Source organism: Chromobacterium alkanivorans (genome assembly GCF_016937655.1).
GTDB classification, from domain to species: Bacteria; Pseudomonadota; Gammaproteobacteria; order Burkholderiales; family Chromobacteriaceae; genus Chromobacterium; species Chromobacterium alkanivorans.
In genome coordinates, this window is the sequence record NZ_JAFHKL010000003.1 from 400,707 (window position 1) to 457,228 (window position 56,522).

The following is a 56,522-nucleotide window of genomic DNA, read 5'->3' on the forward strand; positions in this document are numbered from 1 at the left end:
GTAAGGGCTGTAAGCCTTGATCCAGCGGTAGGCGTCGGCCTGCTCCGGATTGCCCCACTCGCCGTATTCGCTGGTGGTCAGCGGCAGGCTCGGGTCCTGCATGGTGGAGAGCACGTCGACGAAGGGCACTTGCGCCACCACCGCGCGGAACAGTTCCGGCGCCTGGTTCATCGCCGCGGCCACCAGCAGGCCGCCGGCGCTGCCGCCCATCGCGTACAAGCGGCCGGGCGCGGCGTAGCCTAGGCGCAGCAGGCCGCGGCCGGCGTCGACGAAATCGTTGAAGCTGTTGGTCTTGAGCGCCAGCTTGCCCTGGCGGTGCCAGTCTTCGCCCAGTTCGCCGCCGCCGCGCACATGGACGATGGCGAACACGAAGCCGCGGTCCAGCAGGCTGAGCTGCTGGCTGCCGAAAGCGGCGTCCATGCTGGTGCCGTAAGCGCCGTAGCCGTAGGCCAGCAAGGGGCTGGCGCCCTTTCGGAACAAGGATTTGCGGTAGACCAGTGACACCGGCGCGCGCACGCCGTCGCGCATCGTCAGCCAGAGCCGCTCGCTGCGATAGTCCCCCGCCCGATAGCCGGCGACGGCCTTGCGCTGCAGCAGGCGGCTGCCGCCGCCGGCCATATCCCATTCATAGGTGGACGTCGGCATGCTCATCGAGGAGTAGCCGTAACGCAGGCGGCCGCTGTCCGGGTCCGGGTTGTAGGCCAGCCAGGCGCGGTAGCTCGGGTCCGGGAAAGCCAGACTGCGCTCGCCGCCGCCCTGCCAGGCGATGCGGCGGATGCGGGTCAGCCCGTCGGCGCGCTCCTTGACCACCAGATAGCGGCGGAACAGCTGGAAGCTGTCCAGTTCGCGCTTGGAGTCCGGCGCCAGCACCGTCTCCCAGTCCGCGCCCGGCGCCGCCGCGCGGTACAGGCCGAAGCGGCCGCCCGCGTGGTTGGAGCGCAGATAGAAACGGTCGCGGTAGTGATCCAGATAGTATTCGCGGCCGGGCTGGCGCGCGGCGAAGCGCCGCGGCGGCGCGTCCGGCGCGCGCGCGTCCAGCAGCCAGGTTTCCGAGCTGTCCGCGCTGCTGGCGATCAATTGCAGATAGCGGCGCGAGGCGGTGTTGGACAGGTTCAGCGAGAAAGCCTCGTCGTCCTCCTGATACAGCAGCGCGTCCCGGCTCTGCGGCTGGCCGGGCTGGTGGCGGTAGAGCTGGTAGGGGCGCAGGGTTTGCGGGTGCAGCTTGACGTAGAACAGGCTGCCGCCGTCGGCGCTCCACTGCAGGCTGCCGGAGGTCTGCTCCAGGGTTTCCGGCAGCCAGCGGCCGCTGGACAGGTCGCGCAACGACAGCCGCGCCGCGCCGCGCGCGCCCAGGTCTTCCGCCGCCGCCAGCATAGGCCGGCCGGCGGCCACGCTCCAGGCGCCCAAGCGGTAGTAGCGCTGGCCGGCGGCGCGCTCGGCTCCGTCCAGCAGCAGCTGCCAGCGGCCGCCGGCGGCGGGCTGGCGCTCCAGCCGCGGCTGCTGGCCGCCCGACGCATAGCTTTCGCGATAGCGCCAGCCGCCGTCGACGAAGGGCAGCGAGCTTTCGCGCTCGCCGACGCGCGCCCGCATCTCGGCCAGCAGCGTGCGGCGCAGCGGCTCGGCGGCCGCCAGCTGGGCCTCGGCGTAGCGGTTTTCCGCCTGCAGATGGGCCAGCACTTCGGGCCGGCTGCGGCTGTCGTCGCGCAGCCAGGCGTAGTCGTCGACGCGCACGTCGCCGTGCGCTTCCAGCTTTTGCGGCCGGCGCTCGGCTTGCGGCGGCGCTTCCGCAGACGCGGCCGGCGCGAACGCCAGCAAAACGCCGGCCAGCGCCGCCGCGGACAGATGGGAATCCAACTTCATGCGAACCTCGATTCAGAATGCGCGCGGCCAAAGCCGGCGCGGAAAACCAGACGGGTAGGCGCTACGGCGCCGACGAAACGGAATGCGCGCGCCTCTCACCGCCGTTCCGCAAGCGCGGCGGCGCGGTGAAGGACGGCTAAATCTCGCTCAGCTCGAAACGCATCGGCAGGCTGACGCTGACGCGGCCGCCCTTGAGCAAATCGGCCGGCGGCGCCGGCAAGGGCTGGGCGCGTTGCAACATGGCGGCGGCCTCCCGGTCCAGCGAGGCGGTGCCGGAGCCGGCCAGCTGTTGGCTGGACAAGACCCGGCCGTCGGCGTCGACGACGAAGCTCATCTTCACCACCCCGTCGCGGCGGCGGCGGCTGGCGTCTTCCGGATAACGGCGGAAGCGGGCCAGATGGCTTTGCACCCGGCCCTCCCAGCTCTGCTTCATCGCGCGCGCGGCGCCCTCGCTATTGAACGGCGCGGCGGTCGCGTCGCCGGCGTCGGCGCGCGGCGCGGCGCTGCTGCTGGCGGCCAGCGCGGATTGCGAGGTCTGCTCGCTGTCCCGCGCCTCGGCCTTGTCCGCCGGCTGTTCCCGGCTTCGCCGCGCCGCCAGCAGGCGCGGCGCTTCCGCTTCGGCCAGCTTGGGCAGCGGCTCCGGACGGCGCGCGGCCTTGGGACGGCTGGCGGCGGCGGCCAGGCTTTGCTGCGCGCCGGTGGGCAGCGGCCGGCTGGACGGCGCGGCGCTGACCTCCGCGGCCCAAACCCGCATCACCGCGGCCGGCGCGGCCGGAGCCGAAACCGGCTCGGCGACGGACAAGTACAGGCGCAGCGCCAACAGCGGCGCGCCCAGCGTCAGCAGGCAGGCGTTGCCCCAGCTGGCCAGCGGCTGCGGCGGGCGGTCCCATGCGGCTACGGCCATCTCAGCCTCCCTCGCGGGCGACCAGGCCGACGCTCAGATAGCCGGCCTCGCGCAAAGCGTCCATCACCGCCATCACGTCTTCGTAGCGCGCCTGGCGGTCGGCCTGGAAAAACAGCGGGGTGTCGCGGCGGCCGCCGCTGTCGCGGTCCAGCCGCCCGGCCAGTTCCGCCAGCGTCACCGGCTGCTTGCCCAGCAGCAAGGAACGGTCCTGGCTCATCGTCAGGTAGAGGGGTTTGTCCGGCCGCGGCTGCTGGCGCGCGCTGGAGGCCGGCAGTTCGACCCGGGTGTCCACGGTGGACAGCGGCGCCACCACCATGAAGATGATCAGCAGCACCAGCATCACGTCGATGAAGGGCGTGACGTTGATGTCGGACAGCTCCGCCAGCTCGTCGTCCTGGCGGACGGGAAAACCGCCGGCCATTCAAGCGGTCTCCGCGCGCGCGTCCAGCTCGCGGCTGAGCAGCAGCAGCGCCAGGCCGGCCGCCTGCTGGCTGCGGCCCTTCTGCCGCGCCAGCGCGCGGCTGAACAGGTTGTAGATCACCACGGCGGGGATGGCGGCCACCAGGCCGATGGCGGTGGCGAGCAAGGCCTCGGCGATGCCCGGGGCCACGGTGGCCAGCGAGCTGCTGCCGCTGCGGGCGATGCCGACGAAGCTGTTCATGATGCCCCACACGGTGCCGAACAGGCCGACGAAGGGCGCCACCGCGCCTATGGTGGCCAGCAGACCGATGCCGGCGGCCAGACGCCGCCCCTGCTCCGCCTGCCACTGTTCCAGCCGGAAGCCCACGCGCGCCTGCACGCTGTCGCGCGGCGCGCCGGCCGCGGACAGCCGCAGCTCGGCGTCGGCCTCGGCCAGCAAGCCGCGGGCCGGCTCGTGCGCCGGCAGCCCGGCGCTGCCGGCGCGGGCTTCGCTCAAGGTGGCGGCCTCGCCCAGCAGGCTGAGCGCGCGGCCGGTCGCGCGGCCGGCGCGCCACAGCGCCGCGCCCTTGACCAGCAGCACCACCCAGCAGGCCAGCGCCGCCAGCAACAGGCCCAGGATCACGGTCTTCACCACCGGATCGGCGGCGCGGTACATGCCCAGCGCGCTCAGGTCGGCCGGCAAGGCCGCGCCGGCTTCCGCCAGCGCCGTCAGCGGCCAGCACGCGCCTGCCAGCGCGCAGCCGGCAGCCGCTCGTTTCATGGTGTTCATCATCGGAAATTCCAGCGAAGGTTTATTTGTTTGAGTTGGAAATATTATACGTAATGAGAATCATTATCAAATTTTGACGCAACCCTCTCAGTGCCGGGCCGGCGCGACGAACCAGGCGTAATCGCCCTGGCGCGCGTCCAGCTTCATGCCCTCTTCCGCCAGGATCAGCACCTGCAGCGGCGCTTGCGGCCGCACATCGCGCACATGCAGCGGCACGCCGATGTCGGCGGCGGCGTGATAGGCGCCGGCGATCAGCATGGCCGGCGCCGGCGCGGCCAGCAGCCGTTCCGCCATGCGCCGGTCGCGCGCCTGCTGCACCGCCAGCATCGAGGCCAGGTGCTCGGCCTTGACCTGCCCACCGTGCTCCTCGCGGATCAGATCGCTCAGCTTGGCGCGCACCTCCGGCCGCGTGGAGAACTTGCCCGGCAGCTGCACCTGGCTGCGGTACACCGCCTGCATCTCGTTCTTGTCCAGATTGGCCGCCAGCAAGGGGTAAGGCGCGCGCAGCAAATGCTCGGCCAGGCCGCCGTACAAGGGCCACGGCCAGCCCGGCTGCCAGTCCACCGCCTGCGCCAGCGCCTTGCCGGACAGCGGCTGGCCGGCGCGCAGCCCGGCCTGGGTCTGCTCCACCTTGGCCTGCTGCGACGGCGTCAGCATTTCCAGCAACACGCTGCCCTGCGGCCGGCGCGCCGCCAACTCCGCCGCCAGCCAACGCTCGATGCGGTGGTGTTCGCGGTTGTCGTGCTTTTCCCCCACCAGCAAGCGCGGCGCCGGCGCCAGCCGTTGCAGCAATTGCGCCGGCTGCAGCGCTTCGCCGCTGCGCAGGTCCACGATGCGGCCGGGCGGATCGCCGGCCGGATCGGCCTCCTGCGACAGGGCGGCGCAGCCGCTCAGCAGGACGATGCCCAACAGCTTCCAGATTGATTTCATACGGCTTCCTCTCGCAGCGGCGCTTGGCGTAAAACCCGGCATTTTAGTTGCAATTGATTCTTATTATCAATACTTGCCATGCTAAAGGCATTGCCGCTGGCCCGCCGCGTAGCCTTCGGACGCGTCGCGGAAGTATCGCGGCCGCGACGCTTCGCGCGAGGCGCGATAAATTTCTTGAAACTAGACGACCGGTCTAGTAGACTTCAGCCCATGTCACGTCCCAACCAGTTTTCAGACACTCGCGAACACCTGCTGGCCACCGGCGAAGCCATCATCCTCGGCAAGAGCTTCTCCGCCGTGGGCCTGGCGGAAATCCTCGGCGCGGCCGGCGTGCCCAAGGGTTCGTTCTACCATTACTTCCGCAGCAAGGAAGGTTATGGCGTGGAACTGCTGCGCCGTTATTTCGAGAAATACGACGGCAGGCTGGTTAACTTTCTGTCCAAGGACGCCGGCAGCGCCCGCGATTGCCTGCTGCATTATTTCGACGGCTGGCTGGAAACCCACCGTTGCGATCAGCCGCAGCGCTGTTGCCTGGCGGTGAAGCTGGCGGCCGAGGTGTCCGACCTGTCCGAGCCGATGCGCGAGGCGCTGGCCGAAGGCATGGGCTTCGTGGTGCGCAATCTGGCCGCCTGCATCCGCCGCGGCCAGCAGGAAGGCTCGCTGGACGCCGCCCTGCTGCCGGACGAGACCGCCAGCGCGCTGTACAGCCTGTGGGTGGGCAGCGCGCTGCTGTTCAAGACCCAGCATTCGCGCGCGCCGCTGCTGGCGGCGATGGCGCACACGCAACAGATTCTGCGCGCGCCCTAGCCTTAAAAGGCCGCGCCCCCGCCCGCTCCCCGGAGCGGGTTATTTTGACATTACAACTAGACGACTGGTCTACTTTAAGGAGTCTGAATCATGAATTCAACGCTGGAACTGATGCAAGAGCACCGCAGCGTGCGCAGCTACCAGGACAAGCCCATTCCCGCCGAAGTGCTGGACGCGGTGCTGGACGCCGCCTGGAAAGGCCCCACCTCCATCAACGGCCAGCAAGTGACGCTGGTGGTGGTGCAGGACGCGGAACGCCGCCGCAAGATCGCGGAGATCGCCGGCGGCCAGCCGTGGATCGCCCAGGCGCCGGTCTTTGTCGCCATTGTTCCGGACTTCTACAAAACCCGGATCGGCGTGGAAAAGGCCGGCGCCGAGCAAGTGATACACAATAGCGTGGAAGCCTTCGCTGTCGGCGCGGTGGACGCCGGCATCGCGCTGGGCAACCTCATGACCGCGGCTCGTTCCGCCGGCCTCAGCGTGGTGCCCATCGGCGGCATCCGCCGCGATCCGCAAGCCATGGTGGAGCTGCTGGAACTGCCGGAGCTGACCTTCCCGCTGGTGGGCGTGGTGCTGGGCTACGCCGATCAGGACAGCGCGGTCAAGCCGCGACTGCCGCGCGCCAGCTTCGTGCATCGCGAGCGCTACCAGGCGGCGGAACTGCCTGCGATGATCGCGCAGTACGACGCCGCCATCATGGATTACTGGAAAAGCATACAGCGCGCCGACGGCCAGCCCTGGTCCGCCAACACCGCGCAGTACTACCGCAACGTGTATTTCCCGCAGGTCGCGCCGGTGGCGCGCAAACAGGGTTTCGGCTTCGATCTGTGATCGCGCCTCCCACTTTCTCCCGCTTAGAGCCAAGGAAACCGCAATGCAAGTCGACAAACTGTTCACCCCGCTGCGCGTAGGCGCCGTGACCCTGAAAAACCGCGTGGCGATGGCGCCGCTGACCCGGCTGCGCAACACCGAGCCGGGCGACGTGCCCACCGCGCTGGCGGAAACCTATTACGCCCAGCGCGCCGGCGCCGGCCTGATCGTGGCCGAAGGCACCCACATCTCCCCCACCGCCAAGGGCTACGCCGGCGCGCCGGGCATCTACAGCGAGGCGCAGGTGGAGGCCTGGACCAAGGTCAACGCCGCGGTCCACGCCAAGGGCGGGCTGACGGCGCTGCAGCTGTGGCACACCGGCCGCATCTCCCACCGCTCGCTGCAGCCGGACGGCGAAGCGCCGGTGGGGCCGTCGGCGATCCAGGCCGACAGCCGCACCAATATCCGCGCCGCCGACGGCAGCCTGGTGCGCGAGCAGTGCGACACCCCGCGCGCGCTGGAAGTGTCCGAGCTGGCCGACATTCTGGAAGACTACCGCCGCGCCACCGACAACGCGCGCCGCGCCGGCTTCGACCTGGTGGAAATCCACGGCGCCCACGGCTATCTGCTGGACCAGTTCCTGTCGCCGCAAGCCAATGTCCGCACCGACGAATACGGCGGCAGCGTGCAAAACCGCGCGCGCTTCCTGCTGGAAGTGGTGGACGCGGTGGTGTCGGAATGGGACGCCGACCACGTGGGCATCCGCATCTCGCCGCTGGGCGTCTTCAACGGCATCTCCAACACCGACCAATTGGAGATGGCGCTCTACCTGGCCGAGGAACTGGCCAAGCGCAAACTGGCCTTCCTGCACATTTCCGAACCGGACTGGGCCGGCGGCCCGGTGCTGGACGAGGGCTTCCGCCAGGCGCTGCGCCAGCGCTACCCGGGCGTGATCATAGGCGCCGGCGCCTATGACGCCGACAAGGCCGAAACCCTGATCCGCAAAGGTTATATCGACGCCGCCGCCTTCGGCCGCAGCTATATCGCCAATCCGGACCTGGCCGAGCGCCTGCAAAGCGGCGCGCCGCTGAACCCGCCGGACCCGGCCACCTTCTACGGCGGCGACGCGCGCGGTTACACCGACTACCCGGCGATGAACACCTAAGAACCTGTTTACGAGCTGCTGCGCGTCGGCGGGATGGTTGGACAAGGGCGTTGAAACCCGCTTCGAAATGCTCATGTACCACGCGTACATTCCGCTTTCTCAGCCGCAACGCCTTGTCTCGCCTTAGCTCGCGAGATCGTAAACACGTTCTAAGCCTACAGCCAGCCTCAAGCTCGCGGCGCGTCTCCCCTCCCCGGGGAGCGCGCCGCTTTTTCATTGCCGCACCCATCCGGGCTTGCCGGCCGGCTATTTTCCGCCCTCAGCCGATACCGGCCGCGTAAGCGAGCATTGACGGGCTTTTTACGCCCGGCCTGCGCCTTGACCGGGCAGCGGGCAGCTGTGCACAATCGCTGCCGTGCCGTTCCTCGCGGCACCGGACTTGGCCGTCCGGCGAACTACACTGCGAACAAGCGCTTGAGTCTTGCGTTTGGATCGCTGCACTCGTGCGCGCTCACAATGGCGGGCCGGGTGGGGACACCTTAACGGGTGTGCCGGAGTCGTGTAGTCCGGTCGGCCAACCCTGTTCGGTCTGCCACCTCCGCTTGGCCGTGGGGGTGGCAATGAAAAACCGCTACACGGAGGTGATCATGTCGATCAAAACCCCATCCCGCCGCCATTACCGTCCAGACCCGGACCCGACGTCCCGCGCGGAATTGCCGTTTGCAGCCAACGCGACCAACCGGCGCGGCGTCCATTGCTGGCAAGTTCCGCCGATAGACGACCAACACGCCGCGCATTTGCTGGGCCGCGAATTCGCAGGACATTTCATCAAGTATCTGCAGGACAATCCCGACGACGGGCTGCGAAACCTGCTCGCCCAAATCGCCGCGGACATAGACTTCAGCGACGACAGCGCCGCCAAAGGCTATTGGGAAGGCTTCTTCAGCCTGCTTGAGCAAGTGCTGGCGCTGACCACCTCGCTGCTGGACGTGTTCGACTACATAGACCGGCTCAACGCCCGGGAGGCCGCCGAACGCGCGTTAAAGCCCGTCGCCGCGCCCGGTACTTAACAATTTCAGCAAGCGCCGCGGCGCGCCGCCATGAAAAAAAGGAAGCCGCAAGGCTTCCTTTTTTTGGGTTCCGCGCCGAGCGCCGGAATCAGTTACGGCCGCAGCAGGCCTTGTACTTCTTGCCGCTGCCGCACGGGCAGACGTCGTTGCGGCCCACTTTGTCGCCGTCGCGGCGCACGGTGCTGGGCGCCTGCTCCTTGGCGCGCCAGTAGGTGTGAACCGCGGCCAGCGCTTCCAGCATTTCTTCCTTGTAGCCTTCGACTTCCTCGTCGCTGAAGGTCAGCAGATCTTCGCCGTCCTCTTGCTCGAAAGCGCCGCCCAACACCAGCATCGGCATCATCAGGCTTTCGAAGCCCTCGTCCTCGTCGGCCACTTCGAACCAGTCTGTGTCCACCACGTCCAGCGCGTAGAGGAAGGCGTTGGCCCACGGCCAGTAATCCGGCTCGTCGCTATCGCTGTCGTCTTCCGCGTACAGGATCAGGTCCAGTTCCTCGCCATTCGCCAGCGCGGCGGCGGTGGCGTCGTACAGCTTCTGCAGCAGGGTTTTCAGCTCGGCCGCATCGTCCGCGTTCTCAAAGGCCGGGGCGTCGCCCAGCACTTCTTCCAGCCAGAAATCAGCGTCCACCGCGTCCGGACCGCACGCCAGCGCGGCGAAAAAGCCCTGCACCTCGTCCGGGCGCATGGTGCTGCCGCTGGCGGACAAGGGGGTCAGCAGGTTTTCCAGACGCAGCAAATCGGCGTCGTTGAATACGGTAGTCATGGTGGATTCCTCAGCTTAAAGATCGGTCTGGCGGCATTGTAAGCCAAAAAGCCCCGGCAAGCCGGGGCTTTTGCACCCATTGTTTGAGTCGGGTCAGGCAGTGTTGCCTTCCGCCAAACTCAGCTTCTCCTTCATTTTCTCCCGCATCACGAACTTCTGGATCTTGCCGGTGATGGTCATCGGGAAACTATCGACGAATTCGATGTAGCGCGGAATCTTGTAATGCGCGATCTGCCCCTGGCAAAAAGCACGGATATCGTCCGCGCTGGCGCTTTCGCCGTCGCGCAGCCGGACCCACGCGCACAACTCCTCGCCGAAACGCTCGTCCGGCACCCCGATCACCTGTACCTCCTGGATTTTGGGGTGCCTATAGAGGAATTCTTCCACCTCGCGCGGATAGATGTTCTCGCCGCCGCGGATCACCATGTCCTTGACCCGGCCGACGATGTTGACATAGCCGTCGGCGTCCATCTCCGCCAAGTCGCCAGTGCGCATCCAGCCGGCGGCGTCTATCGCCTCGGCGGTTTTGGCCGGGTCGCCCCAATAGCCGGGCATCACCGAATAGCCGCGCGTGCACAACTCGCCGCTCTGGCCGCGCGGCACGATGCGCCCTTCCACGTCCACTATCTTCACCTCCACATGCGGGTGGATGCTCCCCACCGTGGCCACGCGCTTGTCTAGCGGCGTGTCGGTGGCGCTCTGGAAGCTCAGCGGGCTGGTCTCGGTCATGCCGTAACCTATGGTCACCTGGCTCATATTGAGCTGGCTGGTCACCCGCTTCATCACTTCGATAGGACACGGGCTGCCGGCCATGATGCCGGTGCGCAGCGTGGACACGTCGTAGTCGGAAAAATCCGGCCGGTCCAGCACCGAGATGAACATCGTCGGCACCCCGTGCAGGCCGGTGCAGCCCTCCTCCTGCACCGCGCGCAGCACCTCTTGCGCGTCGAAGCTCTCCGCCGGAAACACCATGGTCGCGCCATGAGTCAGGCACAGCAAGGTGCCCAGCACCATGCCGAAGCAGTGGTAGAGCGGCACCGGAATGCACAGCCGGTCGTCCGGGCCGAAGGCCATCGCCGCGCCGGCGAAGTAGGCGTTGTTCAGAATATTGTGATGGGTGAGCGTGGCGCCCTTGGGGCTGCCGGTGGTGCCGGAGGTGAACTGGATATTGATCACGTCGTCGAACTGCAGCGCCTCTCCCAGCGCTTGCAGGCCCGCCTTCTCCTCCGCCGACGGCGCGGCCATCAGGTCGGCGAAATTGAGCATGCCCGGCGTGCGCTGCTGCCCCAGGCGGATCACCATCTCCAGCTGCGGCATGGCGGCGGACTTGAGCCGGCCCGGCTCGCAGGCGGCCAGCTCCGGCAGCAGGTCCGCCGCCATCGCCAGGTAGTCGCTGCTCTTGAAGCTGGGCGACAGGATCAGCGCGCGGCAGCCCACCTTGCTCAGCGCGTATTCCAGCTCGGAGCGGCGGTAGGCCGGATTGATGTTGACCATGATCAGGCCGGCCTTGGCGGTGGCGAACTGGGTCAGCGCCCATTCGGCGTTGTTCTGCGACCAGATGCCGATGCGGTCGCCGGGCTTGAGCCCCAGCCGGATCAGGCCGCAGGCCAGCCGGTCCACCTGCTCGCGCAGTTCCTCGTAGCTCCAGCGTATCTGCTGGTGGCGCACCACCAGCGCCTCGCGGCGGGCGTGCTCGCGACAGGTCTGGTCGAACAACTGGCCTATGGTCTGGCCGATCAAGGGTTGCGGGCTGGCGCCGTGGACATAGCTGGGCAGGGTCATCTCATCTCTCTCCTGGTGGACGGTACGTATTGGTCTTGTTTTTTTCATTCATCCCACAAGTTGACGATTACGTAAACGTAAATCATGCTAGGGCTGAGAACGCGTTAAAAAAAAGCTACAATCGCCGCTTGCCCTGGAACACACTATGACCGAACCCGAATTCTTCAGCATCTCCGACCTGGCGCGCGATTTCGACGTCACCCTGCGCACCATCCGCTTCTACGAGGAACAGGGCCTGATAGAACCACAGCGCGACGGCCGCCAGCGGGTATTCAACCGCCGCGACCGCGCCCGGCTCAAGCTGATTCTGCGCGGCAAGCGCATCGGCCTGTCGCTGTCCGACATCCGCGAAATCCTGGACCTGTACGAACAGGCCCACGACGAGGCCGGCCAGTCGCAGAAATTGCTGGATCTGGTGCTGGAACGCCGCCGCCAGCTGGAAGAACAACGCCGCGACATCGACGCGGTGCTGGAAGAAATCACCCGCCTGGAAAGCCACTGCCGCACGGTGCTGGCGCAGCCGCCGGCCGCGCGCAGCGCCTGAGAACCTGTTTACAATCTGCTGCGCGTCGTGACGCGTGACACGGTGAGTACCACTTCGAAATGCTCATGTACCACTTGTACATTCCGCTTTCTCAGCCGTTTTCGCCTTAGCTCGCGAGATCGCAAACACGTTCCGATAGCGGCGAACCGGTTCAAAACCCCGCCTGCGCGAATGCGGCGGACATTGAGCCGGTTCACGATCAAGCAGACCATCAAGCCAACACCATCACCTCGGCCACCGGCCGGCGCGGCTTCTGCGGCCAATTGCCGCCCGCCGCCCGCCCCACCGTCACCAGCATCACCGGCAACTCGTCCGCGGTCAGGCCAAACTCCCGCGCCACCGCGGCCGCGTCGAAACCGCCCATCGCGCAACTGGCCAGGCCGCGCTCCTCCGCCGCCAGCAGCAAGACCATCGTCGCCAATGAGGCGGAACGGATCGCCTCGTCGCGCTGCGCGCGCGCGTCGTCCCGGTGCGCGCTCTCCGCCGCGCGCTGCCAACTGTCGCTGACCTCCGGCGGCAGAATGCCGGCCTCCACCGCCGGCCGCAGCGACGCCTCCAGCCCGCGATGCGCGTTCAGCGTGCCGCAGCAGATAAAGGTCACCGCCGCGTCCGCCACTTTTTGCTGGCCGTAGCTGGCCGCCTGCAAACGACGCTTGGCCCCGGCGCTGCGCACCGCGACGAACTTCCAGTTCTGCAAATGGTAGGCCGACGGCGCGCGGGTGGCGGCGTTCAGCAATTGCTCGATCTCCGCGTCCGCCAACACATGAGCGGGATCGAAATGATTGGCCGACACGCGGTTTTCCAACAGGTTTTGCAAAGCGCTCTTCATGAACAGATTCCTTTGAGTGATTTCTTCTGATTGATTCCATTACCGCTCAAGACCCGGCGCGCGCCGCGCCCGCCATCACTGAATTGCTCTCTGGCGGCGGCGCGGCCATGCTGCGCTGCACCGCCAGCACGCTGGCCAGCACCGTGGCCAGGCCGGCCAGCTGCAACAGCCCCAGTGCCTGCCCCAGCAGCAGCCAGCCCAGCAACACCGCGGTCAGCGGGCTGAGCAAGCCCAGCGAGGACACCGCCACCGGCGACAGCCGGCTCAGCCCGCGGAACCACAGCAAATAGGCCAGCAGCGCGCCGAACAGACAGAGATAGCCGTAGCCCAGCCACTGCGCCGCGCCCAACGCCGGTAAGGCCGGGTCCAGCGCCCAGGCCAGCGGCGCCAGCATCAGCCCGCCCAGGCCCAGCTGCCAGCCGGTCAAGGCGGCCAGCGGCGCGGCCGGTCGCCAGCGCCGGGTCAGATAGGTGCCGCTGGCCATCGCCGCCGCGCCGCCAGCATGCCCACGCCGTCCCAGACCGCGCCCGGCGACAACAGCAAGGCCGCCATGCCCGCCACCCCGGCCACGCTGGCCCAGGCGGCCACCCGCGCCGGACGGCGGCCGTCCAGCCCCCAGGCCAGGCCCATCACCAGCAGCGGCTGGATGGCGCCCAGCACCGCGGCCAGTCCGCCCGGCAAACGGTAGGCGGCCACGAACAACAGCGCCTGGAACACGCCGATGTTCAAGGCGGACAAGGTCAGCAGGCGGCCCCAGTCGCCGCGCCGCGGCAGATGGCGGCTGGCCAGGATCAGCAACAGGCCGGCCGGAAGCACCCGCAGCAAGGCGGCGGTGAACGGCCGGTCCGGCGGCAGCAGCTGGGTGGTGACGATATAGGTGGAGCCCCAGATCGCCGGAGCCAGCGCGGTCAACAACACATCGCTCCAACGGGAGGCCATCAGGCGCGCAGACATGGGCATTCCTTTCGCAATCGCTTATAATCGCATCGAAAACTGACTTGAATTCAAGATAACATTACCTTGAATTCAAGACAAATAAAATCTTGAATTCAAGATAAAGGAATGCGCATGACGCAACAGAACGCTGGCGACGCCGTGGACGCCATCCTGGCGCAATGGCACCGGGAACGACCGGACCTGGACGTGGCGCCGATGGGCCTGATCGGCCGGCTGCGCCGCTGCTCCATCCTGCTGCAGCACAGGCTGGACGCCACTTTCGAGCAATTCGGCCTCAGCGGCTGGGAGTTCGACGTGCTGGCCACGCTCAGGCGCGCCGGCGCGCCGCACAGCCTGGCGCCCACCGCGCTGTTCTCCTCGCTGATGATCAGCTCCGGCACCATGACCCACCGCTTGAAAGTGCTGGAAAGCAAGGGCTGGATCGACCGCCCCGCCTGCGCCGAGGACGCGCGCAGCACCCTGGTGCAACTGACCGCGAGCGGGCTGGAGCTGATAGACCGCGCCGTCACCGCCCACGTGGCCAACGAGCACGCCATCCTGTCCGGCCTCAACCAGCGCAGCCAGGACGCGCTGGACCGCAAGCTGGCGGAGTTGCTGGCGGAGTTGGAGCCGCCCAGGACATGACGCCCGCCTAATCTGCGCCCGCCTGCGGCCAAAGCGCGCCGCATGACTTAAAATCAGGGCTTGAGGCCGGCCCGACCGGGCGCGGCCGCCCCATTCCCGACGCCATGATAGAAAACCAAGCCATGCTGCTGGCGGTGTTCGAGCGGGCGGCGCTGATGTTGATGGCGCTGTTCTTCCTCACCCGCACCCGCCCGTTTCAACACCTGCTGCGCAAACAGGACCACAGCCCGGCCGAACTGGCGGCGGTGTCGCTGCTGTTCTGCCTGTTCGCCGTGTTCAGCACCTATACCGGCATTCCGGTGGACGGCTCGCTGGTCAATGTGCGCATCATCGCCATCCTGTCCGGCGGCATCCTGTTCGGCCCCTGGGTGGGCATACCGGCCGGCATCGTCTCCGGCCTGCACCGCTACCTGATCGACATCAACGGCTACACCTCGCTGCCCTGCCTGATCTCCAGCGTCTGCGCCGGCCTGCTGGCCACCTGGATCCACTGCCGCGCCGACAGAGGACGGCTGTGGCTGTACGGCATCCTGGCCGGCATGCTGTGCGAAGGGCTGACCATGGGTCTGATCCTGCTCTTGACCGAGCCGGCGGTGGGCGTGCCCATCGTCCGCCACATCGCCTTCCCTATGATTGTCGGCACCGTCTGCGTCGGCCTGATCATCAAGCTGGTGCAAGACCTCAACGACGAAAAAGAACTGCTGGCCGCGCGCCAGGCCAAGCTGGCGCTGACCATCGCCAACCGCACCCTGCCCTATTTCCAGAACCTGGACCGCGACGCCATGGTCCAGGTCTGCACCGTGATCCGCGACCAGCTGGACGCCGACGCGGTGGCCATCACCAACACCTCGGACGTGCTGGCCTACGTGGGCCTGGGCAAGGACTACTACGAGATGGACGAGCACTCCGCCATCGGCGCCATCACCCGCCAGGCCATCGCCGGCGACCAGATCATCATCGAGAACAATCTGCAGCAATATCACCTGGCGGACTTCCACTCGGTGATCATCATCCCGCTGCGCGAAAAAGCCGGCGTCAGCGGCACGCTGAAAATCTTCTACCGCAAGAGCCACGGCATCAGCACGCCGCTGCGCGAAGTGGCGGTGGGCCTGTCCCAGCTGATCTCCACCCAGATGGAAGTGTCGCGGGTCAAACAGCTGGAAGAGATGGCGCGCAAGGCGGAATTCAGCGCGCTGCAAAGCAAGATCAACCCGCACTTCCTGTTCAACGCCCTGAACGCCATCTCCTCTCTGATCCGCATCCAGCCGCAGCAGGCGCGCCAGCTGATCTCCAACCTGGCGGACTACCTGCGCTACAACCTGTCGCTGGGCGACCGGCTGATCGACATCCAGGAAGAACTGCAGCAAGTGCGCGACTACGTGGCGATAGAACAGGCGCGCTTCGGCGCCAAGCTGACGGTGGAGTTCGACATCGACGACGTCCACGTGCGCATCCCCAGCCTGCTGTTGCAGCCGCTGGTGGAAAACGCCATCCTGCACGGCATCCAGCCGCGCAAGGAGCCGGGCCGGGTCAGCATCGCGGTCAAGCGCGACGGCGACAAGGTGCATGTCTGCGTGCGCGACACCGGCTACGGCGTCAGCCAGGAAGTGCTGGACGGCGTGGCCGCCGGCACGCTGTCCAGCCGCAGCATAGGCCTGAGCAACGTCAACCAGCGGCTCAAGCTGCTGTACGGCGAGGGCTTGCGGCTAACCCGGCTGGAGCCCGGCACCGCCGTTTGTTTCGACCTGCCCGCCACCGAGGAGCCGGCATGCTGAAAGCCCTGATCGTGGAAGACGAATACCTGGCGCGCGAGGAACTGGCCTATTTGATCCGCGAGCACAGCCGCATCGACATCGTCGCCAGCGTGGAAGACGGGCTGGAAGCGTTCAAATTCCTGCAGGAACACGAAGTGGACGTGGTGTTTCTGGACATCAACATCCCGTCGATAGACGGCCTGCTGCTGGCCAAGAACCTGCACAAATCGTCGCGGCCGCCGCGCATCGTCTTCGTCACCGCTTACAAGGAGTTCGCGGTGGAAGCGTTTGAAGTCGAGGCTTTCGACTATATCCTCAAGCCCTACAACGAAGCCCGCATCATCAATCTGCTGGCCAAGCTGGAAGCGCAGACGCCGCCGGCCGCCGCCGCCGCGCCGGCCGAGGCCCCGGCCGCCAGCCGCACCGTCAATCTGGTCAAGGGCGACAGCCTCATCGTCACCCCCTGCGAACAGATCTACTACGCCGAGGCCGACGAGAAAGTCACCCTGGTCTATACCGCGCACGACCGCTACGTGATGTCGATGAGCATCAGCGAATTCGTCGCCCGCCTGCCGGCCGACAGCTTCTTCCGCTGCCACCGCTCCTACTGCGTCAACATCCACAAAATCCGCGAAATCGCTCCCTGGCTCAACAGCACCTACATCATCAAGCTGTACGAGCTGAAGGCGGAAATCCCGGTCAGCCGCAGCAATATCAAAGCGTTCCGGCAGTTGATGCATCTTTGAGCAAGATGCCCGAGCGCCCTTGCTAGAGAGCAGGCCAAACCTGGGATTTATCGCGCCGAACGGTATGAAAAAACGCATCCATGCGGACCGCGGCGGCGGCATGCTTGTCCAAAAGGCCATCCACTGCGGCGGGAAACATGCGGCGATCGCCCCGCAGATAATCATCCAACGACTCGACCCAATCGCCGACGCCAAACCAGTCATGCCGTCCATAGGCATGCGCGATAAGACAATGAACCAAGCTAAGAGACGCGCAGGCGGCGTCATAGCCGTGATGGGCGGCGAGAAAATCCGCCTCATCGCCGCTCAATACGAAACGATCCGACAAGGCCAGACCAAAATCGCTTAAATAAATCCGCTCGCCATCCGTCAGCAAATTAGCGAAATGCAGATCAAAATGCGCCATCCCCATCTTGCGCAGATCGGCGCACAACGCCTCTAACTGCAGCTCCATCGCCAGGATGGCCGAGGCGGCGGTCTCCCCCTGCCCCACTTTGCTCCCCAGCCACTGAAACAGCGTTTGCGGAACGTACTCCATGAACAAGAACAAAGACGAAGAGCTGTCCTGAATCGCCATCACTCTGCGGCGGATCGCCTCCTCGCCATCCCAATACGCGCAGTATGTCTCCAGGCTTTCCCAAGCAGCCAGGCTGATGCCGGTCGGTTCATCTCGCAAAACGCGCCAATGGTATAGCAGCGGGCAGCACGGGCTGTCGCCCCGCCGCGCCTGTTCGCTGACCAAACGGTGAGCGGCCAGCTCCCGCCATGCGCCAAAACCCACGGAACCGATGCCGTATTGGTAACGCAGCGGCAATTCAAAGTGATTTTCCGTCGACAAAAACCGGGAAGGCTCTAGCTCCAGATCCGTCAGCGCTATCCGTTTGACGAACACCGGCCTTCCATCCAGCCGTATCAACGCCCCTCGGCCTCCCATCCCAACATGAACCGGATCGCCGTTGGCCACCACGCTTTTGATTGTTTCATCGGACATCCGCCCCAAGCCGTCCGATAGGGCGTCGAACCCCTGCCATCTCTTATTGGCCTTAGCCATAATGCTCTTCATGCCTTCCAAGAAATCAGGCAAGGTAGATCATCCCACCAGCCATTAAGTTCACCCCATGAACCCGCCGCGATCCCCCTGCCGCAGCACAGCCCTGCGGACAGGCGAAAAACCCCTTTCCAAGCCCAGTCATTGACGCCTCCGAATCTGCACTTCATTCCGCGCCGCCTGCATCTCATGCCGCCGCCGCGCCCCCTACATAAGCACAGGCTTATAGTCACACCAACAGTAATGACTTTAAGCGAGCAGCGCCATGAACGCCTCAAGCAACACCATCCGCTACCGTACCCTGGCCGGCACCGTCCTCACCCAGTTCGCCCTCGGCTCCGTCTACACCTGGAGCCTGTTCAACGCCCAACTCTCCGCCAAGCTGTCGGAACCGGTCAGCCAAGTGGCTTTCGCCTTTGGCCTGCTCAGCCTGGCGCTGGCGGTGGCCTCGTCGCTGGCCGGCAAATTGCAGGAACGCTTCGGCGTGCAGCGCGTCACCCTGGGCGCCGGCCTGATGCTGGGCCTGGGCTTCTTCCTCACCGCCCAGGCCAATAATCTGGTCATGCTGTATCTGTGCGCCGGCGTGCTGGTGGGCCTGGCCGACGGCGCCGGCTACCTGCTGACGCTGTCCAACTGCGTCAAATGGTTCCCGGAGCGCAAGGGCCTGGTGTCCGCCTGCGCCATCGGCGCTTACGGCCTGGGCAGCCTGGGCTTCAAATACATCAATCTGGCGCTGCTGGCCCGCTTCAGCCTGGAAACCACCTTTGAACTGTGGGGCCTGATCGCCATGGCCATGGTGGTGGCCGGCAGCCTGCTGATGCGCGACGCGCCGCAGCAACAAGCCGCCGCGCAACAGAACGCCAGCCATGACTACACCCTGGCCGAGGCGATGCGCCAGCCGCAGTACTGGATGCTGGCGCTGATGTTCCTGACCGTGTGCATGAGCGGCCTGTACGTGATCGGCGTGGCCAAGGACATCGGCGAAAGCTATGTGCACCTGCCGGCGCTGACCGCCGCCAACGCCGTGGCGGTGATCGCCGTGGCCAATCTGTCCGGCCGCCTGGTGCTGGGCATCCTCTCCGACAAGATGCCGCGCATCCGGGTGATCACCATCGCCCAAGTGTCCGCGCTGGCCGGCATGCTGACCTTGTTGTTCGTGCCCCTGAACGCCACCCTGTTCTTCCTGGCCATCGCCTGCGTCGCCTTCAGCTTCGGCGGCACCATCACCGTCTACCCGTCGCTGGTCAGCGATTTCTTCGGCCTCAACAATCTGACCAAGAACTACGGCGTGATCTACCTGGGCTTCGGCATCGGCAGCATCGTCGGCTCCATCGTCGCTTCGCTGTTCGGCGGCTTCCTGGCCACCTTCCACCTGATCCTGGCGCTGTTGATCGTCGCGCTGCTGTTCTCGCTGACCATCCGTCAGCCGGGCAGCAGCAAGGAAGCGGAGTTCGAAGCCGAGCCGCATCTGGGCAAGGCCTGACTCCCTCGCCGCACTCTGCAACGCCCCCGCTTTGGGGGCGTTGTTGTTTGGGGAGCTTAGTGGCTGTCGCTGGTGGGTATCGCCTGCGGCTCCACCCACCCTACGCGCGACCGCTCGCCTTTTGGTAGGGTGGGTGGAGCGCAGCGATGCCCACGCGGAACCCCGCCGCGCAGAGAGGGGGCGTTGGATGCCTGACATGCTCGCTGGAGGGGATTGCTGGTGGGTATCGCCTGCGGCTCCACCCACCCTACGGGCTGCCGCTCGACTTTGGTAGGGTGGGTGGAGCGCAGCGATACCCACGCAGAACCCCGCTGCACTGAGCTGGATTCCGACGATGATTTTCTTTGCCGGGCTTCTCCGGCTTGACGCCCTTTCCCTCCTCCCCAACAATAGCCCCCGCGCCGCAGCAATCGCGGCGCTCGGGCTTAGTCTCCCGACTTGGACTTCTACCGCGGATGTGCTGTTTCCACAGTGCAACCGTTGCCATTGCTTTGCCTATTCGGGCGGGCCGTGGCAAGTGGCGCCCTCGCGGGCGCGCCGGTTTTAGTAGGAGTCCACCGGTAGACTAACTCTTGTCATGTGCCCGCCCTGCCGCTTTGCGGCATGGCCCTTCTGCTCAGGAGGTTGCAAATGGTAAAGCTTGTCCGTCCGGTGCTAGGCATCGAACTCACTTCGTCCGCTACTGAAACCCAAGACATCCGTCTGGACTCCGTATCCCAACTCCCGCCGCTAGGGCCGCGCTCGCGCTACCGTTTTGCCGGTCCCCACGCCAAAGACCTCAGCCTGCCCTTCATCCGCCGCATTGCTGGCCGCACTTATCCGCATTACTGGCAGCCGGCCGAGCCTAAGGATGAGTTCGAAGCCTGCGCCTTGGGCCGCCAATACGCCGCCCATCTGGCGCAGTTGCTGAAGCTCAACCGCCAGCACTCGGCGCGCGGACTGCTGTTCCGCATCGCCAGCGATATGGATTTCCGCGACCGTAGCCACCGCCGCAGCATGTGCAAAAGCTTCTTCAACTATCTGGAGATACTGCTGAACTTGGGGGCGCAACAGGTGGACCTGGCGCAGCATGTGGAGGCGCTGCAACGCTTCCATCTCAGCCTGGACGAGTTGGAAACCTTGCAGAGGAAGCCGCGTAGAAAGAAGAAGGGCTAAGAACGTGTTTACGATCTCGCGAGCTAAGGTGAGACAAGGCGAAAACAGCTGAGAAAGCGGAGTGTACACACGGTACATGAGCATTTCGAAGTTGTTTTCAACGTCGTATCACCGACGCGCAGCAGATCGTAAACAGGTTCTAAGGCCTATTGGCGCTGGAAACGGGAGCGGCTGGTGGGTATCGCCTACGGCTCCTCCCACCCTACGCGCAGTGGCTCGTCATGGGTAGGGAGGGTGGAGCGCAGCGATACCCACGCGGCTCCCCTCTCCTCCATAACCGCTGCCGCCTCAGCCCCGCCGCTTGGCCAGCCAGATATCCAGCTGGCGGGCAAAAGCCTGGCGGTCCGCCTGGCTCAAGGGCGGCGGGCCTTCGGTCTGCACGCCGCTGGCGCGCAGCGTGTCCATGAAATCCCGCATCGTCAACTGCGCGGCGATGGTGTCCGGCGAATACACATCGCCGCGCCAGTTCAGCGCCTGCGCGCCCTTGCCCAAGGCCTCGGACGCCAAGGGAATGTCGCCGGTGATCAAGAGATCGTTCGCCGCGATGCGGCGGACAATCTCGTTGTCCGCCACGTCAAAACCCTTGGGGACTTGCAAGGCGCGGATATTGGGCGCTTTCGGCACCGTCAGTAGCTGATTGGCGACAAACACCAGCTCCACGCCGGTGCGCTGCGCCGCCCGGCACAATGTTTCGCGGATCACCTTGGGACAGGCGTCCGCGTCCACCCATATCGTCATTGTCTGTTCTCTACATGCAAACCCGGCCATGATAACGGTTTCGCGCCGGTTTCCGTCGTTGCCATGTTGACGCTTACGTAAACGTAAGTAATGATAGAGCATATCACGCGAATTACGCGCGCCCATCAGAGGAGAGAAACCATGTACAGCAGCCTGCGCTTCGCCTTTGGCGACACCTACGACATGTTGCGTGAAACCGCGCGCGACTTCGCCCAAAGCGAAATCGCCCCGCGCGCCGCCGACATCGACCGCGACAACCTGTTCCCGGCCGATCTGTGGCGCAAGTTTGGCGACCTGGGCCTGCTGGGCATGACGGTGGACGAGCAGTACGGCGGCACCCAGATGGGCTATCTGGCCCATATGATCGCGATGGAAGAAATCAGCCGCGCCTCCGCCTCGGTGGGCCTGTCCTACGGCGCGCACTCCAATCTCTGCGTCAACCAGATCCACAAGAACGGCAACGACGAGCAAAAACGCCGGCTGCTGCCCAAGCTGGTGTCCGGCGAGCATGTCGGCGCGCTGGCGATGTCCGAGCCCAACGCCGGCTCCGACGTGGTCAGCATGAAGCTGAAGGCCGACAAGGCCGACGGCGGCTACCTGCTCAACGGCAGCAAGATGTGGATCACCAACGGCGGCGACGCGGACGTGATGGTGGTGTACGCCAAAACCGACGTCAACGCCGGCGCCAAGGGCATCACCGCCTTCATCGTGGAGCGCGGCTTCGCCGGCCTCAGCCACGGCAGCAAGCTGGACAAGCTGGGCATGCGCGGCTCCAACACCTACCCCATGTTCTTCGACAACTGTTTCGTGCCGGACGCCAATGTGCTGGGCGGCGAAGGCAACGGCGTCAAGGTGCTGATGAGCGGCCTGGACTACGAACGCGCGGTGCTGGCCGCCGGCCCGCTGGGCATCATGCAGGCCTGCATGGACATCACGGTGCCCTATCTGAACGACCGCAAACAGTTTGGCCAGGCCATCGGCGATTTCCAGCTAATGCAGGGCAAGCTGGCGGATATGTACGTCAAGCTGTCCGCCAGCCGCGCCTATGTCTACGCGGTGGGCCAGGCGCTGGACCGCGGCGAAACCGGCCGCCAGACCCGCAAGGACGCCGCCGGCGCGATTCTGTACGCGGCGGAGGGCGCCACCCAGATGGCGCTGGACGCCATCCAGTGCCTGGGCGGCAACGGCTACATCAATGAATACGCGACTGGCCGGCTGCTGCGCGACGCCAAGCTGTACGAGATCGGCGCCGGCACCAGCGAGATTCGTCGTTGGTTGATAGGCCGCGAGCTGATGGCGGAAACCCGGTAGTCCCGGCGGAGAAAATGCCTGATGCCTCGTTGCGCAGCCTTGCCGTACTCTGTGTACTGTCTGCGGCTACGCGCCTTGCCTCAGGCCTTTTCTCCTGCCGCACTCGGCCGCACTCCAACAAGACTTGACCGCACGCTTCGTCGACGGCGAATGACAAGGTAAAACGATATGCCCATCCTCGAATCCAAACTCTCGCCGCGCGCCGCGGACTTCCAGGCCAACGCCGACAAGATGCGCGCGCTGGTGGCCGATCTGCGCGACAAGGTGGCCAAGGCCGCGCTGGGCGGCGGCGACAAGGCGCGCGCCAAGCATGCCGCCCGCGGCAAGCTGCTGCCGCGCGAGCGCATCGATCTGCTGCTGGACCCCGGCGCGCCCTTCCTGGAGCTGTCGCAGCTGGCGGCCTTCGGCATGTACGACGACGACGCGCCCGGCGCCGGCCTGATCAGCGGCATCGGCCGCATCGCCGGCGTGGATTGCCTGATCATCGCCAACGACGCCACGGTCAAGGGCGGCACCTATTACCCGATGACGGTGAAGAAGCACTTGCGCGCCCAGGAAATCGCGCGCGACAACCGTCTTCCTTGTGTATATCTAGTCGATTCCGGCGGCGCCTTCCTGCCCTTGCAAGACGAGGTGTTTCCGGACCGCGAGCACTTCGGCCGCATCTTCTACAACCAGGCCAATCTGTCCGCCGCCGGCATCCCGCAGATCGCGGTGGTGATGGGCAGCTGCACCGCCGGCGGCGCCTATGTGCCGGCGATGTCCGACGAAACCGTCATCGTCAAGGAACAAGGCACCATCTTCCTGGGCGGCCCGCCGCTGGTGAAGGCGGCCACCGGCGAGGTGGTGACCGCGGAGGAGCTGGGCGGCGGCGACGTACACGCCCGCGTGTCCGGCGTGGCCGACCACCTGGCGCAAAACGACGCCCACGCGCTGTCCATCGCCCGCCGCATCGTGTCCAGCCTCAACTGGCGCAAACAGGGCGAGCTGGACCGCGCCGAGCCGCGCCCGCCGCGCTACGCCGCCGAGGAAATCTACGGCGTGATTCCGGCGGACCCGAAAAAACCCTTCGACGTGCGCGAGATCATCGCCCGGCTGGTGGACGATTCCGAGTTCGACGAATTCAAGCAAAACTACGGCGCCACCCTGGTTACCGGCTTTGCCCGCCTCAACGGCTACCGCGTCGGCGTCATCGCCAACAACGGCATCCTGTTTTCCGAGTCCGCGCTCAAGGGCGCGCACTTTGTCGAACTGTGCTGCCAGCGCGGCATTCCGCTGCTGTTCTTGCAGAACATCACCGGCTTCATGGTGGGCAAGAAGTACGAGAACGGCGGCATCGCCAAGGACGGCGCCAAGCTGGTCACCGCGGTGGCTTGCGCCCGCGTGCCCAAGTTCACCGTGCTGATAGGCGGCAGCTTCGGCGCCGGCAACTACGGCATGTGCGGCCGCGCCTATTCGCCGCGCTTCCTGTGGATGTGGCCGAATAGCCGCATCTCGGTGATGGGCGGCGAACAGGCGGCCGGCGTGCTGGCCCAGGTGAAGAAGGAACAGCTGGGCGACGCCTTCGGCGCCGAGCAGGAAGAGGCGCTGAAAGCGCCGGTGCGCGAGCAGTACGAACGCCAGGGCCACCCCTATTACGCCAGCGCGCGGCTGTGGGACGACGGGGTGATAGACCCGGCGCAAACCCGCGAGGTGCTGAGCCTGGCGCTGGAGGCGGCCCTGTCCGCCCCGGTGGAAAGCACGCGCTTCGGCGTGTTCCGGATGTGACGGATAAAGGCGAAACCGATGAGCTACACCACGCTTGAAATCGAACACAGCGGCAAGACCGCGACGATCTGGATGAACCGGCCGGACATTCACAACGCGATGAACGAAACCCTGATCGCCGAGCTGACCGCCGCCTTCACCCATCTGCAGCTGCAGGCGGACTGCCGCGTCATCGTGCTGGCCGGCCGCGGCAAGAGCTTTTCCGCCGGCGCGGACCTGGACTGGATGCGCCGCGCCGCCGGCTACAGCGAGGAGCAGAACCTGGCCGACGCGCAACGGCTGGCGGCCATGCTCAAGAGCGTCTACCGCAGCAAGAAGCCGGTGATCGCCCGCATCCACGGCGCGGCGCTGGCCGGCGGCACCGGCCTGGCCGCGGTCTGCGACGTGGCCATCGCCACCGAGGCCGCCAAGTTCGGCCTGACCGAGGTGAGGCTGGGCCTGGTGCCGGCCACCATCGGCCCCTATGTCGCCGACGCGATAGGCTGGCGTCAGGCGCGGCGCTATTTCCTGTCCGCCGAGCGCATCGACGCCGCCACCGCGCTGCGCATCGGCCTGGTGCACGAGGTGGTGCCGGCCGAGGCGCTGGACGCGCGCGTGGCCGAGATCGCCGAGGCATTGGCTCAGGGCGCGCCGCAGGCGCTGTCCTCGGCCAAGGATTTGCTGGCCATGCTGCGCGAAGGCTCGCCCTGGGACGATCAATTGCTGGAGGACACCGCCGGCCAAATCGCCAGCGTGCGCGCCGGCGCCGAGGCGCGCGAAGGCCTGGCCGCCTTCTTCGAAAAACGGCCGCCCAACTGGTCATGACGCGAACAAGAAACAAGGGACGGACCATGTTCAATAAAATACTGATCGCCAACCGCGGTGAAATCGCCTGCCGCGTGATCAAGACCGCGCGCGCGCTCGGCATCGCCACCGTCGCCGTTCATTCCGACGCCGACGCCGACGCCCGCTTCGTCAAACTGGCCGACGAGGCCTACCGGCTGGGCCCGGCCCCGGCGGCGGACTCCTATCTGCGCGGCGACTTGATCCTGGACATCGCCCGCCGCAGCGGCGCGCAAGCCATCCACCCCGGCTACGGCTTCCTGTCCGAGAACGAGGACTTCGCCGCCGCCTGCGAGGCCGCCGGCATCGCTTTCATCGGCCCTCCCGCCTCCGCCATCGCCGCGATGGGCAGCAAATCCGCGGCCAAGGCGCTGATGGAGCGGGCCCAGGTGCCGCTGGTGCCGGGCTATCACGGCGAGCGCCAGGAGTCGGATTTCCTGCGCGGCCAGGCCGACGCCATCGGCTACCCGGTGCTGATCAAGGCCAGCGCCGGCGGCGGCGGCAAGGGCATGCGCATCGTGGAAGCCTCCGCGGACTTCGAGGCGGCGCTGGCCTCCTGCCAGCGCGAGGCGCGCGCCAGCTTCGGCAACGACAAGGTGCTGGTGGAGAAATACCTGCCGCGCTCGCGTCATGTGGAAATCCAGGTGTTCGCCGACAGCCACGGCCAATGCGTGTATCTGTTCGAGCGCGATTGCTCGGTGCAGCGCCGCCACCAGAAAGTGCTGGAGGAAGCACCGGCGCCGGACTTGCCGCCGGCCACCCGCGAAGCGATGGGCGCGGCCGCCTGCGCCGCCGCCCGCGCGGTGGGCTATGTCGGCGCCGGCACCGTGGAATTCATCATGGAAGTGCTGGCCGACGGCAGCCCCGGCCGCTTCTTCTTCATGGAAATGAACACCCGGCTGCAAGTGGAGCACCCGGTCACCGAGATGATCACCGGCCAGGACCTGGTGGCCTGGCAACTGGCCGTCGCCAGCGGTCAGCCGCTGCCCTTGACCCAGGACCAGCTCAGCATCAGCGGCCACGCCATCGAGGCGCGCATCTACGCCGAAGACCCGGACAAAGGCTTCCTGCCCGCCACCGGCACCCTCTTCCATCTGCGCGCGCCGACGGAATCCGCCGTCGTACGCATCGACACCGGCGTGGCCGCCGGCGACGGCATCTCGCCGTTCTACGACCCGATGATCGCCAAGCTCATTGTCTGGGGCGAGGACCGCCGCCAGGCGCTGCAACGGCTGGACGCGGCGCTGGCCGACTACCAGGTGGCCGGCGTCACCACCAATATTCCCTTCCTGCGCCGCATCGTGCAGCACGCCAGTTTCGCCGGCGGCCAAGTGGACACCGGCCTGATCGCCCGTCACCACGACGCGCTGCTGCCGCCGCCGGCCGCGCCCGAAGCCGAACAACTGGCGCTGCTGGCGCTGGCCGAAGCGCTGGCCGCGCCCGGCGCCTACCCGGCCAGCGCCGGCTGGCGGCTCAACGGCGCGCTCAGCCGCAGCCTCGTGTTCCACATCGCCGGCCACGATTACCCGGTGACGCTGCGCCATCTGGGCGACGGCTTCGAGATCGCCGCCGCCGGCCGCCAATTCTCCGCCGCCGGCAGCCTGGACGGCGCAAGCTTGCGCGCGCGGCTGGACGACAAACAACTGGAAGCCGTGGTCGCCCGCAGCGGCCAGCAACGAGTGCTGTTCGCCGCCGGCCAACGGCTGGAAGCGCAGTGGCTGGACCCGCTGGCGGTGGCCGCCGAGGACGTGCACGGCGAAACCCATTTGAAAGCGCCGATGCCGGGCCGCATCGTCGCCCTGTTGGCCGCCACCGGCGTCAAGCTCAACAAGGGCGAGCCGCTGCTGATCCTGGAGGCGATGAAGATGGAGCACACCATCCCCGCGCCGGCGGACGGCGTGGTCAAGGCTTTCTATTTCGGCACCGGCGAGCAGGTCAACGACGGCGACGAGCTGGTCGACTTCGAAGCGGAGTGACACCCATGGACCCCATCATCATCAATCACCCCGGCCTGAACCTGGCCGGCTACAGCATCGCCACCCGGATGGAGAACGGCGACAATCTACGCCAGATTCCCGAATTCTGGGGCGAATACGCGGCCACGCTGCGCCAGCCGCTGCTGGCGGCGCTGGGCCGCGCCGACGCCGCCGAGTACGGGCTGATCCACGACTTCGACCCGGACACCGGCCGCTTCGGCTATATGATAGGGATGGAATACCCGCAGCCCTTGCCGCTGCCGCCCGGCTGCGCGCAGCGGCGCACGCCGCCGGCCAAGTGCGCGGTGTTCACCACCGAGCCGGCCGGCAGCGACGCCGAGTTCGGCCTGGCGATCCAGGCCGCCTGGCGCTACATCATGCAGGACTGGCTGCCGGCGTCCAAGCAATGGGAGCAGGCGCCGCTGGGCACCTTCGAGCGCTACGACGGCCGTTGCGCGCCGGACCAGCCGCAACGCCAGATGGACATCTACATCCCGGTGCAGCCGCGCCGCCGCTAACGGAGAGCCGAAGTGCCGCATGTGAAGATTGTGGAAGTGGGCCCGCGCGACGGGCTGCAAAACGAAAAACAAGCGCTGTCCACCGCCGTCAAGCTGGAGCTGATCCGCCGCCTGACGGCCAGCGGCCTGCGCAGCATAGAAGCCGGTGCCTTCGTCTCGCCCAAATGGGTGCCGCAGATGGCCGGCAGCGCCGAGGTGCTGGCCGGGCTGGATCTGACCGGGCCGGTCGCCTACCCGGTGCTGGTGCCCAATGAGCAGGGGCTGGACGCGGCGCTGGCGGCCGGCGCGCGCGAAATCGCCGTGTTCGGCGCCGCCAGCGAAAGCTTCAGCCGGCGCAACATCAACGCCAGCATCGCCGAAAGCCTGCAACGCTTCGCGCCGGTGGCGGCGCGCGCGCAGGCGGCCGGCGTGCCGGTGCGCGGCTATGTGTCCTGCGTGGTGGGCTGTCCCTACGAGGGCCGCATCGCGCCGGCCAAGGTGGCGGAAGTGGCCGCGCGGCTGCTGGACCTGGGCTGCTACGAAATCTCGCTGGGCGACACCATAGGCGTGGGCACGCCGGCCAGCGTGCTGGCGATGCTGGAGGCGGTGAGCAAGACTGTGCCAATGACGCAGCTTGCCGGCCACTTCCACGACACTTACGGCATGGCCATCAGCAATATTCATGCGTGTTTGCGCGCCGGAATGATGACATTCGATTCTTCTGTTGCCGGCCTGGGCGGCTGCCCTTATGCTCAGGGAGCTTCCGGCAACGTCGCCACCGAGGACGTCGTCTACCTGCTGCACGGCGAAGGCCATAGCACCGGCGTCGACCTGGCCGCGCTGGTGGACACCGCCTGGTTCATCGCCGACGCGCTGGGCAAGCCGCCGGCCTCCAAGCTGGCGCACGCCATCGGCGATCAACGCCACGCCAAGCCGGAACGATAACAAGCCGCCGCCCGCCCATGGGCCGGCGCGCGGAGAAAAAAAGGAGGCCTCGAAAACCGTCGCGAGCGGTTCGAGAGCAAGGCGCATCGAGTGCAGCGACCGAGATAGTACAAATAGTACAGCGAGGGAGCGAACCCGAAGCAACGCCGCTATCGGACCGCGCAGCAGGTTTTCGAAGTCCCAGAGCCTGTTCAAAGTCTCGCGAGCAAGGGCGAGACAAGGCGAAAACCGCTGAGAAAGCGGAATGTACATACGGTACATGAGCATTTCGAAACGGTTTTCAACGCTGTATCGCCGAAGCGCAGCAGACTTTGAATAGGTTCTCAGACACAGGAGAAAGCATGACCCCCGACACGCCCATCTGGACCCCCTCCGCCGGCCGCCTGGCCGGCGCCCACCTGACCGCCTTCACCAAGCTGGCCGAACTGGCCTACGACCGCAAGCTGAACGGCTACGCCGAGCTGTGGCGCGCCAGCGTGGCCGATCCGGCCCGCTTCTGGTCATTGGTCTGGGACTACTGCGGCGTGATCGGCGACAAGGGCGCGACGGCGCTGAGCGACGGCGACAATATGCTGGCCGCCCGCTTCTTCCCGGAAGCGCGGCTGAGCTACGCCGAGAACCTGCTGCGCCGCGACGACGACGGCGACGCGCTGGTGTTCTGGGGCGAGGACCAGTTGCAGCGGCGCTGGAGCTGGCGCGAGCTGCGCGCCCAGGTGTCGCTGCTGCAACAGGCGATGCGCGGCGCCGGCATCCAGTCCGGCGACCGCGTGGCCGGCTTCATGCCCAATATGCCGGAAACCATCGCCGCGATGCTGGCCGCCAACAGCCTGGGCGCGGTGTGGACCAGCTGTTCGCCGGATTTCGGCGCGGACGGCGCGGTGGAGCGCTTCGGCCAGACCGAACCCAAGCTGCTGTTCTGCCCGGACGGCTACTGGTACGCCGGCAAGGCGGTGGACATCCGCGCCAAGATGGCGGCGCTGGCGGAGGCGCTGCCCTCGGTGCGGCAAATCATCGTGGTGCCTTATCTGGGCGAAACCGGGGTGTTCGCGGAAAACGTGCCCAAGGCCATCACCCTTGCGGACTTCACCGCCGCCTACCAGCCGCAAGCGCTGAGCTTCGAACGGCTGCCGTTCCGGCACCCGCTGTTCATCCTCTATTCCAGCGGCACCACCGGCAAGCCCAAGTGCATCGTCCACGGCGCCGGCGGCACCCTGCTCCAGCACCTGAAGGAACAGCAGCTGCACGGCGACGTGCACCACGGCGACCGCCTGTTCTACTTCACCACCTGCGGCTGGATGATGTGGAACTGGCTGGCGTCCGGCCTGGCTTCCGGCGCGGCGCTGATGCTGTTCGACGGCTCGCCCTTCGTCGGCGAAGGCCGCACGCTGTGGGACTACGCCGAGCGGCAACGCTTCACCCATTTCGGCACTTCGGCCAAATACATAGACGGCCTGCGCAAGAGCGGCATCGTCCCGGCGCGGGAATGGAAGCTGGATTCGCTGCGCGCGGTGTTCTCCACCGGCTCGCCGCTGGTGGCGGAAAGCTTCGACTGGGTTTACGCCAACATCAAGGCCGACATCAATCTGGCCTCGGTGTCCGGCGGCACCGACATCGTGTCCTGCTTCGCGCTGGGTTGCGCCAGCCTGCCGGTCTACCGCGGCGAGCTGCAATGCCGCGGCCTGGGCATGGCGGTGGACATCTACAACGAATACGGCCGACCGGTGCGCGGCGAGAAGGGCGAGCTGGTGTGCACCCGCCCCTTCCCGTCGATGCCGGTGGGCTTCTGGAACGACGCCGACGGCGGCAAGTACCGCCAGGCTTATTTCGGCCGTTTCGACAATATCTGGTGCCACGGCGACTACGCCGAACTCACCGCCCACGACGGCATGATCATCTACGGCCGCTCCGACGCGGTGCTCAACCCCGGCGGCGTGCGCATCGGCACCGCCGAGATTTACCGCCAGGTGGAGGCTTTCGACGAGGTGCTGGAGAGCATCGCCGTCGGCCAGCAGTGGCAGGACGACGAGCGCGTGTTGCTGTTCGTGCGCCTGCGCGCCGGCGCGCGGCTGGACGAAGACCTGCAGCAGCGGATCAAGGCGCAGATCAAGACCGGCGCCAGCCCGCGCCACGTGCCGGCCAAGATCATCGCCGTCGCCGACATCCCCAAGACCATCAGCGGCAAGATCGTCGAGCTGGCGGTGAAGAACGTGATCCACGGCCTGCCGGTCAGCAATCTCACCGCGCTGGCCAACCCGGAAGCGCTGAAGCTGTTCGAGAACCTGGACGAGCTGCAAAGCTGAGTCGGCGCGCGGCCAAGAAAAAACCCCGGCAAGCCGGGGTTTTTTCGCAACTCATGGCGAGTGAATGCGCCGCAACAGCGCAAACTTCATATTGTCCTCGCGCGGGCGCGAGCCGTACCACAGCACTTCCCAGCCCGGCTCGGCGATGCCCTCGTCTTCGGAGCGCACCACCAGCAAATAGTCGCAAGGCGAGGCGTTGCCCGCCGGATAGGACACCAGATCCAGGCCGGCGTAGTAGCGCCAGCTGATCAGCGCCAGCTGGTTGCGGCTCTCGGTCGCCACGCAGGCGGCGTTGGCCGGCAGCGCCTTCATCATCCGCTCCACCACCGGCCGGTAACTCTTGGCGGCGTCGAACCACGGCAGCCACAAGGTCATGCCCAGACCCCACAGCAGAGTCAGGCCCGCCGCCCAGTTGCTGATGGCCTGGCGGCCGCGCAAATGCTTGCGCGTCAGCGCCCACAGCCACACCAGGGTGGCGATCACCGCGCACACCGCGGCCAGGCTGGACACATGCACCTGGTAATAGGGGCTGAAGTATTGGGCGCGTCCGGCCAGGCCCTGCGGCCAGCCGAAGTTCATCGCCGCCCAGCCCGCCCACACCAAGAGCGCGAAGAAGCCGAAGGTCATCAGGCCGAACCAGTTGAGGAAGGCCGCCGCGCCGCGCTTGAGGTTGTCCAGCTCCACCGCCGCCAGCAGAGACAGCGGCAGCAGCAAGGGAATCGCGTAAGTCATATTGGGCCGGCTGGACAAGGTCAGCAGGATCAGCACCACGGCGAAGAACATCAGCGGCAGTTGCAAGCGCGCCTGGTCCAGCCGTTCCCGGTTGCGGTACAGGGTCCAGCCCGCCAGCGGCCAGGCAGGGAAGGCGAACCACAAGGCGTTCAGGCTGTAATAGCCGAAGTCGTGGAACAGTTGCACCCGGCCGAAGCCGTTGAGCTGGCCCAGCGAGTAGTCGTTCCACCACAGGCTGAACGCGTCCGGATGGCTCTTGGCCAGCGCCAGCGGCCACACCATGGAAGTGGGCGCGGCGATCAGCAAGGCCAGCAGCACGGTGATCGCGTACTGCTTGCTGCGCCAGGCGGAGAAGGCCGGCAGCAGCAAGACCACCATCCACAGCAACAGCAGCTCCATCAGGCTGGCGCTGAGGAAGATCGCCGCGCTGGCCGCGCCCAGCAAGGCGCCGGCGAGGCCGGGCGAGCGCAGGGTCAGGGACAAGGCGTAGAAGGCGGCGGCGAAACCGGCGAAGCCGGCCACCACCGAGGTCAGCTGGTGGCCGGTTTCCACCAGGCCGACGCAGCCTATCAGCACCATCACCACGCTGCGGCCGTGACGACGGCCGATCAGGTCGCGGCCGGTCATGCCGGCCAGCAGCAAGGCCAGCGCCATGAACAGCGGCGTGGCCAGCCGCGCGGCGTCGTGCGCCGGCAGCAGCCAGGGAGACAGCAGCTTGACCATGAAGGCCGCCACCCAGTAGTACAAGGGCGGGCTATCCAGGTAGGGCGCGCCCTGCACCGTGGGCAGCAGCCAGTTGCCGGTGTCCAGCATGCCCTGCACCGCCGCCAGCACAAAAGGCTCGTCCGGTTTCCACGGGTCGTGGCCCAGGATGCCGGGCCACAACCAGACGAAGCACAGCAGCAGCAGGATCCACGGCTTTTCCGTGGGCTTGGCCAGGGTTTGGGATTGTTCCGAATAAGTAAGCATGACTCTCGTTCAAACGCTTTCAGTCAGCCGACGGCAAAGCGCCGCGCAGCCGAGCGATCAGAATGCGCCAATCCACCTTGCGCTTGGAAATGGAATTGCGCAGCTTGTTGCGGCGGCGCTGACGCTTGTGTTCGGGGTCGGCCTGTATCGCTTTCAGGCGCGCCTCGTCCCAGGCGAATTCGCCACAGTACGCCGCCTGCCGCGCCACGTCCCAATCCGCCTCCATGCCGGCGAACACCTCCGCCAGGTAGAGCGGCGCCTCGTAACTGTAGTTCCAGTAATGGTGCAGCGCATCCCCCAGCGCCAGCGGCTGGCGGCCGTCGCAGGCCACCAGCGACCAGGCCAACTGCTCGGTCCAGTTGCGCGCCTCCACGCGCGGCAGCAGGAAGTCGTTGACGCGCAAGGCGGTTTCGAAGAAGGGCACCATGTCGGCGGAAGCGCCGACCACGCCGGCGTTCCACATCGCCAGGCCCTGAACGTCGGCCACTCCCATTTTGCGCAGCTCGGCGCCGTGCTTGTCCACCGCGGCCAGGTAGTCCGGGAAGAAGCCGGGGCCGAACACGCCTTCGTTGACGTGCATGCAGCTGGCGTTTCCCGCCTCCAGCCGAGCGAACAGCTCGTCCGGCACGCGCAGCCAGCGGGTGTCGCAATCCACGTACAACACGGCGGTGCCCAGTTCGCGCGCCGCCTTGAGCATCACTTCCAGCTTGATGCGGTGCACGTAGTCGAACTGGCCGCGATAAGCTTGCAATTGCGCCCGGCTCAAGGCCTCGGTGCGGACCAGCGGATGCGCGGGCACGCTGTCCGGCGCGTCGGTGTACACCATGATCTTCACGTCCTGCCGCTGCTTCTTCAGCAGCAGATGCAACAGGCTCAACACGGAAAAGCGGGTCTGGTCGTAGTATTTCTTGCCGCCGTGGGACAGGTAAACGATGTGGATCGCCATGGCCTCAACCTTGCAGATGTGGATGCGCGCGCCGCCGGCCGGGATCTGCCAGGCCCTGCCGCCGCCGGCGCGCCGGAATCATAGAAAAAAGGCAGCCTGAGCTGCCTTTTTCTGGGTGTCCAACGTGTTCTCGGCGCTTAGCGCTTGAAGAAGCCGCCGAACTTTTGGTTGAACTTGTCAACGCGACCGGCGGTGTCGACGATCTTTTGCTTGCCGGTGTAGAACGGGTGGCAGTTGGAGCAAACTTCAATGCCGAACGCGTCCTTGGACATGGTGGACTTGGTCACGAACTGGCTACCGCAGGAGCAGGTAACGGTCAGGTCTTTGTAAGTCGGGTGAATATCGGTTTTCATCTGTCTTCCTTTCAAATCGGGTACAGGGGATTTGCCTGTACTGCTTGCGAAACTATCGATTATCCGCGCTTTGCCGCCGCTTGACAAGTCCAAAATCCACTGTCAACGGCGGCGGCAACGACTCAGGCGCGACGCCAGATGGTGCCCTGGGCGCCGTCCTCCAGCACGATGCCCTTGGCGGTCAGTTCGTCGCGAATGCGGTCGGACTCCGCCCAGTTCTTGCTGGCTCGCGCGTCCTTGCGCGCCTGGATCAGCGCTTCCACGGCTTCGGCCGACAGCTCGTCGTCGCCGACGCCGCCCTTGAGAAACTCCTCCGGGTCGCGCTGCAGCAGGCCCAGCACGCCGCCCAAGTCCTTCAGCAGCCGCGCCTGTCGCGGGTCGCGGCTCTTGTTGACTTCGCCGGCCAGTTCGAACAGCACCGCCACCGCTTCCGAAGAATTGAAGTCGTCGTTCATCGCCGCCTGGAAGCGCGCGGCGAACGGGTCCTTCCAGTCTATGCCGGCGGCGGCCGGCAGCTCCAGGCCGCGCAAGGCGGTGTAGAGCCGGGTCAGGCCGTGCTTGGCGTCGACGAGGATGCTGTCGGTGTAGTTCACCGGGCTGCGGTAATGGCTGCGCACGATGAAGAAGCGGATCACCTCGCCGTCGAAATGGCCCAGCACGTCGCGGATGGTGAAGAAGTTGCCCAGCGATTTGGACATTTTCTCACCGTCGACGTTGATGAAGCCGTTGTGCAGCCAGTAGTTGACGTACTGGTGGCCGTGCGCGCCCTCGGACTGGGCGATTTCGTTCTCATGGTGCGGGAACTGCAGATCCTCGCCGCCGCCGTGGATGTCGAAATGCTCGCCCAGGTGATGACAGCTCATCACCGAGCACTCGATATGCCAGCCCGGACGCCCCGGACCCCACGGGCTGTCCCAGGACGGCTCGCCCGGCTTGGCGGCCTTCCACAGCACGAAGTCCAGCGGATCGCGCTTGTGCGGGTCCACTTCCACCCGCTCGCCGGCGCGCAGCTTGTCCAGAGTGCGGCCGGACAATTTGCCGTAGCCCTCGAACTCGCGCACCGCGTAATACACATCGCCGTTGTCGGCCACGTAGGCCTTGCCGTTGGCGATCAGTTTTTCGATCAGGGCCACCATGCCCGGCACGTGCTGGGTGGCGCGCGGCTCGAACGTCGGCGACAACAGGCCCAACGCCGCGGCGTCCTGGCGCATGTCGGCGATGGTCTCTTCCACCAATTGCTGCGGCAGAATGCCGCGCTCGGCGGCGCGCTTGATGATCTTGTCCTCGATATCGGTGATGTTGCGCACATAGGTGGCGTCGTAGCCGGAGGCGACGAACCAGCGGTAGATCAGGTCGAAGGCCGTCAGCATGCGCGCGTGGCCGATATGACAGAGGTCGTAGACCGTCATGCCGCACACGTACATACACACCTTGCCGGGCTCGATGGGTTTGAACTCTTCTTTCTGGCGGGTCAGGGTGTTATACACGGTCAACATGATGGAAACCTATTAGAGGTTGGGTCAAAAAAGAACAATTGTAACAGAGCCGTCAAGTCCTCCGCATCGCGATTGTGTCGCGACTGGCGGCCGGCGGTGCGCTTGGCCGTCAGATGGCGGATAATGGGCTTTTTTCCCCTAGCCCTGGTCCGCCATGAGCCATACCCCGCTTTCCGACGCCGACTACCAACGCCTGGCCGCCACCCTGAACCGCTTCCTGCCGCAGCAAGGCATGAACCTGGAGCGCCTGGACGGCTTTTTCGCCGCCCTGCTCAGCGGCCCGGAACAGATCAAGCCTACCGAATGCCTGCCCGTCATCATCGGCGACGCCTTCGACGACGATTCCGCCTTCCCCAGCGACAAGGCGCTGGAACAGTTCGCCAAACTGTTGATGGGACATTGGCTGGACATCTCCGCCGCGCTGCGCGAAGACGGCGCCTTCCAGCCCTGGCTGGAGCCGGACGCCGCCGGCGAGCTGCGCGGCAACGACTGGGCCGAGGGCTTCTCCGAAGGCATGCAGTTGCTGAACGAGGACTGGGGCCTGTTGTTCGACGACCCGGAGCAGGCGCCGCTGCTGGAGCCCATCCTGACCCTGGCTTTCGAACGCAATCCGGACCCGGAGGTCCAGCTTGCCGCGCTGACGCCGGCGCAACGCCAACAGTGCCTGGCCGAGCTGTCCGAATCCGTGCACGGCATTCACCGCTTCTTCGCCGCCATCCGCCGCCGGCTGGAAGAGGAGGAACAGGAGCTGGAGCGCCGGCAGCGGAGCTGAGCCGGTCAACCGGGCCGTGGCGGCGGCGTTGATAAGCAGGCCGGCGCAAGCCGTCCTCCCACCGCCACAGGACCCGTCATGAATCCCATCGAAGCCCTGCTGTTCGCCGTCATCCAAGGCGTCAGCGAACTCTTTCCCGTCAGCAGCCTGGGGCACGGCGTGCTGATCCCGGACTGGCTGCACTGGTCCATCAATCGCACGAACCCGGACTTCCTGCCCTTCATGGTGGTGCTGCACCTGGGCACCGCCGCCGCGCTGCTGCTGTATTTCCGCCGCGACTGGCTGCAATTGATCAGCGGCTTTCTCAAGGCCCGCGGCAAGGCGGACAATCCGGAAGCCCGGCTGCTATGGCTATTGATCGCCGGCACCGTTCCGGCCGGCCTGCTGGGCCTGTTGTTGGAAAAGCAGCTGCGCGCGCTGTTCGGCAGCGCCACCGCGGTGCTGGTCTTCCTCAGTCTGAACGGCCTGCTCCTGCTGTGGGGCGACCGCCTGAAACGGAGGCAAGCCCATCTGGATCTGGAAAGACTGAGCCTGTCGGGCGCGATCAAGATCGGCGCCGGCCAGGCGCTGGCCCTGTTGCCCGGCTTCTCCCGCTCCGGCGCCACCCTGGTGGCCGGCCTCGCCCACGGCCTGGACTACGCCTCTTCCGCGCGCTTTTCCTTTCTGCTGGCCACTCCCATCATCGCCGCCGCCGGCGTGCTGGAAGTGCCCAAGCTGGCGCACAGCCAAGCCTCGGCCGGCTTGCTGCTGGCCTGCGGCCTGCTGTCCGGCGCCTGCGCTTACGCCAGCACCGCTTTTCTGATGCGCTATTTCAAGAAAAGCGAAATCGAATCCTTGCGGCCGTTTGGCTACTACTGCCTGCTGGTGGGCCTGGGCGGCCTGCTCATCAAGCTGACCTGATATTTCAAACAAGTTTTTTCACAACGCATACCAGATCGATAAAACATATTCCAATCATATATTTGAGCAAATTTTGAGCACAGCTTATTGGACTGATCGGTCTAGTGCTTTAGAATCGGAAAAATAATATCCAGGGCCACCCCCAAGTCGGTGGCCCTAACTAATTTTTTGAAGAATGAGTGTTTTGGAAGAAAAAAGAAACGAGCGCCTGCCCGCGGACCTGGCCAGGCGCGCAACCGCTATTATCGAACTGCCTGACGGCGTGCTGGTCACCGCGGCCAAAGGCGGCCGCTACAACCTTCCCGGCGGCAAGGCCGCCCGCGGCGAACTGCGCTCCCAGGCGTTGATCCGCGAAGTGCGGGAAGAAACTGGCCTGCGCATCAACTCCATGCTGTATCTGTTCGATCACATCACCCCGTTCAACGCGCACAAGGTCTATCTGTGCATCGCGCAGGGCCAGCCGCGTCCTCAGGGCGAGATCGAACGCATCGCGCTGGTGTCCTCGCCGGACACCGACATGGACCTGTTCATAGAAGGCCGCGCCATCCTGCGCCGCTACGCGCGGCTGCGCGGCGAGGTCACCGCCAAGGGCGACGCGCTGCGCGCCTTGCTGGGTCTGGCCCGTTACATCGCCAAGGTGGATTGAGCGCGCCGGCCCGTCCACGCGCCCTCCATGCAAAACAGGACATGCCTCGGCATGTCCTGTTCTTTTTTCAGCCCGCGGCTCAGATGCCGGTGGCGGGCGCCGAATTCTCCGCACCGCGCGCGGCGTCGGCCACGCCTGCGGGCAAGTCCACCCAGCCCGCGGCCGACCCCAGCGACAGGGCCCCGGCCAGCAGCACCATGGCCACCGGCGCGAACAGCAGCACGCCCAGCGCCACCCGCAAGCGGTGGATGCCGGACACCACGGCCAGCGCGTTGACCAGCACCAGGATGCCGAAGATGGACAAGGCCGCGTTGACCGCCAGCGCCGCGTCGTCCGGCAACCAGCTGGTCAGCGGCTCGATGAATTGCAGACCGCTGGCCACCGCCACCAGGCCGAACAGCGAACCATGGCCGTCCCACTTGGCAAAACGCAGCCACAAGCCGATGAAGCCGGCGAAACACAAGGTTTCCGCCAGCGTGAACAGCACCATGAACAGCATGCGGCCGGTCAGGTTGTTGCCCAACTCGGCGGTGTCCGCGCTGGCCACCAGGCCCAGCGCGATCAAAAACAACAGGGTCTGCCAGCGCGGATACTGGTACTCGCCCAGGGGTTTGACCCGGAAGCGCAGCAAATCCACCACATCGTCAATCAGCAGGCGCATGTCCGCTCTCAGTCAAAGACTACCGTCTTGTTGTTATAGGACAGCACGCGGTTGTCGATATGCCAGCGCACGGCGCGCGACAGCACCACTTTCTCCAGGTCGCGGCCCTTCTGGATCAGGTCGTCCACTTCGTCGCGGTGAGAAATGCGGGTGACTTCCTGCTCGATGATAGGGCCTTCGTCCAGGTCCTCGGTCACATAGTGGCTGGTGGCGCCGATCAGCTTCACCCCGCGCGCGAAAGCGCGGTGGTAGGGCTTGGCGCCGTCGAAGGCGGGCAGGAAGCTGTGATGGATGTTGATCACCCGGTCCGGATAACGCTCGACGAAGCCCTGCGACAGGATCTGCATGTAGCGCGCCAACACGATGAAGTCCACGCCGGCCTCTTCCAGCAGGCGGAACTGTTCGGCCTCGGCCTCTTCCTTATTGTCCTTGGTGACCTTGATCACGTGGAAGGGGATGCCGTTGAACTCCACCAGCCGGCGGCAGGTTTCGTGATTGGAAATCACCAGCGGAATCTCGCAATCCAGCTCGCCGATGCGCCAGCGGTGCATCAGGTCCACCAGGCAGTGCTCGTACTGCGACACGAAGACGGCCATCCGCGGCTTGCGGGTGGACAGCGACACCTTCCAGTTCATCGCGTGCTCGTCGGCAATCGGCTGAAAAGCGGCGGCGAAATTCTCCATCGGCAGGGTGAAGCCGTTCACATCCCATTGCACCCGCATCAGGAACAGGTTTTCGCTGGTGTCCTGATGCTGGTCCGCGTGCATGATGTTGGCGTTGTAGGTCATCAGGAAGTTGGCGATCGCCGCCACCAGGCCCTTCTTGTCCGGCGCGCTGATCAACAGCGTGGCCGATTGCTTGTCTTGACTCATGATCGGATTTGCTTACTGCGAACTAAAACGGACGATTTTACGATAGCCGGGCCGCCAGCGTCTCGCTTTGTTTGCAAGCGTTTGTCGCCAACGCCGCCGATAAAACAAAAACGCCGCCGCCGCGGCTGCGGCGATGGCGTTTTGGCCGAACGGACGCGCCGTTCAAGCGTGCATATTGGCGGAATCCAGGGTGTTCTGCAGCAAGGTGGCCACCGTCATCGGGCCGACGCCGCCCGGCACCGGGGTGATGAAGCCGGCGCGCTCGGCCGCCGCGGAGAACTCCACGTCGCCGCACAGCTTGCCGCTGTCCAGGCGGTTGATGCCCACGTCGATCACCACCGCGCCCGGCTTGATCCACTCGCCCTTGACGAAGTTGGGGATGCCCACCGCTGCCACCACGATGTCGGCCGCGGCCACTTCGGCGGCCAGGTCGGCGGTGGCGCTGTGGCACACCGTCACCGTGGCGCGCGCCAGCAGCATTTCCAGCGCCTGCGGACGGCCGACGATGTTGGACGCGCCGACGATCACCGCCTTCTTGCCTTTAGGGTCGATGCCGTATTCTTCCAGCAAGGTCATCACGCCGCGCGGGGTGCACGGCCGCAGCAGCGGCATCTTGATCGCCAGCCGGCCCATATTATAGGGATGGAAGCCGTCGACATCCTTTTTAGGGTCGATGCGCTCGATCACCGCCTGAGGATCGATCTGCTTGGGCAGCGGCAGCTGCACCAGGATGCCGTCGACGTCGGCGTCGGCGTTCAAGCGATCGATGATGTCCAGCAATTCCTGTTGGCTGGTGCCGGCCGGCAGGTCGTAGGCCAGCGAACGGATGCCGGCTTTCTCGCAGGAGCGCTTCTTGCTGCCCACGTACACCGCGGACGCCGGGTCCTCGCCCACCAGGATCACCGCCAGCGCCGGGGCGCGCTTGCCCGCGGCCAGGCGCGCCTGCACGCCCTCGCCCACCTGGGCGATCAGTTTTTCCGCTACCGCTTTGCCGTCAATCAGTTGTGCTGCCATGGGCCGGTTCCATAAAAGAGGCTGAAAAAGAAGGCGCATATTCTCGCATTTTTCAGCCGCTTCCGAAATGCCGCTGCGCAACAAAACTTACTTAACATCAAGATAAATAAAGGGAACTGCCGCCCTGCCCGCCATACGCCCAATATTGCGCTCCCGCGCCGCCGCAATTTAATTGCAAACACTAGTTGACAGCCCAAATCGCCATCCGTATAGTTGCGGTCTCTGTCGTCGGGGCGTAGCGCAGCCTGGTAGCGCACCTGATTTGGGATCAGGGGGTCGCGAGTTCGAATCCCGCCGCCCCGACCAGCAGTAAGGCGAAGCCCGACCGAGCGCCCGTAGCTCAACCGGATAGAGCACCGGCCTTCTAAGCCGGGGGTTACAGGTTCGAGTCCTGTCGGGCGCGCCAAAGATTTTGTAGTACAATGCAGTCGTTGTTTCAGTGGTGGATGTAGCTCAGTTGGTAGAGTCCAGGATTGTGATTCCTGTTGTCGTGGGTTCGAGCCCCATCATCCACCCCACCCTATTTCAAGTTGCCGCCTCAGGGCGTCGGCTCACCGCTTTCGGCGGTGGATGTAGCTCAGTTGGTAGAGTCCAGGATTGTGATTCCTGTTGTCGTGGGTTCGAGCCCCATCATCCACCCCAAACCTTCAAAAACCCGGCCAAACGCCGGGTTTTTTCATTTTCGCGACTCATAAGGTCAGTTTTGGGCCTTGTCTGACAGTTCAAGCTCCGTATAATCGAATACATTTGCATGACACCGCTTGACTGACGACGACACCCACCACGATGACCACCATGCAGCCGATCAAGCGCCAGACGCTCACCAGTGCAGTAACCGAATCCCTGCGCCAGCGCATTCTCTCCGGGGAATTCGCCGACGGCCAACAACTGCGCCAAGAGGCGCTGTCCAATGAATACGGCGTCAGCCGGGTGCCGGTGCGCGAGGCGCTGCGCCAGCTGGAAGCCGAAGGCCTGATCCAGATCATCGACCACAAGGGCGCGCTGGTGTCCAAGCTGTCGCTGGAAGACGTGCTGGAGCTGCTGGAAATCCGCGCGATGCTGGAAGGCTCGGTGCTCAAGGCCGCCATCCCCTGTCACACCAAGGCCGATCACGATCTGGCCCAGCAAACCCTGCGCGAATTCGAACAAGCGCTGCGCAACAACGACGTGCGCCACTGGGGCGAATTGAACTCCCGCTTCCATCTGGCGCTGTACCGCGCCGCCAAGCGGCCGAACACGCTGGCGCTGATCGAGCAACTGCACAACAAGACCGACCGCTACACCCGGATGCAGATCCTGTTCACCCGCACCATGGAGCGGGCGCACGAGGAACACAGCAAACTGCTGGAGCTGTCGCGCCAGGGCAAGGCAGACGAGGCCGCGGAATTCATCCGCTTCCACATCCTGTCCGCCGGCCACGCGCTGGAAGACTATCTGCGCAGCCAAAGCTCGCAGAACGCCCTGAGCTGAGGCCCGCCGCCGCGCCTTCAAATTATTTGAACCTGGCGCGCAATTCTTTGCGCTATCAAGCGCCGCGGCGGCGCGCAATAATCCGACCATGCCAACCGCCGGACGCCCGTCCGGCGCCACAGGGAGACATGGTCATGCAACATTCTTTCATCAGCCGGGAAGCGGAACGTCTGGTCGACGGCCAGGCGGTGACCGACGGCGCCGGCGTGCGCCTGCTGCGCGTGCTCAGCGCCGATCTGCAACGGCGACTGGACCCCTTCCTGATGCTGGACGAATTCCGCTCGGACAACCCCGGCGACTACATCGCCGGCTTCCCCAGCCATCCGCACCGCGGCTTCGAAACCGTCACCTATATGCTGGCCGGCCGCATGCGCCACCGCGACAACGCCGGCAACGAAGGCCTGCTCGGCCCCGGCGGCGTGCAATGGATGACCGCTGGCCGCGGCATCGTCCACTCCGAACTGCCGGAGCAGGAAGACGGCCTGATGCACGGCTTCCAGCTGTGGCTGAACCTGCCGGCGGAGCGCAAGCTGTGCGCGCCGTGGTATCGCGACATTCCCGCCGCCGAGATTCCGTCTGCACCGGCCCAAGGCGAGGCCCGCCTAATCGCCGGCAACTGGCGCGGCCAGGCCGGCGCGGTGGAACGCGAAGCCACCGAGCCGCTCTACCTGGACCTGCATCTGGACGCCGGCGGCGAAGAGGCACTGGAAATCCCGTCCGGCCACAACGCCTTTCTCTACGTCTACCAGGGCGAGGTCGCCGTCGGCGCGCAACAGCGCGGCGTCAAGGCCAGGCAGATGGCGGTGCTGGACAATCGCGCCGACAGCGACGGCGTCATCGTCCGCGCAGTGGCCGACAGCCGCTTGCTGCTGATTGCCGGCAAACCTCTGGGCGAGCCCATCGCCCAGTGGGGACCGTTTGTGATGAATAGCCGCGAACAAGTGGAAGAAGCCATAGCCGATTTCCGCGACGGACGTTTCTGACCCGCATACCCATTGCCAGGAGGCATTATGCCGCTGCTTACCCAAACCATTACCAGCCTGGACCGCGACATCGGCTTTCCGGTGCGCCGGCTGCTACCCACCCGCCAGGCGCGTCGCGTCGGCCCCTTCGTGTTTCTCGACCACATGGGCCCGGCCCATTTCGCCGCCGAAGGCAGCGCCGGCGATGTGCGGCCGCATCCGCACATCGGCCTGGCCACCGTCACCTATCTGTTCTCCGGCGCGATGATGCACCGCGACAGCCTGGGCACGGTGCAGCGCATAGAGCCCGGCGCGGTCAATCTGATGACCGCCGGCAGCGGCATCACCCACTCCGAGCGGGTGCCGGCCGACATCCGCCGGCAAGGCGTGGCGGTGGAAGGCATGCAGCTGTGGCTGGCGCTGCCGGACGAGCTGGAAGAGTGCGAGCCGGCCTTCGCCCACTATCCGGCCGAGGACTTGCCGCGCTGGAAGCAGGACGGCGTGGAGCTGAACCTGCTGATCGGCGCCGGCTGGGGTCAACGCTCGCCGGTCGCCTATCCGCTGCCGGTGTTCTACGCCAGCGCCGTGATCCCGGCCGGCTCGCGGCTGACGCTGCCGGAAGGCGTGGACGAACTGGCCGCCTATGTCGCCGCCGGCGAATTGGACGTGGATGGCGCCGCGCTGAGCGTCAATCAGCTGGGCCTGCTGCGAACCGCCCAGGGCGGCGAACTGATTGCCCAGCGCGACAGCCGGGTGATGCTGCTGGGCGGCACGCCGCCGGCCAGCCCACGCTATCTGGACTGGAATTTCGTGTCCAGCCGCCGCGAGCGGCTGGCCCAGGCCCGCGCGGACTGGATCGCCCAGCGCTTTCCGATGGTGCCGGGCGAAACCGAGTTCATTCCCTTGTGAGAGCGGCCGACTAAAAACAAAACCCCCGCCAGTTGCCTGACGGGGGTTTTCGCTTGGATCAAGCGCCTTACTTGCTCTGAATGCCGCCTTGCACCACGGTCGGCGTATTCTGATGCTCGGCGCGGATCAGCGGCGCCTTGCCGGAAGTCACATCGCTGACCGCCTGCTTCAGGATGCCGGACGGCGTGCTGTTCAGCTTGACCCCACCGCCGCCGTTGTAGCGCTCGGTGGCGATGTCGGCGGTTTCCACCTTGGACTCGCCCAGGTCAACCTTGCCGTTGGCGGACGAAATGGTCGCGCCGGTCAGCTGAGTCTTGCCGCCCACCTGCAGCGTCACGCCGTCGACGCCGGCGATGCCGGTGACAGTGCCTACCGAGTTGTCGCGCTTGACGCTGACGTCCACGTCGGCCTTCAGCTCGGTGCCCTTGTCCTGGGCGTTCAGCAGCTTGTCCTTCAGCGTGTTGCCGCCTTTGCGCGCCAGCGTGTCCAGCGTGCCGGACTTGGCCGGGCCGGAGGTCGGCTGCTCGGGCAGGGTGACGGTTTCGCTGCTGGCGTTGAAGCTCACCGCATTGGTGGTGTCTTCCTTCAGGCCCTTGTTGAACGCCAGGCTGTCGTACTTCTCCTTCACCTTGTCGGACGCGGCGTTGACCAGCTCAGTGCCCTTCTCTTTCACCTTATCCTTCAGCGGGCCGGCCTTGTCGGCGGCCTGGTCGACCAGGCTGGCCTCCTTGCCGTTGGAGCTGTTGACGCCCAACGACACATCCACCTTCACGCTATTGTCGCGGTCCTGACGGCTTTCCAGCGCCAGCTTGCCGCCCACCTGACCGTTGACGGTCTTGCCGCTGACGTTGGCGCCGGCCAGGGTGGCGTTGCCTTCGGCGTTCAGCTCCACTTGCTGCTTGGCGATAACGGTGGCGTTGGCGTTGCTCAGCTTGTCCTGCTGGTCCACTTTCACGTCCAGACCGGCCTTGACGTCGTGCACGTTCTTGGTGCTGTCCGGCTTGATCTGGCCGTTTTCCTTGTCGCTGCTGGCCTTGTTGCCGCCGCCGATATTGCCTGCCACGCTCCAATTGTTGCGCTGGCTGCTGGACTGCGCCGACTCCAGGCGGATATCGCCCTGGCTGTTCAGCTTGGCGCCGTCGCCCTGCACCTGGGTGCCGCTCAGACGGATGCCGCCGCTGCCGGCTGCTATGCTGGCCTGGCCGCCGCTGACCACGCTGCCGCCGGCCTGGCTGCGGCTGGACTCGTCGGTGCTGGCGTAATTGCCGCCGGCGCCCACGTTGAAGCCCTGGCTCGCCTTCTCCTGGCCATTGCTCTGGCTGCCGCCGGCCTTGAGGTCGAAGCCCCACTGGCTGCCGGATTTGTCGGCGCTGGACTCGGCGGCCTTGAACTCCACCTTGTCGCCCTGCAGCGCCACGTCGCCGCGGCTGGCGATCTTGTCGCCCTGCAGCGCCAGCTTGCCGCCAGCGGTCAATGCCACGCCGGCATCGGCGTCCACGCCGCCGGTCACGGCGGTGCTGGACTTGGCTTGCTGCTTGTCCACGTTCACCGCCACCCCGCCGCTGCCGCCGACATTCTTGCCGCCGCCCTCGATCGGGCTGGTGGTGATGGCCAGATTGGCCTTGCCGCCCACGGTGCGCTGCTCGCTGCTGCTAGTGTTGTTGGCCTGGCTGAAGCTCAGGTCGCCGCCGGCGCTGACGCTGGCCGCGCCCTTGCCGCCGGCGATGGCCACGCCCTGGTAGGCGGCGTTGTTGTCCACCTCCACCTTGACGCCGTTGCCGGCGCGGATGCCGCCGGTGACCGCGCTGGAGCTGGACGAGGCGCTGGTCACCGTGCTGCCGCTGCCGGCAGCCTTGACGTTCACGTCTTCGCCGGTGGTGGTGTAGACGCGCACGCCGACATCGGCCTCGGTCTTGCTGCCGCTCTGGCTTTGAGTATTGGCCGCGGCGCTGAACTGGTGGCTGTCCGCCTTGATGTCCACCGTGTTGCCGGCCTGGTACTGGGTGCCTTGATCGCTGAGCCCGGCCTTGGCGTCCACCTTGATGTTGCCGCCGTTCAGGCTGCTGGCCTGCGCGGTGCTGGACTGGCGGGTTTCGCTGCCGACGCCGGCCTTGACGCCGAGGTCCACGCCCAGATTGGCCGCACCCAGATTGCCGGCCGCGCCCGCGGCGCCGGCCACATCGCCCTTGGCCACCTTCTCGCCGGCCGCCACCAGCGGACGGGTCACGCCGCTGTAATCGGCGTTGACGCCCACTTCCACGCCCCAATGGCTGCTGTCGGTGGTGGTTTTCTGAGTGCTGTTGGCCGCCTGATTGTCGATCCGGCCGCCGGCCAGCTTGATGTCGCCATCGGCCTTGACCTGGGCGCCTTGGTTGCGGATGTCGCCGTCGCCGTTGCCGGCCACGATGCTGACGCCGCCCTTGGAGTTGATGGCGCTGACCTGGGCCGTGCTGCTGTCGGACTGGCTGCGGCTGTTCTTCTGGTCCACGCCCAACGCCACCCCGGTCTTGTCCAGGCCGGCGTCGATATAGAGGCCGCCGCCGGTGACGCTGCTGCTCTTGCCTTCCTTCACCGTGTCCTGCGCCGCGTTCAGGCTGACGTTCTGGCCGCCGAGGGTCGCGCCGCCGGCGCCGGCGTTCAGCTTGGAGCCGGTCACGGTCAGATCGCCCTGAGCGTTCAGCGCCACCTTGTCGCCGGACAGCGTCGCCGCCTGGTTCTGGGTCGCGTCGCGGTCCACGCTGCTGCTGCTGTGTTCGATGCGCACGCCGCCGCGGTACTGCTTGTCGCCGGTGATTTCGCCGACGCCGCGCAATGCCAGCTCGGTGTCCTTGCTCTTCACCGTGTCGCGGGTCTGCGACGCCGCCACCTTGATGTCGCCGTTGGCGGCCACGTTCAATTCGCCGCCGGCGCGCACCTGGCTGCCGCTGATCGCCACGTCCTTGGCGGACAGGATGGTCAGATTGGTGTCGGACTTCAGCTCGGCGTTGACCGCCTGCTGCTGGCTGGCATTGCCCTTGCTGCTGCTCTTGGTGATGTTGAAGGCGGTGCCGCTGCGCTGATCGGTGCGGGTTTGCGATTGGTTGACCACGCTGTCGATGCTGATGTCGCCGCTGCGGCTGATCGCCACCGCGTCCCGCTCGCCGCGGGCGCGGCTGCCGGCGATGGCCACGCTGTCGCCGTGCAGCGTCAGCTTGCCGCCGGCGGTCAGATCGCTGCCGGTGTTGACGGTGTCGGTCTTGCCGTTGTCGCGGTTGCCGCCGCCGCCGATGCCGCCCCAGTACACCTGGTCGTTGCGTTGGCTGTTCTGGTTCGTCGTCTGCTGCACGCCCAGGCCGAGCGCGCCGCCCGCATCCAGGGAGGCGTCGCGGCCGGCGGCCAGCTTGGCCGCCTTGGCGTCGATATCGCCGCTGGCGCGGATATCCAGATCGCGGCCGGCGCGCAGCTGGCTTTGCGCCAGGCGTTGCTCGCTGGAAGCGTGATCCCAGGAACCGGTTTCCAGGCTGGCGCCGTCGTTCTTGCGATTGCCCCTATCGCTGCGGGTATCGGTTTCCACCACGCCACTCAGCTTCACGCCGCCGTCGGCCTGCAGGCGGATGTCCTGGCCGGCGCTGACGCTGCCGCCGCGGATGGCGATCTGGCCGCGCGGTTGCGCGCCGTCCGTCGCCTGGTTATCCGCCGCCGTTGCCGCCGCGGTCAGCGTGGCGTCCTGCTCGGCGCGGATGCGCACGCCTTCCTGGCGCTGGCTGCTTTCGCTCTGGTCGCGGTTGTAGGCCCAGGAGTTTTTCCAGGCGTGATTGCTGCTGCTGGACGCGCTGTCCGCCAGCTGGCTGTCCAGCGTCAGATCCTTGCCGCTGAGCGCCACATTGCGGCCATTGATGTCGGTGGCGGCCAAGGTCGCCGCGTCGCCGGCGCTGAGGCTCACATCGTCGCGCGCGCTGATCACGCTGTGCTTGATGCGGGTGTCGCTGCCCTTGCTGGCGGTATTGGTTTCGCCGGTTTTCCAGATGAACCAGCTCTCGTCGTGGCCGCTGTCCTGGGTGGTGGAGGTTTCCGCCCGGCCGCGGCTGTCGATCTGCCGCGCGGCCAAGGCCACCTTGCCTTCGCTGGCGCGGATCTGCGCGCCTTCCAGCGCCAGCTTGCCCTGACGCGCGTCCACCGACACTTCCTGCGCGCCGTTCAGGCTGCCGCCCACATTGACGCCGGCGCCGTCGGCGGTGCTGATGATGTTGATGCGGCCGGCCTGCATCGCGCCCAGGAACACGCTGTCCAGCGAGCCCACGCCCTCGGGCGCCTTGTCGCTGCGCAGCACCTTGGCGTCCTGGCCCTGGTAATCCACCAGGTTGAAGCCGGCGCGGACATTGAGTTGCTCGCGCGCGGCCACATTGCCGCGCACGTCGATGCGCGGCGCGATCAGATCCAGCACGTTGACGCCGCTCAGGCCGGCGCCGTTGACGCTGAGCGCGTTGCCGTTCATCGCCGCCTGCAAGGAGGCGATGGCGCCGTTCTCGATATTGGCGTTGCCCACCAGCAGCGATGCGCGCGGGGTGTTGATGAAGCCGCAGCCGCTGCAGGTGATGCCGTTGGGGTTGGCCAGCACGTAGTCGGCGGCCTTGCCGAACACTTCCTGCCTGCCCAGCAGCAAGGACGGATTGCGGCTGATCACTTCGTTCAGAATCACGCTGGCTTCGCGTCCGCCCAGCTGCGCGTTGGCGCCCAGCTGGCCGGCCAGCTGCGATTGGCCGCCGGTGGCGGAGTTGTTGAACACCGCGCCCGGCTTGCCGACGTTGAAATCCTGGTACTGGTTATGCGACAGGCCCGCGGCGCTGGGCGCCACGATATTGACCACCGCCGCGCCGTTGGCGGCGTTGCTCACCTGCGGCTGCGCGCCGCTGCCGCCGGCGACGATGCCGGCCGCCATCGCGGCTTCCGCCGCCCAAAACGCCAGGGTCAGCGCCGCGGCCACTTTCCCCGTTACCGATAAGCCGAAATTTATTTTTTTCTTCATGATTTGAGTCCCGTTCATTCAGAGAACAAGCAGATCCGGTCCAAAACCGTCTATCCAAGCCACCCATGTTCCGCGGGCTGCGCCGGCCTGCCAGCCGGACTCGCCCACAATGAAACATACGTTTGATTTCGAATCTACGTCTCTTTTTAAATCAATTCAAATGAAATACTGCCAATATCGCTTAGTCGCTTTCGCGACTAATTTCTTTCAAAAAATCTTCACATCAAAAAATAAATGACAAAATCATCACCAGGAAACCGCCACCCTGGCGAACAGCTGATGGCCTTCCTGCTGCCAGCCGGCGGGCTTGTACAAAGGCCGGCTGTATTCCAGATCCAGGCTGGCCTTGCGATAGCTGAAGGCCAGGCCCAGGCTGGCGCCGGCAATGCTCTGCCACTGCAGAACCGAACGGTTCGGCAACACCCGGCCGCCGTCCACGCCTATCCTCGGCGTTACGCCTACGCCGGCCACCTCGAAACGGCGCGACAAGGTGTTGCGCCAGAACCAGGCGGTTTCCCCGGCCAGAAAGTTGCGGCGGAAGCCGCGCACCGCGCTGGCGTCGGACACGTCCATCTGCTCGACGCCGGGCAGATAGTCGCGGCTGGTCTGCCCGGTCAGCGCGCTGTTGAGCTGGTAGGGGCCGCCGGGCAAGCCCAGGCTTTGCAACCAGTTCAGCGAGGCCTTCCACTTGGTGAACTGCGGATTGGGGCCGTCCGGCACGCGCGGGTCCGGCGCATTCGCCCCCAGCCAGCGCGTGCCGCGCTGCACGCCGGCGTCGGCGATCAGCACGCCGCCGCTGAGCAGCTGCAAGCGCGACAAGCCCAACTCGGCCACGCTCAGCGTGGGGCTGGACACCCCGTACTCGACATCCTGAATGTAATTTCGCACCCGCTTATGGATCAGCTGCGCCATTAGCGAGGTGGTCTGGTTCTGACCCCTGCTCAGCACCCGGTCCACGCGCAGGCCGCTCTGCGCGGTGCTGCCGGACAGTTGCACCACATTATTGGGAAGCTGCTGCGTGTTCAGATAATCGGCGCGGCTGATGAAGCCGCTGAAAGTCCAATAGCCGTAAGGCAGAGAGTAAAACAGCGATTCGCTGCGGCTGTGCCGCACCGCGTTGTCGTCGCTGGTGCGCTGCGCCGACACGCTGACGAAATCGGACAAGCCCAGCGGGCTGTCCCAGGACAGGCCCACGCCGGCCTGTACCCGGCCGGTGTTGTCGCGGCCGGTGTTGTCGGCGTTGAAGCTCAGCCGCCACGGCGCGTCCTGGTTGTTGCGCAGGCTGAGGATGGAGCCGCCGACGGTTTCGCCGGGCAGGATGTCCAGCGTCGCCTTGCTGGACGGCAGGCGGTTGGCCTGATCCAGCCCCTGGTCCGCGTCGTGGATGTTCAGCGGCCGGCCGACCACGCCGGGAAACAAGGCGGCCGGATTGCTGCGCCGGTCGTCGCTGACGATTTTCTCCACCCGGCCTTCGTGCACGCGCAAGGTCAGCACGCCCTGCTCGTCCGGCCCTTCGGCCGCCACGCGCGCGGCGATATAGCCCTTCTTTAGATAAAGCTGGGTCAAGGCGCGGCTGTAGCGGTTCAGCTCCTCGTTGTTCAGGCAGTCGCTGGCCAGTTCGCCCAGCGAGGCCACTTCCTTGCGGCTCAACAGCTTGATGCCGGCCAGGCGCACGCCTTTGACGCGCAGGCAATCCAGCTCGCTCATGTCCGCCGCTTGCGGCCGCCGCATCATATTGCTGTCCGGCTGCATTTGCCGCAGCCTATGCTGCTGGATGATGGCGTCGAAGCGGCGACTGTTGTCCTGCAACAGGCGCCGCGAATCGTTTTCCATTTGTTGATGCATGCTGCCAGACATGCCGGGCACCTCCGCGGCCTGCGCCGCCATGCCCCAACAAACGATCCCCGCCATCTGCCAGAGCCGAGCTGGAGATGGTTTTTTATATTTAATCATCATCGGATTCGTAACTATTTTTAAATAAAGGAAAACAGAAATTCCATGACGCGTCCAGACTAATGAGAATAATTATCAAATAATGACACTATTACCCAGCCTTGATGCCAGCCTTGCGGCGTCAGTGCAACACAAAATGCAATTCAAATAAAAAAACCCGGCCAAAGGCCGGGCTTTCCGCTTAGTCGTTTGATTCTGAAATATCTTTCAGAAGATCAGAAAAAACTTATTCGAACACAAAGTGGGCGCGCTTGATATTGCACAGCAATTCATAAGCAATACTGCCGGCGGCGGCGGCCACCTCGTTGACCGACACCGCGTCTCCCCACAGCTCCACCTCGCTGCCGATGCCGGCGGCGGGCAAGTCGCTCAGGTCCACGGTGATCATGTCCATCGACACCCTTCCGATGATGCGCGAACGGCGGCCGTCCACCGCCACCGGGCTGCCGCTGGACGCCAGCCGCGGATAGCCGTCGGCGTAGCCGCCGGCGATCAGGCCCACCCGGGTGGGCCGTTCGGTGACGAAGTTGTTGCCGTAGCCGATAGGCTCGCCGGCGGCCAGCTCGCGCACGCCGAAAATCCGGCTGCTCAACCGCATCACCGGCTTCAGCGCGTCGCCCTGCGGGAAGCCCGCCGGCAAGGGGCTGGCGCCGTAGAGCAGGATGCCGGCGCGGCCCCAGTCGCGGCGCGAGCGCGGATGGCACAGGATGCCCGCGGAATTGGCCACGCTCTCCTCGCCCGGCAGACCCGCCGTAGCGGCGTCGAAGGTTTCGATCTGCGCCAAGGTCATCGGCACCGTCGGCTCGTCGGCGCGCGCGAAGTGAGTCATCTTGACGATGCTCTCCGCCTTGCCGCTGGCCTGCAATCTTTCCCAGGCCGCGCGGTAATGCTGCGGCAGGAAGCCCTCGCGGTGCATGCCGCTGTCCAGCATCAACCAGACCTGGAACGGCGCGGCCGGCTGCGCGTCTTCCAGCATGCGCAACTGCTCTTCGCTCTGCACCACCAGCCACAGCCGGTGACGTTCCACCTCGGCCAGTTCGGCCGCCTCGAACACCCCTTCCAGCAACAGGATGGGCGCGCTCACGCCGGCGGCGCGCAGCTGCAGCGCTTCCTCCAGGCAGGCGACGGCGAAGCCGTCGGCGACATCGGCCAGCGCCTGGGCGCAACGCGTCGCGTCGTGACCGTAGCCATTGGCCTTCAGCACCGCCAATACCCGCCCGCCGTGCTGGCGCTTGGCCAGCAGGTAGTTGTCGCGCAGGTATTGGGTGCGTACGGTGGCGATCAGCGGCCGCATGCTCAGGCGCCCGCCACGGCCGGCCGCGCGGCCGGCACCACCAGGGTTTCGCCCTGCTTGGCGTAGCGCTGCATGGACAGACCGTCCAGGCTGATCTCCGGCTTTGCGCCGGTGATGATGTCGGCCAGCACCTTGCCGGAGCCGGCGCCCATGGTCCAGCCCAGCGTGCCGTGGCCGGTGTTCAACGACAGATTGGCGAAGCGGGTGCCGCCGACGATGGGGGTGCCGTCCGGCGTCATCGGCCGCAGGCCGGTCCAGAAGCTGGCGGCCGGAATGTCGCCGCCGTTCGGGTACAGATCGCCCACCACCATTTCCAGCGTTTCGCGGCGGCGCGGGTTCAGCGACAGATCGTAGCCGGACAGCTCGGCCATGCCGCCGACGCGGATGCGGTCGTCGAAACGGGTGATCGCCACCTTGTAGGTTTCGTCCAGCACCGTGGACACCGGCGCGCCGGCCGGATTGGTGATCGGCACCGTCAGCGAATAGCCCTTGACCGGGTAGACCGGGATGTCGATGCCCAGCGACTTGACCATGTCGCGGGAGAAGCTGCCCATCGCCACCACGTAGTGGTCGGCGCGCAGCAAATCGTCGCCGACGCGGATGCCGGTGATGCGCTTGCCGTCGCTCTCGATGCCGTCCACGCTCACGCCGAAGCGGAATTCCACGCCCTTGGCGCGCGCCATCTCTGCCAGGCGGGCGGTGAACAGATTGCAGTCGCCGGTTTCGTCATTGGGCAGTTGCAGGCCGCCGGAGAGCTTGTGCTTGACGCCGGCCAGCGCCGGCTCCACTTCCGCGCAGCCGTCCCGGTCCAGCACCTTGAAGTCCACGCCGCACTCCTTGAGCACCGCGATGTCCTTGCTGACGCCGTCCACTTGAGCCTGGCTGCGGAACAGCTGCAGCGTGCCGCCCTGGCGCGCCTCGTAGCCGATGCCGGTTTCGGCGCGCAGCTCTTTCATCTTGTCGCGGCTGTATTCGGCCAGACGCATCATCCGGCTCTTGTTCACCGCGTAAGCGTCTTCATTGCAGTTGGCCAGCATCTTGGCGATCCACTGCAACTGGTAGAGACTGCCGTCCGGCTTCACCGCCAGCGGCGCGTGGCGCTGGAACAGCCATTTGGCCGCCTTCAGCGGAATGCCCGGCGCGGCCCAGGGCGTGGAATATCCGGGGGAGATCTGGCCGGCGTTGCCGAAGCTGGTTTCCAGCGCCACGCCCTCCTGACGCTCCAGCACCGTTACCTCGCAACCCGCCTTGGCCAGATACCAAGCCGTGGACACGCCCAGAACACCGCCGCCCAGCACGATAACCTTCATTTTCTCTCTCCGTTTGCAGCACTACATGGCTATAGTGATTTTGCGTAGTATATTAATGAAACACTGGGTTTTTTCACCAAAGTAGCGTCAGACTACAGATTTTAAAACTGCAAACTTTCATGGATACAGTGAAAACATGAAGAAAAGTACTGGCAGCGACAAAGCGCTGGATAAAACCGACCTGAAAATCCTGCGCCTGCTGCAGAAAAACGGCCGCATCTCGATGACGGAACTCTCTGAAAAGGTAGGACTTTCCACCACGCCGTGCACCGAACGGGTGCGTCGGATGGAGCGCGACGGCATCATCGAAGGCTATTACGCCCGCCTCAATCCGCACGCGATGGGCGCGGCGCTGCTGGTGTTCGTGGAGATCAAGCTGGAGGCCAAATCCGGCAATATCTTCGACGCCTTCCGCCGCGAAATCATGCGCATCCCGGAAATCCTGGAATGCCACCTGGTGTCCGGCGAGTTCGACTACCTGATCAAGGCGCGCATCCCGGACATGTCGATGTACCGCAAGCTGCTGGGCGACATCCTGCTGCAACTGCCGTCCGCCAAGGAATCCAAAAGCTATGTGGTGATGGAAGAGGTCAAGGAGACTCTGCTGCTGCCGCTGGGAGAATAAATTAACCATTTAAAATCACTGCGTTGCATTTGATTTAAATCAAAAAAGGCTTGCATTCCCCTCCCGCCTCAGCCAAACCACAAGCAGCTGTTGCTTGAGTAAAACTACCTAGGCGGGAGATGAGGATGTTCGGCTTCATGAAGGCGGTGGACAAAACCGCGGACGCGGCGCGACAGGTGCGCCAACTGGAGAGCGTGCTGGACCACGCCGACAATCTGATCATGCTGTGCGACACCAGCCGCGACAATGCGATCTTCTACATGAACAAGACCGCGCGCGACATCCTGAGCCGGCATCGAGAGATGATGAACCAGAAATTCCGCGCCGGCGTCGACGTCAACCACGCCCACGGCCACAGCATCCACCAGTTCCACCGCGACCCGGAACACAACCGCCGCATCCTGGCCGACCTGGCCAGCCGCAAGATAGACCAGCATATCGCGATGATTCCGGTGGGCGAGGTCATGTTCAAGACCAAGGTGTTCCCGATCTGGGACTCCGCCCATCCGGACCAGCTGCTGTGCTTCATGGCCAGCTTTCAGGACGTGTCCGCCGAAGTCCGCGCCCAGCAATTGCAAGACCAGGGCAACCAGCGCCGCGAATTCCTGGAGGCCCGCATCAACGAGCTGTCCGAGAACATGCAGGCGATGAGCACCACCATCCAGAACGTGGCGGTGCAGACCTCCTCCGCCTCCGAATCCGCCGAACTGATGCTGGGCGAGGCCAAGAAAAGCATGGCCATCGTCAGCGACACCAGCCAGGGCATGCAGCAAGTGGGCACCATGGTGCGCCAGACCGCCGACAGCCTGGTCTCGCTGGGCCAGCGCTCGGAAGCCATCGGCCACATTGTCAACGTGATCAAGGACATCGCCGACCAGACCAACCTCCTGGCCTTGAACGCGGCGATCGAGGCGGCGCGCGCCGGCGAGATGGGCCGCGGCTTCGCCGTGGTGGCGGACGAGGTGCGCAAGCTGGCCGAGCGCACCACCAAGGCCACCCAGGAAATCGGCGACATGATCCGCGCGATCCAGGGAGAGGTGCAGCACAATGTGCGCGCCATCGAGCAGGGCCGCGAACAGGTGCAGACCACGGAAAGCGATTTCCAGCGCGCCGAGGGCGCCTTGCAGACCATAGTCGGCGAGATCAACACCATGCGCAATTTCGTGGTGGAAATCGCCAACGCCTCGGAAGAACAGGCCGCCACCTCGCAGGATATCGCCGACAAGCTCAGCGACATCACCCGGCAGGACTGAAGTAAAAATGCTTCACAAGCGAAGGATGGGGCGGAATAATGAAACGCTCCACCTTTCGCTTTGAGGCCACCATGAGCTTAGCGTCCGTCCAGGCGTTTTTCGCCGCCCGTCAGCTGGACATCCCCATCATAGAACTGGACGTCAGCACCGCCACCGTGGCTGAAGCCGCCGCCGCCCACGACGTGGAGCCCGGCCGCATCGCCAAGACGCTGGCCTTCCGCCTGAACGACGGCCGCGATGTGATCCTGGTGGCGCGCGGCGACGCCCGCATCGACAACCGCAAGTTCAAGGACGCCTTCGGCAAGGGCAAGATGCTGCCGCCGGACGAGGTGGAGGCCATCACCGGCCACCCGGTGGGCGGCGTCTGCCCGTTCGGCCTCGCCACCGAGCTGCCCGTCTACCTGGACGTGTCCTTGCAGGCTTACGACGAAGTGCTGCCGGCCGCCGGCGCGGTCCACAGCGCGGTGCGCTTGTCGCCGCAGCAGCTGCACCACATCACCCAGGCCGACTGGGTGGATGTGTGCCAGGCTTTTGCCTAGCAAGCGGCTTACGCTCCGCTGCGCGCCGCCCTGAGCCGCGTTGCCAAACCGATGCAAAAAGCCGCCGTTTGTCGCCAAACGACGGCTCAAGCTTTCCCGCGGCGGAATACTCGCCGCCTGCCACGCCAGGCCGGCGCGCTATTGAGACGCCCACGCATCCCAAGCAAGGCGCCGCCGGCGTCCGCCATGCCAAGAAAAACGCCCGGCAAGCCGGGCGTTTCCCATTCATCCTGACGAAGGCGCTCAGTACCCCAGCCCCATCGCTTCCTTGACGTCCTGCATGGTGGCGCGCGCCACTTGCTCGGCCTTGGCGTTGCCGGCGGCCACCACTTCCTTGACCAGCTTGGGATTGCTCAGATACTGCTCGGCGCGTTCAAACATCGGCTGCTGTTCGCGGAGTACGCCGTCGATCACCGGTTGCTTGCAGTCCAAGCAACCGATGCCGGCGCTGGTACAGCCCTGCTTCACCCATTCGCGGGTGTCGGCGTCGCTGTACACCTGGTGCAGCTGCCATACCGGGCATTTGTCCGGGCTGCCCGGATCGGTGCGGCGCACGCGGGCCGGATCGGTCGGCATCGCCCGTACTTTTTTGGTGACGGTGGCCGGGTCTTCGCGCATGGTGATGGTGTTGCCGTAGGACTTGGACATTTTCTGACCGTCCAGGCCCGGCATCTTGGACGCCTCGGTCAGCATCGCCTCGCATTCGGCCAGAATGCTCTTGCCCTTGTTCTCCAGCCAACCGAACAGGCGCTCGCGGTCCGCCGCGCCCAGGTTCTGGCTGGCGGCCAGGATTTCGCGCGCGCCGGCCAGCGCCTCGGCGTTGCCGTCTTGCAGATAGGCGGTGCGCAAGCGGTCGAACTCCTTGCCTGCCTTGCCTATCTTCTTCACCGCGGCGCGGGCCAATTCCTCGAAGTTGGGCTCGCGGCCGAACAGGTTGTTGAAGCGGCGCGCCACTTCGCGGGTCAGTTCGATGTGCGGCACCTGGTCTTCGCCCACCGGCACCAGGCCGGCCTTGTAGATCAGGATGTCGGCGGCCTGCAGCAGCGGGTAGCCGAGGAAGCCGTAAGTGCCCAGGTCCTTGGTGGACAGTTTTTCGATCTGGTCCTTGTAGGTGGGCACCCGCTCCAG

At 65.7% G+C, this 56,522-nt stretch carries 49 protein-coding genes, 4 tRNA genes and 2 pseudogenes (2 of these 55 cut by a window edge); 32 read left to right on the forward strand and 23 right to left on the reverse strand.

The window, feature by feature from the left end; all coding sequences use genetic code 11:
* Positions 1-1,860: the 5' portion of a S9 family peptidase gene (locus tag JW897_RS07625; RefSeq protein ID WP_205465703.1), read on the reverse strand. Its footprint begins 270 nt before the window's first position; the window shows 1,860 of its 2,130 coding nt (coding positions 1-1,860); its start codon is at positions 1,858-1,860; its stop codon lies off the left edge, out of view.
* Positions 1,861-1,877: 17 nt separating this feature from the next.
* Between JW897_RS07625 and JW897_RS24495 the strand changes: the two genes are divergently transcribed.
* Positions 1,878-2,000, forward strand: a complete 123-nt coding sequence (locus JW897_RS24495) for a hypothetical protein (RefSeq protein ID WP_255360656.1) — start codon at positions 1,878-1,880, stop codon at positions 1,998-2,000.
* On the opposite strand, the gene JW897_RS07630 is transcribed toward JW897_RS24495, so the two are convergent.
* The 4 genes from JW897_RS07630 to JW897_RS07645 all read right to left on the reverse strand — a co-directional run bounded on the left by JW897_RS07630 (position 1,997) and on the right by JW897_RS07645 (position 4,883).
* Positions 1,997-2,764, reverse strand: coding sequence for an energy transducer TonB (locus JW897_RS07630; protein ID WP_205465704.1), 768 nt, complete (start codon positions 2,762-2,764; stop codon positions 1,997-1,999). The genes JW897_RS24495 and JW897_RS07630 overlap by 4 nt on opposite strands.
* Before the next feature lies 1 nt (position 2,765).
* Entirely contained in the window at positions 2,766-3,185 is a 420-nt protein-coding gene (gene exbD, locus JW897_RS07635) for a TonB system transport protein ExbD (protein ID WP_205465705.1), read from the reverse strand.
* Positions 3,186-3,944, reverse strand: coding sequence for a tonB-system energizer ExbB (gene exbB, locus JW897_RS07640; protein WP_240352113.1), 759 nt, complete (start codon positions 3,942-3,944; stop codon positions 3,186-3,188).
* Between the two features lie 96 nt (positions 3,945-4,040).
* Positions 4,041-4,883 carry a ChaN family lipoprotein gene (locus JW897_RS07645; RefSeq protein WP_205465706.1) on the reverse strand — a complete coding sequence of 281 codons (843 nt, stop codon included), beginning with the start codon at positions 4,881-4,883 and terminating at the stop codon, positions 4,041-4,043.
* A 210-nt stretch (positions 4,884-5,093) separates the two neighbouring features.
* On the opposite strand from JW897_RS07645, the gene JW897_RS07650 reads away from it, so the two are divergent.
* From JW897_RS07650 to JW897_RS07665, 4 genes are all read left to right on the forward strand, one after another.
* Complete coding sequence (locus JW897_RS07650) at positions 5,094-5,690, forward strand: TetR/AcrR family transcriptional regulator (RefSeq protein WP_048414567.1); 597 nt, start codon at positions 5,094-5,096, stop codon at positions 5,688-5,690.
* A 90-nt stretch (positions 5,691-5,780) separates the two neighbouring features.
* Positions 5,781-6,521: an NADPH-dependent oxidoreductase gene (locus JW897_RS07655; RefSeq protein WP_048414568.1), complete on the forward strand. Its 741-nt coding sequence runs from the start codon at positions 5,781-5,783 to the stop codon at positions 6,519-6,521.
* A 43-nt stretch (positions 6,522-6,564) separates the two neighbouring features.
* A complete protein-coding gene (nemA, locus tag JW897_RS07660; protein ID WP_048414569.1) occupies positions 6,565-7,665 on the forward strand; it encodes an N-ethylmaleimide reductase in 1,101 nt (366 codons plus the stop codon).
* A 587-nt stretch (positions 7,666-8,252) separates the two neighbouring features.
* On the forward strand, positions 8,253-8,675 hold the full coding sequence (locus JW897_RS07665) for a hypothetical protein (protein ID WP_156187871.1): 423 nt from the start codon (positions 8,253-8,255) through the stop codon (positions 8,673-8,675).
* An 88-nt stretch (positions 8,676-8,763) separates the two neighbouring features.
* On the opposite strand, the gene JW897_RS24500 is transcribed toward JW897_RS07665, so the two are convergent.
* On the reverse strand, positions 8,764-9,435 hold the full coding sequence (locus JW897_RS24500; protein ID WP_048414571.1) for a UPF0149 family protein: 672 nt from the start codon (positions 9,433-9,435) through the stop codon (positions 8,764-8,766).
* 93 nt (positions 9,436-9,528) lie between these two features.
* Entirely contained in the window at positions 9,529-11,217 is a 1,689-nt protein-coding gene (locus tag JW897_RS07675; RefSeq protein ID WP_205465707.1) for an AMP-binding protein, read from the reverse strand.
* Between the two features lie 145 nt (positions 11,218-11,362).
* On the opposite strand from JW897_RS07675, the gene JW897_RS07680 reads away from it, so the two are divergent.
* Entirely contained in the window at positions 11,363-11,761 is a 399-nt protein-coding gene (locus tag JW897_RS07680; RefSeq protein ID WP_048414573.1) for a MerR family transcriptional regulator, read from the forward strand.
* A 211-nt stretch (positions 11,762-11,972) separates the two neighbouring features.
* Here the strand turns inward: JW897_RS07680 and JW897_RS07685 are convergent, their stop codons facing one another.
* Positions 11,973-12,590, reverse strand: a complete 618-nt coding sequence (locus tag JW897_RS07685; RefSeq protein ID WP_205465708.1) for a nitroreductase family protein — start codon at positions 12,588-12,590, stop codon at positions 11,973-11,975.
* Between the two features lie 46 nt (positions 12,591-12,636).
* A pseudogene (locus JW897_RS07690) lies at positions 12,637-13,529 on the reverse strand (EamA family transporter).
* Between the two features lie 129 nt (positions 13,530-13,658).
* On the opposite strand from JW897_RS07690, the gene JW897_RS07695 reads away from it, so the two are divergent.
* From JW897_RS07695 to JW897_RS07705, 3 genes are all read left to right on the forward strand, one after another.
* Positions 13,659-14,171 (forward strand): MarR family winged helix-turn-helix transcriptional regulator, encoded by a 513-nt coding sequence (locus JW897_RS07695; protein ID WP_205465709.1) that lies wholly within the window; start codon positions 13,659-13,661, stop codon positions 14,169-14,171.
* 104 nt (positions 14,172-14,275) lie between these two features.
* Positions 14,276-15,946 (forward strand): sensor histidine kinase, encoded by a 1,671-nt coding sequence (locus JW897_RS07700; RefSeq protein WP_161523365.1) that lies wholly within the window; start codon positions 14,276-14,278, stop codon positions 15,944-15,946.
* Entirely contained in the window at positions 15,940-16,671 is a 732-nt protein-coding gene (locus JW897_RS07705; protein WP_275899847.1) for a LytR/AlgR family response regulator transcription factor, read from the forward strand. The genes JW897_RS07700 and JW897_RS07705 overlap by 7 nt, the downstream gene beginning before the upstream one ends.
* Positions 16,672-16,693: 22 nt before the next feature.
* Here the strand turns inward: JW897_RS07705 and JW897_RS07710 are convergent, their stop codons facing one another.
* Positions 16,694-17,755: a protein kinase family protein gene (locus JW897_RS07710; RefSeq protein ID WP_205465710.1), complete on the reverse strand. Its 1,062-nt coding sequence runs from the start codon at positions 17,753-17,755 to the stop codon at positions 16,694-16,696.
* 229 nt (positions 17,756-17,984) lie between these two features.
* Between JW897_RS07710 and JW897_RS07715 the strand changes: the two genes are divergently transcribed.
* Both JW897_RS07715 and JW897_RS07720 read left to right on the forward strand, forming a co-directional pair.
* Positions 17,985-19,202 (forward strand): L-lactate MFS transporter, encoded by a 1,218-nt coding sequence (locus tag JW897_RS07715; protein ID WP_205465711.1) that lies wholly within the window; start codon positions 17,985-17,987, stop codon positions 19,200-19,202.
* A 630-nt stretch (positions 19,203-19,832) separates the two neighbouring features.
* Positions 19,833-20,357 carry a hypothetical protein gene (locus tag JW897_RS07720; protein WP_205465712.1) on the forward strand — a complete coding sequence of 175 codons (525 nt, stop codon included), beginning with the start codon at positions 19,833-19,835 and terminating at the stop codon, positions 20,355-20,357.
* A 288-nt stretch (positions 20,358-20,645) separates the two neighbouring features.
* On the opposite strand, the gene JW897_RS07725 is transcribed toward JW897_RS07720, so the two are convergent.
* Positions 20,646-21,095, reverse strand: coding sequence for a YaiI/YqxD family protein (locus tag JW897_RS07725; RefSeq protein WP_043593836.1), 450 nt, complete (start codon positions 21,093-21,095; stop codon positions 20,646-20,648).
* Positions 21,096-21,236: 141 nt separating this feature from the next.
* On the opposite strand from JW897_RS07725, the gene JW897_RS07730 reads away from it, so the two are divergent.
* The 8 genes and pseudogenes from JW897_RS07730 (at position 21,237) to JW897_RS07760 (ending at position 30,713) form a co-directional block, all read left to right on the forward strand.
* Positions 21,237-22,406: an isovaleryl-CoA dehydrogenase gene (locus JW897_RS07730; protein WP_107731916.1), complete on the forward strand. Its 1,170-nt coding sequence runs from the start codon at positions 21,237-21,239 to the stop codon at positions 22,404-22,406.
* A 168-nt stretch (positions 22,407-22,574) separates the two neighbouring features.
* A complete protein-coding gene (locus JW897_RS07735) occupies positions 22,575-24,173 on the forward strand; it encodes a carboxyl transferase domain-containing protein (RefSeq protein ID WP_043593844.1) in 1,599 nt (532 codons plus the stop codon).
* An 18-nt stretch (positions 24,174-24,191) separates the two neighbouring features.
* Complete coding sequence (locus tag JW897_RS07740; RefSeq protein WP_205465713.1) at positions 24,192-24,977, forward strand: enoyl-CoA hydratase/isomerase family protein; 786 nt, start codon at positions 24,192-24,194, stop codon at positions 24,975-24,977.
* 26 nt (positions 24,978-25,003) lie between these two features.
* Positions 25,004-26,329, forward strand: a pseudogene (locus JW897_RS07745) (acetyl-CoA carboxylase biotin carboxylase subunit); the annotation flags it as partial.
* Positions 26,327-26,971, forward strand: coding sequence for an acyl-CoA carboxylase biotin carboxyl carrier protein subunit (locus JW897_RS24710; protein WP_476727389.1), 645 nt, complete (start codon positions 26,327-26,329; stop codon positions 26,969-26,971). The pseudogene JW897_RS07745 and the gene JW897_RS24710, both read left to right, overlap by 3 nt.
* A 5-nt stretch (positions 26,972-26,976) precedes the next feature.
* Positions 26,977-27,489: a GyrI-like domain-containing protein gene (locus JW897_RS07750; RefSeq protein ID WP_205465715.1), complete on the forward strand. Its 513-nt coding sequence runs from the start codon at positions 26,977-26,979 to the stop codon at positions 27,487-27,489.
* Between the two features lie 12 nt (positions 27,490-27,501).
* Positions 27,502-28,413, forward strand: a complete 912-nt coding sequence (locus JW897_RS07755; protein ID WP_205465716.1) for a hydroxymethylglutaryl-CoA lyase — start codon at positions 27,502-27,504, stop codon at positions 28,411-28,413.
* A 341-nt stretch (positions 28,414-28,754) separates the two neighbouring features.
* Positions 28,755-30,713: an acetoacetate--CoA ligase gene (locus JW897_RS07760; protein ID WP_048414585.1), complete on the forward strand. Its 1,959-nt coding sequence runs from the start codon at positions 28,755-28,757 to the stop codon at positions 30,711-30,713.
* A 51-nt stretch (positions 30,714-30,764) separates the two neighbouring features.
* Here the strand turns inward: JW897_RS07760 and JW897_RS07765 are convergent, their stop codons facing one another.
* The 4 genes from JW897_RS07765 to cysS all read right to left on the reverse strand — a co-directional run bounded on the left by JW897_RS07765 (position 30,765) and on the right by cysS (position 35,209).
* Complete coding sequence (locus tag JW897_RS07765; protein ID WP_048414586.1) at positions 30,765-32,414, reverse strand: ArnT family glycosyltransferase; 1,650 nt, start codon at positions 32,412-32,414, stop codon at positions 30,765-30,767.
* 19 nt (positions 32,415-32,433) lie between these two features.
* Positions 32,434-33,360, reverse strand: a complete 927-nt coding sequence (locus tag JW897_RS07770; RefSeq protein ID WP_205465717.1) for a hypothetical protein — start codon at positions 33,358-33,360, stop codon at positions 32,434-32,436.
* 137 nt (positions 33,361-33,497) lie between these two features.
* Positions 33,498-33,713 (reverse strand): 50S ribosomal protein L31, encoded by a 216-nt coding sequence (gene rpmE / locus JW897_RS07775; RefSeq protein WP_043593861.1) that lies wholly within the window; start codon positions 33,711-33,713, stop codon positions 33,498-33,500.
* A gap of 122 nt (positions 33,714-33,835) precedes the next feature.
* A complete protein-coding gene (gene cysS / locus JW897_RS07780) occupies positions 33,836-35,209 on the reverse strand; it encodes a cysteine--tRNA ligase (RefSeq protein ID WP_205465718.1) in 1,374 nt (457 codons plus the stop codon).
* A gap of 154 nt (positions 35,210-35,363) precedes the next feature.
* On the opposite strand from cysS, the gene JW897_RS07785 reads away from it, so the two are divergent.
* From JW897_RS07785 to JW897_RS07795, 3 genes are all read left to right on the forward strand, one after another.
* Positions 35,364-35,981 (forward strand): UPF0149 family protein, encoded by a 618-nt coding sequence (locus JW897_RS07785; protein WP_205465719.1) that lies wholly within the window; start codon positions 35,364-35,366, stop codon positions 35,979-35,981.
* Between the two features lie 78 nt (positions 35,982-36,059).
* The gene (locus JW897_RS07790; protein WP_205465720.1) at positions 36,060-36,881 is read left to right on the forward strand and encodes an undecaprenyl-diphosphate phosphatase; all 822 of its coding nucleotides are present in this window, start codon (positions 36,060-36,062) and stop codon (positions 36,879-36,881) included.
* Between the two features lie 175 nt (positions 36,882-37,056).
* On the forward strand, positions 37,057-37,527 hold the full coding sequence (locus JW897_RS07795; RefSeq protein ID WP_048414591.1) for an NUDIX hydrolase: 471 nt from the start codon (positions 37,057-37,059) through the stop codon (positions 37,525-37,527).
* Positions 37,528-37,606: 79 nt separating this feature from the next.
* Here JW897_RS07795 and JW897_RS07800 read toward each other — a convergent pair whose 3' ends face one another.
* From JW897_RS07800 to folD, 3 genes are all read right to left on the reverse strand, one after another.
* Positions 37,607-38,188 carry a hypothetical protein gene (locus JW897_RS07800; protein ID WP_205465721.1) on the reverse strand — a complete coding sequence of 194 codons (582 nt, stop codon included), beginning with the start codon at positions 38,186-38,188 and terminating at the stop codon, positions 37,607-37,609.
* A gap of 8 nt (positions 38,189-38,196) precedes the next feature.
* Complete coding sequence (purU, locus tag JW897_RS07805; protein WP_205465722.1) at positions 38,197-39,060, reverse strand: formyltetrahydrofolate deformylase; 864 nt, start codon at positions 39,058-39,060, stop codon at positions 38,197-38,199.
* Between the two features lie 162 nt (positions 39,061-39,222).
* Positions 39,223-40,074, reverse strand: a complete 852-nt coding sequence (gene folD / locus JW897_RS07810) for a bifunctional methylenetetrahydrofolate dehydrogenase/methenyltetrahydrofolate cyclohydrolase FolD (protein ID WP_205465723.1) — start codon at positions 40,072-40,074, stop codon at positions 39,223-39,225.
* A 229-nt stretch (positions 40,075-40,303) separates the two neighbouring features.
* On the opposite strand from folD, the gene JW897_RS07815 reads away from it, so the two are divergent.
* The 7 genes from JW897_RS07815 to JW897_RS07845 all read left to right on the forward strand — a co-directional run bounded on the left by JW897_RS07815 (position 40,304) and on the right by JW897_RS07845 (position 43,415).
* A tRNA-Pro gene (locus tag JW897_RS07815) sits at positions 40,304-40,380 on the forward strand.
* 23 nt (positions 40,381-40,403) lie between these two features.
* A tRNA-Arg gene (locus JW897_RS07820) sits at positions 40,404-40,480 on the forward strand.
* A gap of 36 nt (positions 40,481-40,516) precedes the next feature.
* Positions 40,517-40,592, forward strand: a tRNA-His gene (locus tag JW897_RS07825).
* A 48-nt stretch (positions 40,593-40,640) separates the two neighbouring features.
* Positions 40,641-40,716, forward strand: a tRNA-His gene (locus tag JW897_RS07830).
* Positions 40,717-40,869: 153 nt separating this feature from the next.
* Complete coding sequence (locus JW897_RS07835; protein ID WP_231589283.1) at positions 40,870-41,544, forward strand: GntR family transcriptional regulator; 675 nt, start codon at positions 40,870-40,872, stop codon at positions 41,542-41,544.
* A gap of 134 nt (positions 41,545-41,678) precedes the next feature.
* Entirely contained in the window at positions 41,679-42,527 is an 849-nt protein-coding gene (locus JW897_RS07840; protein WP_240352114.1) for a pirin family protein, read from the forward strand.
* A gap of 27 nt (positions 42,528-42,554) precedes the next feature.
* The gene (locus tag JW897_RS07845) at positions 42,555-43,415 is read left to right on the forward strand and encodes a pirin family protein (RefSeq protein ID WP_205465725.1); all 861 of its coding nucleotides are present in this window, start codon (positions 42,555-42,557) and stop codon (positions 43,413-43,415) included.
* 67 nt (positions 43,416-43,482) lie between these two features.
* On the opposite strand, the gene JW897_RS07850 is transcribed toward JW897_RS07845, so the two are convergent.
* The 4 genes from JW897_RS07850 to JW897_RS07865 all read right to left on the reverse strand — a co-directional run bounded on the left by JW897_RS07850 (position 43,483) and on the right by JW897_RS07865 (position 52,977).
* Complete coding sequence (locus JW897_RS07850; RefSeq protein WP_205465726.1) at positions 43,483-48,420, reverse strand: hemagglutinin repeat-containing protein; 4,938 nt, start codon at positions 48,418-48,420, stop codon at positions 43,483-43,485.
* Positions 48,421-48,666: 246 nt separating this feature from the next.
* Positions 48,667-50,253 carry a ShlB/FhaC/HecB family hemolysin secretion/activation protein gene (locus JW897_RS07855; protein ID WP_205465727.1) on the reverse strand — a complete coding sequence of 529 codons (1,587 nt, stop codon included), beginning with the start codon at positions 50,251-50,253 and terminating at the stop codon, positions 48,667-48,669.
* Between the two features lie 346 nt (positions 50,254-50,599).
* Positions 50,600-51,667: an alanine racemase gene (gene alr / locus JW897_RS07860; protein ID WP_048414598.1), complete on the reverse strand. Its 1,068-nt coding sequence runs from the start codon at positions 51,665-51,667 to the stop codon at positions 50,600-50,602.
* A gap of 2 nt (positions 51,668-51,669) precedes the next feature.
* A complete protein-coding gene (locus tag JW897_RS07865) occupies positions 51,670-52,977 on the reverse strand; it encodes a D-amino acid dehydrogenase (protein WP_205465728.1) in 1,308 nt (435 codons plus the stop codon).
* A gap of 136 nt (positions 52,978-53,113) precedes the next feature.
* Between JW897_RS07865 and JW897_RS07870 the strand changes: the two genes are divergently transcribed.
* The 3 genes from JW897_RS07870 (at position 53,114) to JW897_RS07880 (ending at position 55,394) form a co-directional block, all read left to right on the forward strand.
* Positions 53,114-53,602, forward strand: a complete 489-nt coding sequence (locus tag JW897_RS07870; RefSeq protein ID WP_048414600.1) for a winged helix-turn-helix transcriptional regulator — start codon at positions 53,114-53,116, stop codon at positions 53,600-53,602.
* A gap of 125 nt (positions 53,603-53,727) precedes the next feature.
* The gene (locus JW897_RS07875; protein WP_205465729.1) at positions 53,728-54,855 is read left to right on the forward strand and encodes a methyl-accepting chemotaxis protein; all 1,128 of its coding nucleotides are present in this window, start codon (positions 53,728-53,730) and stop codon (positions 54,853-54,855) included.
* 71 nt (positions 54,856-54,926) lie between these two features.
* The gene (locus JW897_RS07880; protein ID WP_205465730.1) at positions 54,927-55,394 is read left to right on the forward strand and encodes a YbaK/EbsC family protein; all 468 of its coding nucleotides are present in this window, start codon (positions 54,927-54,929) and stop codon (positions 55,392-55,394) included.
* Positions 55,395-55,637: 243 nt separating this feature from the next.
* Here JW897_RS07880 and JW897_RS07885 read toward each other — a convergent pair whose 3' ends face one another.
* On the reverse strand, positions 55,638-56,522 hold the 3' portion of the coding sequence (locus tag JW897_RS07885) for a tryptophan--tRNA ligase (RefSeq protein ID WP_048414603.1). It continues 312 nt past the right edge of the window; 885 of the gene's 1,197 nt are visible here — the last part of the coding sequence; the start codon falls outside the window, past its right edge — the gene reads right to left on this strand; the stop codon is at positions 55,638-55,640.

Coding starts and splice junctions, on each gene's coding strand:
- JW897_RS24495 (WP_255360656.1), top strand. CDS start 1,878: ATGCGCGCGGCCAAAGCCGGCGCGGAAAACCAGACGGGTAGGCGCTAC.
- JW897_RS07630 (WP_205465704.1), bottom strand. CDS start 2,764: ATGGCCGTAGCCGCATGGGACCGCCCGCCGCAGCCGCTGGCCAGCTGG.
- exbD (WP_205465705.1), bottom strand. CDS start 3,185: ATGGCCGGCGGTTTTCCCGTCCGCCAGGACGACGAGCTGGCGGAGCTG.
- exbB (WP_240352113.1), bottom strand. CDS start 3,944: ATGAAACGAGCGGCTGCCGGCTGCGCGCTGGCAGGCGCGTGCTGGCCG.
- JW897_RS07645 (WP_205465706.1), bottom strand. CDS start 4,883: ATGAAATCAATCTGGAAGCTGTTGGGCATCGTCCTGCTGAGCGGCTGC.
- JW897_RS07650 (WP_048414567.1), top strand. CDS start 5,094: ATGTCACGTCCCAACCAGTTTTCAGACACTCGCGAACACCTGCTGGCC.
- JW897_RS07655 (WP_048414568.1), top strand. CDS start 5,781: ATGAATTCAACGCTGGAACTGATGCAAGAGCACCGCAGCGTGCGCAGC.
- nemA (WP_048414569.1), top strand. CDS start 6,565: ATGCAAGTCGACAAACTGTTCACCCCGCTGCGCGTAGGCGCCGTGACC.
- JW897_RS07665 (WP_156187871.1), top strand. CDS start 8,253: ATGTCGATCAAAACCCCATCCCGCCGCCATTACCGTCCAGACCCGGAC.
- JW897_RS24500 (WP_048414571.1), bottom strand. CDS start 9,435: ATGACTACCGTATTCAACGACGCCGATTTGCTGCGTCTGGAAAACCTG.
- JW897_RS07675 (WP_205465707.1), bottom strand. CDS start 11,217: ATGACCCTGCCCAGCTATGTCCACGGCGCCAGCCCGCAACCCTTGATC.
- JW897_RS07680 (WP_048414573.1), top strand. CDS start 11,363: ATGACCGAACCCGAATTCTTCAGCATCTCCGACCTGGCGCGCGATTTC.
- JW897_RS07685 (WP_205465708.1), bottom strand. CDS start 12,590: ATGAAGAGCGCTTTGCAAAACCTGTTGGAAAACCGCGTGTCGGCCAAT.
- JW897_RS07695 (WP_205465709.1), top strand. CDS start 13,659: ATGACGCAACAGAACGCTGGCGACGCCGTGGACGCCATCCTGGCGCAA.
- JW897_RS07700 (WP_161523365.1), top strand. CDS start 14,276: ATGATAGAAAACCAAGCCATGCTGCTGGCGGTGTTCGAGCGGGCGGCG.
- JW897_RS07705 (WP_275899847.1), top strand. CDS start 15,940: ATGCTGAAAGCCCTGATCGTGGAAGACGAATACCTGGCGCGCGAGGAA.
- JW897_RS07715 (WP_205465711.1), top strand. CDS start 17,985: ATGAACGCCTCAAGCAACACCATCCGCTACCGTACCCTGGCCGGCACC.
- JW897_RS07720 (WP_205465712.1), top strand. CDS start 19,833: ATGGTAAAGCTTGTCCGTCCGGTGCTAGGCATCGAACTCACTTCGTCC.
- JW897_RS07725 (WP_043593836.1), bottom strand. CDS start 21,095: ATGACGATATGGGTGGACGCGGACGCCTGTCCCAAGGTGATCCGCGAA.
- JW897_RS07730 (WP_107731916.1), top strand. CDS start 21,237: ATGTACAGCAGCCTGCGCTTCGCCTTTGGCGACACCTACGACATGTTG.
- JW897_RS07735 (WP_043593844.1), top strand. CDS start 22,575: ATGCCCATCCTCGAATCCAAACTCTCGCCGCGCGCCGCGGACTTCCAG.
- JW897_RS07740 (WP_205465713.1), top strand. CDS start 24,192: ATGAGCTACACCACGCTTGAAATCGAACACAGCGGCAAGACCGCGACG.
- JW897_RS07750 (WP_205465715.1), top strand. CDS start 26,977: ATGGACCCCATCATCATCAATCACCCCGGCCTGAACCTGGCCGGCTAC.
- JW897_RS07760 (WP_048414585.1), top strand. CDS start 28,755: ATGACCCCCGACACGCCCATCTGGACCCCCTCCGCCGGCCGCCTGGCC.
- JW897_RS07765 (WP_048414586.1), bottom strand. CDS start 32,414: ATGCTTACTTATTCGGAACAATCCCAAACCCTGGCCAAGCCCACGGAA.
- JW897_RS07770 (WP_205465717.1), bottom strand. CDS start 33,360: ATGGCGATCCACATCGTTTACCTGTCCCACGGCGGCAAGAAATACTAC.
- rpmE (WP_043593861.1), bottom strand. CDS start 33,713: ATGAAAACCGATATTCACCCGACTTACAAAGACCTGACCGTTACCTGC.
- cysS (WP_205465718.1), bottom strand. CDS start 35,209: ATGTTGACCGTGTATAACACCCTGACCCGCCAGAAAGAAGAGTTCAAA.
- JW897_RS07785 (WP_205465719.1), top strand. CDS start 35,364: ATGAGCCATACCCCGCTTTCCGACGCCGACTACCAACGCCTGGCCGCC.
- JW897_RS07790 (WP_205465720.1), top strand. CDS start 36,060: ATGAATCCCATCGAAGCCCTGCTGTTCGCCGTCATCCAAGGCGTCAGC.
- JW897_RS07795 (WP_048414591.1), top strand. CDS start 37,057: ATGAGTGTTTTGGAAGAAAAAAGAAACGAGCGCCTGCCCGCGGACCTG.
- JW897_RS07800 (WP_205465721.1), bottom strand. CDS start 38,188: ATGCGCCTGCTGATTGACGATGTGGTGGATTTGCTGCGCTTCCGGGTC.
- purU (WP_205465722.1), bottom strand. CDS start 39,060: ATGAGTCAAGACAAGCAATCGGCCACGCTGTTGATCAGCGCGCCGGAC.
- folD (WP_205465723.1), bottom strand. CDS start 40,074: ATGGCAGCACAACTGATTGACGGCAAAGCGGTAGCGGAAAAACTGATC.
- JW897_RS07835 (WP_231589283.1), top strand. CDS start 40,870: ATGCAGCCGATCAAGCGCCAGACGCTCACCAGTGCAGTAACCGAATCC.
- JW897_RS07840 (WP_240352114.1), top strand. CDS start 41,679: ATGCAACATTCTTTCATCAGCCGGGAAGCGGAACGTCTGGTCGACGGC.
- JW897_RS07845 (WP_205465725.1), top strand. CDS start 42,555: ATGCCGCTGCTTACCCAAACCATTACCAGCCTGGACCGCGACATCGGC.
- JW897_RS07850 (WP_205465726.1), bottom strand. CDS start 48,420: ATGAAGAAAAAAATAAATTTCGGCTTATCGGTAACGGGGAAAGTGGCC.
- JW897_RS07855 (WP_205465727.1), bottom strand. CDS start 50,253: ATGGAAAACGATTCGCGGCGCCTGTTGCAGGACAACAGTCGCCGCTTC.
- alr (WP_048414598.1), bottom strand. CDS start 51,667: ATGCGGCCGCTGATCGCCACCGTACGCACCCAATACCTGCGCGACAAC.
- JW897_RS07865 (WP_205465728.1), bottom strand. CDS start 52,977: ATGAAGGTTATCGTGCTGGGCGGCGGTGTTCTGGGCGTGTCCACGGCT.
- JW897_RS07870 (WP_048414600.1), top strand. CDS start 53,114: ATGAAGAAAAGTACTGGCAGCGACAAAGCGCTGGATAAAACCGACCTG.
- JW897_RS07875 (WP_205465729.1), top strand. CDS start 53,728: ATGTTCGGCTTCATGAAGGCGGTGGACAAAACCGCGGACGCGGCGCGA.
- JW897_RS07880 (WP_205465730.1), top strand. CDS start 54,927: ATGAGCTTAGCGTCCGTCCAGGCGTTTTTCGCCGCCCGTCAGCTGGAC.